Genomic DNA, 57,671 nt, shown 5'->3' with positions numbered 1-57,671 from the left:
AGTTGAGGTATCGCTATCAACAGTAATTGAATTGAAAGAACCCTCAACTGCCTCTGATAACATGGATTGGAGTGCATCCGAAGAAATAGTCGCATCACTAACCACAAATGACAGCATTGTCGCCATATCAGGTGCAATCATACCAGCACCTTTTGCAATTCCATTAATGGTAACACTCTCTCCCCCACAGTCAAAAGTGCGCGTCGCAAGTTTTGGAAATGTGTCCGTTGTCATTATGGCTTTTGCAGCTTCCAACCAATTCCCCTCTTCTGCTGTCTCTGCCATACTTGGTAAAAGATTGACAATACCCGATGCATCCATTGGCTCACCAATAACACCCGTAGAAGCTATAAAAATTTCATCTCCTCTAACCTTTAAAGCGTTCGCTGCTGCACAGATGATTTCATCGGTTGTGCGCTTTCCTTTGCTTCCTGTAAAAGCATTTGCATTTCCAGAATTCACAACAACACCCCTCGCAACCCCATGAGGAAGCGATGCACGACAATGCTCTACAGGGGCAGATGGACATTTTGAACGGGTAAAAACACCGGCCACACTCACTGGCTTATCGAATATGATGAAAAGAAGATCTGTACGATCTTTATATTTGATCCCAGCTTCAGCTGTTGCTATCCGTACCCCAGATAAGGGAGAAAGCTCCTGGATCTTTTGAGGCGACAAAGGAGAAATTTTCAAAACCACAATATGCTTTCTGTAAAAATAAATGAAATAATTGCAGATCAATAACCCCTCATAGAAAACTGCTAGGCTTTTTGAACAAAACTAACCTAGCAAATTATCTATTAAAGAGGCTATCCACTTATTTTTCCTAGCTATTCCGTATCTTCTTCATCTGATGTCTCATCGGGAAGTAGCGTTCCATTTTGATGAAGCGATTCCATGATTTTTGTAACATTAGGATCAGGGTATTTCACATCTATCTTGCTACGCAAATCAACAATCAGTTCTTGATAGCGCTTTTTTATCAGCTGTGTCCGCAACATCTCTTTAACATCATCAAATGCAGGAGGTTGTTTCAAACGACGATCTTCTAATTTAATAATATGCCAACCAAAAGGACTTTCAACGGGTTGTTTAGTGTATTCGCCAATTTTTAAACCAAATGCAGCATCTTCAAAAGGCTTGACCATTTGACCATGGCTAAAATAACCAAGATCACCTCCAACAGCAGCAGAACCATCTGTTGAACTTTTCTTTGCAATCTCTTCAAAATTTTCGCCTTTATTTAAATGCTTAATGATAGATTCTGCTTCTTTTCTTGTTTTGACCAAAATATGACGCGCTTTAACCTCATCTTCTTTAGGTAAAGCAGCGACTTCTTGCTTATAAAGAGCTTCCAAATCAGTATCCGAGATTTTGTCAACAATCGCCTGTTTAAAATAAAGCTGTTGAAGAACATTGTCACGCATGACTGACATACGTTTATCGTAAGCTTCTGTCTTATCAAGACCTTTGCTTCTTGCTGCTTTTGCAAGTGCCTGCATATCTAAATAAGCTTTTAGAACCATCATACGGCGTTGTTCATCAGGAAAACGTGCTAAATTAGGATTTATTTCAAGCGCTAAATCATCCAATTGGCCTGCTGTAATATTTTTCCCATCGATAACCGCCATAACATGAGAAGGAGAAACGGCTTTTTCAGAAGTTTTCTCCAAAGTCTTTAAATCATTCGACGATGAATTCAAACCTTCTTGGGCTCTCACCCCTAAACTTGTACTTGCCAATAAAGCTGATGCTAAAAAAAGCGTGATAAAGTTAAATTTCATAAATATACTCCTTAAAAATGAAGGCAGGTTCAAGATTCCAATTTTCTTTACCATAACACTTTAACCTTTAAACATAGAGAAATAAATTAGTAATTTTATTTTAAAAAAGTATAAAATTGTCCTTTTATCTCAGTTGCTCCAATCCTATCTAATGCAGATGAAAAACATGATAATAGAGAAAAATGACATATTGTATCTTAAATTACTTTGTATTGTATCAGTTAAATAGCGTACCTAAAGTTGACATAGAGCGCTTAGCCTCTTATCTCTACTTTACAATTAAAGTGAAAAATTGCACACCAACAAGTATAATGGTACCATCTGCATTTCATGATGTCTCTAATAATATCAGATAACTTGAAGAAAATGTAGAGTATGGGGAAAGCGTATGAATTACCCAACAAGAGTGACAACAATTAAAAGAAAGGGCCAGAGATGGTCAGTTTAGGTGTTTTTGCCCGTAAGTTTTTTGGTTCAGCTCATGAGCGACGTCTCAAAGCACTCCGCCAAAAAGTTGCACAAATTAATGCTTTGGAAGAACAATTTGTAAAATTAAGTGATGAGCAGCTTTGCCAAAAAACAGATGCCTTTCGTAAACGTCTTAGTGAAGGTGAAAGTGTTGATTTGCTCTTACCAGAAGCTTTCGCAACTGTTCGTGAAGCCGCAAAACGTGTTTATGACATGCGTCCTTTTGACGTGCAACTTATTGGTGGAATGGTCCTTCACGACTGTGGTATAGCTGAAATGCGTACTGGTGAAGGTAAAACATTAATGGCAACTTTACCAATTTATCTCAATGCATTGGAAGGTAAAGGCGTTCATGTTGTGACAGTAAATGATTATCTCGCCAGTCGTGATGCTGAAACAATGGGGAAAATTTTTAGTTTTCTAGGGCTTACAACAGGCGTGATTCTTCATGATCTTGATAGTGATGCCCGCCGAGAGGCCTATGCATGCGACATCACCTATGCTACAAATAATGAACTAGGTTTTGATTATTTGCGTGATAATATGGCCTTCGATCGTAGTCAAATGGTCCAACGTGGACATCATTACGCGATTGTTGATGAAGTTGATTCGATTCTTATCGATGAAGCCCGTACACCCCTTATTATTTCTGGTCCTCTAGAAGATCGTACTGACTTCTATAACCTTATTGATACATTTATTCCTGCCTTAACTCCAGAAGACTATGAAATAGACGAAAAACAAAAAACAACGACTTTTACCGAAGTTGGTACTGAAAAAATTGAAAAAATGCTCGAACAAGCTGGACATCTTAAAGGTGAAAGTCTTTATGACATAGAAAATGTCGCTATCGTTCATCATGTCAATAATGCTCTAAAAGCTCATAAACTGTTTGCTCGCGATAAAGATTACATTGTTCGCAATGATGAAATCGTTATTATTGACGAATTTACAGGGCGAATGATGCCTGGGCGGCGTTATTCTGAAGGACTTCATCAAGCGTTAGAAGCTAAGGAGCATGTTGCTATTCAACCAGAAAACCAGACACTTGCTTCCATCACTTTCCAAAATTACTTCCGTATGTATAGGAAATTATCTGGAATGACTGGAACTGCAACAACAGAAGCCGAAGAATTCAGAAATATTTATGGTCTTGACGTTGTTGAAGTCCCTACAAATTTGCCAATACAACGTATTGATGAAGATGATGAAATTTATCGAACAGCAGGAGAGAAATATCGGGCAATTGTGCGTGATATCCGTCAAGCACACGAAAAAGAACAGCCTATTCTTGTTGGAACAACCTCTATTGAAAAGTCAGAACAATTGGCAGAGCGTTTGCGAAAAGAAGGCATTACCGATTTTAGAGTCTTAAATGCTCGCTATCACGAACAAGAAGCGTACATCATTGCGCAAGCAGGAGTTCCTAGAGCTCTCACCATCGCAACCAACATGGCAGGACGCGGTACGGATATACAGCTTGGTGGTAATGTTGAAATGCGCATCCGACAAGAGTTACAGGATATCCCCGAAGGTCCAGAGCGGACAGCTAAAATTGAAGAAATAAAAAAAGATGTTCAGAAGCTTAAAGACAAAGCTTTAGCTGCTGGTGGTCTTTACGTCATTGCGACGGAACGTCATGAAAGCCGTCGTATTGATAACCAGCTTCGTGGACGTTCTGGTCGCCAAGGCGATCCAGGTCGCTCAAAATTCTTTCTCTCTCTTCAAGATGATCTTATGCGTATCTTTGGCTCCAATCGTATGGATGGTATGCTGCAAAAACTTGGATTGAAAGAAAATGAAGCTATTATCCATCCATGGATTAATAAAGCCCTTGAAAAAGCACAAAAAAAGGTCGAAGCACGAAACTTTGAAATTCGTAAAAATCTGCTAAAATATGATGATGTCATGAATGATCAACGCAAGGTTATTTTTGAACAGCGTATGGAGATCATGAACGCAGATGATTTATCAGAAATGATCCTTGAAATGCGCAATGAAGTCGTAGAGGATCTCGTAGAGGCTTATATTCCATCAGGGACATATTCTGAAAAATGGGATGTAAAAACTCTCGAAGAAGAACTTCAACAACTCTTTAATCTTGAGCTTCCAGTAAGAGAATGGGCAAAAGAAGATGGAATTGCCGAGGAGCAGATTTTAGAGCGTGTATCAGATGCTGTTACAAAACTTGAAAATGAACGTACTGAACGCTATTCTCCAGAAGTTATGGCTTATTTTCACAAGGCAGTATTGCTCGAAACTATTGACACGTTATGGCGTGAACATCTGGTGAGTTTAGACCATTTGCGTTCTGTTGTTGGTTTTCGTGGTTATGCGCAGCGGGATCCGCTCAATGAATATAAGACAGAATCTTTTGAACTCTTTCAAAGTATGTTGAGAAATTTGCGCAGAATTGTCACTTCTAAGCTTATGCGCTTTGAAATCATTCAACAACCTACAGAACCGACCATGCCTGAGCAAACTGATGCTGCTTCTTCTGTTTTTAATGATCAAAGTCAAGAAAATGCTCCCACCTTATGGGCACGATCACAAGAAAATAGATTTGTTAATCCACAAGATCGTGACCCTAACGATGTAACCACATGGGGAAAAGTTGGACGTAATGAGCGTTGTCCTTGCGGTTCAGAGAAAAAATACAAACACTGTCATGGAGCCTTTGTTTGAAAAGCAAACTATGAAAATGAATAAAAAGCGAAATTATGAGCAAGAATTGCGCACAGCTGGTTTAAGAGTAACACGTCAACGACGAGTTATTCTTGATATTTTGGCTGATACAAATGACCATCCCAATGCATTTGAGATTTTTCAGCGTGCAAACAAAATAGATTCGAGTATTTCACTCTCAACTGTTTATCGAACCATGAAAACATTAGAAGGAAATGGAACAATTCATCGCCATAGCTTTAGTGGTGGTCCATCTCGTTTTGAGCAAGCAGATGGGCAACATCATGATCATCTCATTGATATAGAAACAGGACAAGTTATCGAGTTTCATTCTGATGTTATTGAAAAGCTGCAAGAGGAAATTGCAAAGTCCCTTGGCTATGATATTATTCATCACCGCCTTGAACTTTACGGAAAAAAAAACTCTTAAAAAAGTGATTATATATCATTAGATAAAATACCTCAGGTAAATCAAGTTTTATAAAAATTTACCTTTAAGATATAACAGTTTCCATTGGCAAAAAAATTTTTTTGCTCTATTACCCCTTTTTGTATGATGCTATACGGTAATTCATTGTCAGCATTATAACGAAAAATCATTGCAACAAAATATTATAAAAATTGTATTATGAAAAATTAGGCCAATATTATCATGGTTTCTTTGCCACAAGATCGTATGAGACAGCTTGAAAAGCGCTTTGAAATAATTGAAAGCCAAATGACGACTAATCCAAATGCTGAAACATATGTCAAATTAGCTTCTGAATATGCAGAACTACAACCCGTTATTGCCTCTATACGCGCATTAAATGCTCTTTACGGAGAGATTACAGAATTAGAAACGATTATCAATGATAAACAAACAGATATAGAGATGCGTAATCTTGCCCAAGAAGAGCTACCATTGTTATATAAAAAAGTAGAGCAATTTGAAAAAGAACTCCAGATTCTGCTTTTGCCTAAAGATGTTGCTGATGAAAAAAACGCTATTGTTGAAATTCGAGCAGGAACAGGTGGATCAGAAGCAGCACTTTTTTCCGGTGATCTTTTCCGTATGTATGAACGTTATGCCCATGCTCACCATTGGAAAGTAGAAGTTATTTCACTCAGTGAGGGAGAAGTTGGCGGATATAAAGAGATTATTGCTACTATCTCAGGAAAAGGTGTCTTTTCTAAATTGAAATATGAATCAGGGGTTCATCGTGTGCAACGCATCCCCGAAACAGAAACCGGTGGACGTATCCATACATCTGCTGCTACCGTTGCAGTCCTTCCGGAGGCTGAAGAAATTGATATTGATATTCGCCCTGAAGATATTCGTATTGACACAATGCGTGCATCTGGAGCAGGAGGACAGCATGTTAATACAACGGATTCAGCTGTTCGTATCACGCATATTCCAACAGGAATTATGGTCGTACAAGCAGAAAAATCACAACATCAAAACCGAGCACGAGCCCTTCAAATTTTACGGGCACGCTTATTCGATATCGAACGACAAAAAGCGGAAAGTGAACGTTCAGCTTCTCGTAAAAGCCAAGTTGGTTCTGGTGATCGTTCAGAACGTATTCGTACCTATAATTTTCCACAAGGACGTGTCACGGATCACCGTATTAATCTAACCTTGTATAAGCTTGATCGCATTCTAGAGGGAGATCTTGATGAGCTTCTTCATGCACTCATCTCAGATCATCAAACAACACTGCTGATGGAAATGGATAATAATTGAGAAAATATTCTTTCAAGAATGTCATCCAACAAATGCAAGAAAAATTGCGCACGAAAGGAATTGCTGAAGCCGATCTCGATGCGAAAATACTCGTTGAATGGATAACAGGAATAAATGCTGCTGAAAGAATTTCTAAACCAGATATGCATCTGTCTTCTGAGCATATTATACAAATAGAACAGGCTTTACAACGGCGTATTGCAGGCGAACCCGTCTATCGTATTATAGGAGCACGAGAATTTTATGGTATATCTTTTACATTGTCTCAAGAGACGTTAGAACCTCGTCCTGATACAGAAACGCTGATAGATCTTGTTCTCCCTTTTCTCCAAAAACAGGTCGAAAATTCGGGAAGAACAACATTCCTTGATATGGGAACAGGAAGTGGCGCCATTGCCATTACACTCCTTAAACAAATTCCCCAATCCTATGCGGTGGCAGTCGATATTTCTGAAGATGCCCTTAAAACAGCGAAAAAAAATGCAAAGAATGCTGAAGTAGCACACCGCTTCACACCTCTTCTTAGCGACTGGTTTGATGCCGTCGCAGATCGCTTTGATTTCATTGTTTCCAATCCACCTTATATTCCCGCACAAGATATCAAAAAACTTGCAAAAGAAGTGCGCTTACATGACCCATTGCGCGCCCTGATAGGAGGGGAAGATGGACTTTATTTTTATCGAAAACTCGCCCATGAAGCAGCCAACTACTTAAAAGAAAACGGCTATGTCGCTGTTGAAATTGGTTACTCTCAAGAAAATGAAGTCTGCAATTTATTTAAAAAAAATGGTTTTCAATGTTTAGAAGTGCGTAAAGATCTAAGTGGAATACCCCGCGCACTTCTATTTGCATGCAAACATTAAAATTCCCAATCATCATCCGTGGTAGCAACCGCCTTGCCAATGACATAAGAAGAACCTGCCCCTGAAAAAAAGTCATGATTTTCGTCAGAGTTTGGTGATAAAGCTGCCAAAATAGCGGGATTAACACGACAAACCTCAGGGGGAAAAAGAGCTTCAAAACCTAAATTCATTAAAGCCTTGTTAGCATTATAATGAAGAAAAATTTTAACATCTTCTGTCAATCCAAGTGCATCATAAAGATCTTCAGTATATTTGCACTCGATATTATAAAGGTCAAAGAGCAGGTTAAAAGCAAAATCTTTAATTTCTTGTCTTTTGGCTTCATCAAGCTTTGCAAAGCCCAATTGGAATTTATAACCTATATAATAACCATGGACTGCTTCATCACGAATGATTAATCGAATGAGATCTGCTGTATTGGTCAACTTAGCGCGACTGGCCCAATACATGGGCAAATAAAAGCCAGAATAAAATAAAAAGCTTTCCAGCAAAGTCGAAGCAATTTTTTTCTTAAGTGGATCATTTGCTTCATAACGCTCAAGTACTAATCTAGCCTTTTTCTGCAAATGAATATTTTCTTCTGACCATCTAAACGCATCATCAACCTCTACCGTCGAACAAAGGGTTGAAAAAATAGAGGAATAAGAACGTGCATGAACCGCTTCCATGAAAGCAATATTCGTCAACACTGCCTCCTCATGCTCTGTTATTGCATCAGCCAGAAGCGAAATGGCTCCTACGGTGTTTTGAATTGTATCTAAAAGCGTTAGTCCTGTAAAAACACGAATTGTTAATTTACGTTCTTCATCTGTTAAGCTTGACCATGAGGGAATATCATTGGAAAGTGGAACCTTCTCAGGTAACCAAAAGTTCCCAGTTAAGCGGTTCCATACTTCAAGATCTTTCTCATCATGTAATCTATTCCAATTAACAGCGCACACAACAGGATTTTTGGTTGTAATCTTTGTCATATGATGATCTCCTATAAACTACACGAAACACAGCCATCAACTTCTGTTCCACTCAACGCTACTTGCCGTAATCGTACATAGTAAATACTCTTTATACCCTTTTTCCAGGCATAAATTTGTGCGCGGTTAATATCACGTGTGGTAGCGGTATCAGGAAAAAATAATGTTAATGAAAGACCTTGATCAACATGCTGTGTTGCAGCAGCATAGGTATCTATAATTTTTTCAGGACCAATCTCATAAGCATCTTGGTAAAAATTCAAATTCGTATTATCCATATAAGGAGCGGGATAATAAACCCGCCCAATTTTTCCCTCTTTGCGAATTTCAATTTTTGAAGCAATTGGATGAATAGAAGAAGTAGCATGATTAATATAGGAAATAGATCCCGTAGGGGGAACTGCCTGCAAATTGCGGTTATACAGCCCATACTCAATGACTAATTTTTTGAGTTCCTGCCAATCCTTTTGATCTGGGATAACAATATTATTCCGTGCAAAAAGCTCTTGCACAAGCGCAAATTGCGGTTTCCATTCTTTTTCAATATATTTTTCAAAAAAACGTCCATCTGCATAAGCTGATTTTTCAAACCCAGCAAACATTTCTTGACGTTCACGTGCAATCAAATTGGAAGCCCGTATAGCGTGATATGTCACAATATAAAAATAGATATTGGTAAAATCAATCGCTTCTGGAGACCCATAATAGATCTGCTCACGTGCTAGAAACCCATGCAAATTCATTTGTCCCAAACCAATCGCATGACTTTCAGCATTGCCTTTCGCAATGGAAGGCACACAGGCAATATTGCTCATATCCGAAACCGCAGTAAGAGCACGAACAGCAGATTCCACGGTCTGTCCGAAATCAGGACTTTCCATTGCTTTGGCAATATTCATGGATCCAAGATTACAGGATATATCACTTCCAATCGTTCGATAAGTTAAATCTGTCTCCAGTTCACTCGCCTCACTCACCTGCAAAATTTCTGAACATAAATTGCTCATACTTATGCGCCCAGCTATCGGATTCGATCGATTAGCAGTATCCTCAAATAAAATATAGGGATAACCCGACTCAAATTGAATTTCCGCTAATGTCTGGAAAAAAACGCGTGCACTTATTTTCTTTTTACGAATTTTTGCATTATCAACAAAAGAACGATAATGCTCCGTTAAAGAAATATCGCTAAAGGGCTTCCCTATCACACGCTCGATATCATAAGATGAGAAGAGATACATATCCTCATTATTCCGTGCAAGCTCAAAAGTAATATCAGGAATAACGACACCAAGCGAAAGCGTTTTGATTCTAACTTTTTCATCAGCATTTTCACGCTTTGTATCCAAAAACTTCATAATATCTAAATGGTGGGCATGCAAATAAACAGCACCAGCCCCCTGTCGGGCCCCAAGCTGATTGGCGTAAGAAAAAGAATCTTCCAAGAGTTTCATCACCGGTAAGACTCCTGAGGACTGATTTTCTATTTGCTTAATTGGTGCCCCAGCTTCCCGCAAATTCGTTAAACAAAGCGCCACACCTCCACCACGTTTTGAAAGCTGCAAAGCCGAATTAACCGCACGACCTATCGATTCCATATTATCTTCAACACGTAGCAAAAAACACGAAACCAATTCACCACGTTGTTTTTTCCCAGCATTTAAAAATGTCGGTGTAGCCGGTTGAAACCGGCCTGTAACAATTTCATCCACAAAATTTTCAGCAAGAGATTTATTTCCTTGTGCCAAATATAAAGCTACAAGACAGACGCGATCTTCATAACGTTCAAGATAACGTTTCCCATCAAAAGTCTTCAGTGTATAACTGGTATAATACTTAAATGCGCCTAAAAAGGTGGGAAAACGAAACTTAAATGCATAAGCACGTTTAAAAAGTTTTTTAATAAAAGAAAAATCATAAAGATCAAATAAAGCTTTTTCATAATAACCTTCTTCTATTAAGTAATCTATTTTTTCCTTCAGGTTATGAAAAAAAACTGTATTTTGATTAACATGCTGAAGGAAATACTGCCGTGCGGCAAGTCGATCCATATCAAATTGAATATGACCATTTTCATCATAAAGATTAAGCATTGCATTCAGCGCATGATAATCAGTAATCTGATCCGATTTCTGCGATTGTCCTATACCAATTGTTTCCAAAATCTTTCCAATCCCTTTTTTACATAAAGAACGTCTTCATCAGTTCCACGCAGCTCAAAACGATAAAGGCAAGGTACACAACATTTTTCAGCAATGATTTTACTTGCTAAATTATAATAACAACCAAAATTACGATTCCCACCACCAATGACACCACGAATTAATTTTCGGTTCTCAACTTCATTAAGAAAATGGATAACGGCTTTCGGCACTGCTCCTCTTCCTTCACCATCTGCATATGTAGGAACAATCAGTACATAAGGTTTACCAACCAATGCAGAAGGCTTTCTTTTATCAATTTTGAAGAGTCGTTGACCAAGTTGCGAGACAAAATGTTCTGTATTACCCGTTGCACTCGAATAATAAACAATAAGCCCCATTAAGCACAAAGACCACTAATCATATCTGGTCTAAAACCAGACCAATGATTTTCACCACAAACAACAACAGGAACCTGACGATACCCCAGAGATTGAACAAAACTGTATGCTTGTTCATCACAAGAAATATCAACAACCCGATAATGAATGCCTTTTGCATCAAAAGCGCGGCGTGTAGCATCACATTGGACACAAGATGGTTTGCTATAAATAGTGATCGACATTTTCTTCAACTTTCACAATTCCAAACAATCAACCCTAAAAGGTCAATCTAATAATTTTATAAGTACTCAAGAATAACAAAAAACAGAAATTGTACGCAAAACATGTGGTTATTTTCAAATAGTACATAGCTTCCTGAACATAACAGAATTCCTCATCAAATAACTTCAAAGACTATGATGAGAATAAGCGATTATTCTATAACTTAAATGGCAACCCCCCCCAGTTATAAACAATCTTTTGCTTGCATTACAATTCCCTCCTGCTGTCTAAAAAACTAACGTTCTAAACTACCGTTTTTCAAGAGCTCTGTTTTACTCTTTTTCGGCAAAAATCAATTACAAAAACGAAAGGAATCCTTCCAAAAGAGATCCTTCAGCAAAAGCACTGCTATGCCCTTGGTCAATAAACTCTTTACAATAATGGAAATAACTTAGATACCAAACGAAACACACTAACACCCTCTCTTGTGCTTATTTAGAATCACCAATCATTTTGATACTATATATAGTATATACTCTCTCTCTTTCGTCAAGGTGAATTCAATTATTATTTTTAATTTTCCACGATCTTCACACTAAAATTTTCAGTCCTCAAAATTATGTAATAATATAACATTTTATTGACAAACGTTATATTATTACATAGTTTCCAAAATAATAAGCAACGATGGTAAAAAATATGGATCTGCACTTCAATAAGACAACATTAGGCTATGGAAATAGAATAGCAATAAAGAACTTTTCAGCGAAGTTAAAAGCTGGTTCATTGGTCGCAATAACAGGTGATAATGGCGCTGGAAAATCGACACTGCTAAAAGCCATCGCCGGATTGATTAAACCTCTTAAGGGAAAAATTACAAAACCAAAAAAAAGCCGCATTGCTTATCTTTCTCAGCAATGTGATGTAGATCAAACATTTCCAATTGATGTGAAAACGCTTGTAAAAACAGGGCTGTGGTCTTTTTGTGGATTATGGAAAAGCCAGCGCCCTTATGATTCTCAGATTCAAAATGCGCTTGAAATGGTTGGGCTTACAGAACTCGCACCCCGTTCGCTTGAAACATTATCAGGCGGGCAATTACAACGCGCTCTTTTCGCACGTATCATTGTGCAAGATGCCAATATTATTTTGCTTGATGAACCTTTTAATGGTGTAGATCATAAGACCCAAAAAGACCTTCTTGCACTGATCACATACTGGCAACAGCAAGGACGCACAGTTCTCACAGCACTCCATAACCCTCTCATCGTGCAAGAATTTTTCCCCCAAATGATTCAAATTAATCAACAAAACGCCTTTTATGGAGAAACAACCCAGTTTTTAAACAACACTATTCATCACGTTATGCCACCTCTCACCTCCAATTCTTTTCCTATTAGCACACAAAAACAAAATCTTCCTATCAATGATCCTCTCTTTCTTAGGTTATAAGACGTGTATGCATTTTTTCTTGCTCCCTTTGTTGATTTCCAATTTATGCAAAACGCCCTTATCGGTTCTATTTTCCTGTCTATTAGCGCTTGTCCTGTTGGTGTATTTTTGATGCTCCGTGGAATGAGCTTGACAGGAGATGCTATCTCTCATGCCATTCTTCCTGGTGTTGCAACTGCTTTTCTGATTTGTGGCTTTTCCCTCATATCTATGACACTTGGTGGCATCTTCGCTGGTATTATTGTCGCTTTAGCAACCATTTTAATTTCACGAAATAGCTTTCAGAAAGAAGATGCATCCATGACTGTCTTTTATCTTATTGCACTCGCGGCAGGTGTCATTATTATCTCACTAAAAGACTCAACAATTGAGCTGCTTCATCTCTTATTCGGATCGGTTCTTGCACTTGATGCACAAGCCCTCTGGTTAATCACTACTATAATGCTGATTACACTATGCAGCCTTTGTATTTTTTGGCGTGCACTCGTTTTAGAAAGCTTTGACCCCCTCTTTTTTAAATCACTCTCTCCATTGAGTAAATATATTCATATTTCATTGCTTGGACTTGTGGTGTTGAATCTGGTTGGAGGATTTCAATCACTAGGAACATTACTTTCCGTTGGCATTATGATGATTCCAGCTATTACAGCCCGTTTTTGGTTTTCACGGCTAGGCCCTATTTGCGCACTTTCCACTCTTTTTGGAATCATTTCTAGCGTATGTGGTCTCCTGCTTTCTTTTCATCTTTCACTTCCCTCCGGCCCTGCGATCATCATTGCCGCAGGATTTATTTATCTTTTTTCCTGCTTGATAAGTCCACGTGGACTTATTGTAACATGGTTTCCCCACCTCTTTTATACCTCCTCACTTTAAGGAAAAAAATGTGCCTAAGTTTGCTCAAAAATTTGTTCTTCTTGGAGCTTTATTGCTTTCTTTTTCTCCATTTTCTGCTTCTGCAAACAATAAAATCAAAGTTGTTGCGAGCTTTTCTATTCTCGCAGATCTCGTAAAAAATGTAGGAGACAACCATATCTCTATGACCACTTTTGTAGGTCCCAATGCAAATACCCACACTTATGAACCTACCCCCCATGATGTTCAAGCTCTTAGAAATGCTCAAATTATTTTCATCAACGGACTTCATTTAGAAGGATTCATTGATCGCCTCATTACAGCAAGCGGTACAAAAGCACTTCTTGTCAAAGTTAGCGCTAACATTCCCTCCCTCAAAATGAAAAATCAAGAACATAACGCCCATCATCACCACAGCGTTATTGATCCACATGCTTGGCAAACAATTCCCAATGTCAAAATCTATGTGAAGAATATCGCTGCTGCTTTTTGTAAAATCGATCCACAATCCTGCACAAGCTACAAAAAAAATGCCGAAACCTACATCCAAAAACTTAAAATAGCACAAGATACCCTGAAAACAAAAATTACTACCATCCCTAAAGATAAACGTATCATTATCACATCTCATGACGCCTTTGGCTATTTTGCAAAAGAATACGGTTTTACTATCCTCGCCCCTCAAAGTGCTTCAACAGAAGCTGAAGCAACCGCAGCCGATGTTGCTAAACTTATCAAACAAATTAAGGCGAATAAAGCAGCTGCACTATTCGTTGAAAATATCTCTAATCCCCGTCTCATAAAACAGATTGCAAAAGAAACAGGTTTGAAAATTGGTGGGACACTTTATTCTGATGCACTGTCAAATAAAAATGGCCCCGCAGCAACTTATCTCGATATGATGGAACATAATGTGAATACCATCATTGATGCCATCACAAAACATTAAGATCTTCTACAAAAGAGATAAAAAGCTGAATACAGCACTGAACCGTCTTCATATTTGTCTCAAACATACTGTTGTATAAAGTTTAGGTTGGTTTATAAGCAACAAAAAAGTACGCACTTTATAAGAATGCAATATCATAAAACCATTAATAGACTGGCAATATATTAAAAAAATATATCAGCTTTTATAAAATGCTTTGCAAAACAACAAGATAACTGTCTTTGTCCCTGCTAATTCTTATAGGTATTCGCACCAATCCCTTATGTCATATTCATAAAGATCTATCTAAGGATGATCTATAGGCAATTTTTTAACTCAAGAATATAGAAAATTTGATGGGATGTTACAGATGTGTTTCATCTGCTTTTATCATTAAAAGTAATGAAAATTTTAAAACAAGCGCGCCTTCTATCTCTCAGTGATTTCTTTTGCAACTGACCAGATACCCTAGCTGAAAATTGCATAGTGATTTACATGAGAAAAAATAAAAGCTTCTTATAGAAGCTCTGAAACCATTTAAGATCATATGGTCAGCGGTAAAATAAAATATGCCTATTCTCGTACAGGCTATTTAGAACAGCGTCATATTTTTTGGATCAAATAGACTTCTTATGTTAGGGATCAGAGCTAAGATATGGGGCGCATCCCCTCTCATCTGTGAATTATTGGTTCCCTCTATTTCCCTCATTTACTTTTTATAAGATACATAAATTATTACATCAAGAAACATATAGTTAATGAATGGTTATTTTATATTGATATTTTTTATAATGAAAATGATTTTATTATGTTTGAGGTTTGAAAATAATATTCTTCTTACAGACCGTGAAAATGCAAATTTTCTTCATATAAATATTTTGACACTCTCAGCGCCATGGAACAATAGATCATTACCAAAACTTTTAAAATTTTGTTTTTAATCCCATCGGGTACAACCTGATTTTGTAAATGTAATCGAGAAAGTCAAAACACAACATTATCATGACGCAACATAAAAGAAAGTCGTGTCACATCAATTAATGCTTACTTATTATTTGTGCGCTTTCCAGTGTTTTTATTAAAAGTATGAAAATTCTGATGAGCGACAGTGAAACTTAGTTTTTGACCATAGTCGTGTGTCAAGCGTTCTTTTATTTCAATCGTAAAGATGATATCATTCCAACGCGTTAAAACATGGCAACCTGTTCCAATAGGCTTGATAAGCTCAATTTTTGTGTGAAAGACAGGTCCTTTATCTGGATGTTCGCCCAATAAGATTATTTCAGGTCTGAATGCTAAAAGATCAGTTTCTTCATCATAAGAAAATGAATGCCCTAAATGTTGTTCTAAGACATGGCGATCAAGAAAATTCATAGGAGGAGAACCAATAAAATCAGCAACAAATGTTGTTGCTGGAGTGTCGTAAATTTCCATTGGTGTTCCAATTTGCTCGATAGCTCCTTTATTCAAAACGACTATTCTATCAGCTAATGTCATAGCTTCTAGTTGATCATGGGTAACATAGAGGCTGGTCGTTCCTAGTGAACGCTGTAGTGTTTTTATTTCAATACACATTTGCGCCCGCAATTTTGCATCAAGATTTGAAAGAGGTTCATCAAAGAGAAAAACACGGGGTTGGCGTACAATTACACGCCCCATTGCAACACGCTGACGTTGTCCTCCTGATAATTGTCGTGGCTTACGATCCAGAAATGATTCTATCTCCAAAAGTTTTGCAGCATGTGCGATGCGTTTTTTAATTTCTTCTTTAGGGGTTTTACGATTTTTAAGACCATATTCTAAATTTCCACGAACTGTCATATGGGGATAAAGAGCATAATTTTGAAAAACCATAGCAATATCACGATCAGCTGGTTCACGATCATTGATGCGTTCGTTATCAATACATAATTCACCTGAGGTAACTTGTTCAAGTCCTGCTATAATACGCAATAAGGTTGATTTCCCGCACCCTGAAGGACCAACAAGAACAAGAAGTTCTTTATCAGCAACAGTTAAGTTTAAATCATCAATGACCAGAATGCCGTTGTCATACCGTTTTTTTATATTTGATAACTGGATTATGGCCATAATTACTTCTCCGTTTCAATAAGGCCTTTGATAAAAAGCCGTTGCATGAAGATAACAACAAGAACAGGGGGAACCATGGCAACAACCGATACTGCCATGAGTATATTCCATTGAGGATCATGTTGAAGTGATTCGACAATAAGCTGTTTTAAAATAATAAGGATCGTTTGATGCTTTTGATCCGTTGTGATGATAAGAGGCCAGAGATATTGTATCCATCCATAAATAAACATAATGATAAATAAAGCAGCGATATTGCTTTTGCTGAGAGGAAGAAGAATATCCTTAAAAAATTTAACTGGACCTGCACCATCAACACGTGCCGCCTCTAAGAGTTCATCTGGAATAGTCAGAAAAAACTGACGAAATAAAAATGTAGCGGTTGCAGATGCAATAAGTGGAATAATCATTCCACTATAGGTGTCGATCATCCCCAATTTCGCAACAACCTCATAGGTTGGAAGAATACGAACTTCGACAGGGAGCATTAATGTAACAAAAATAAGAACAAAAGCAGTTTTTCGGAAGGGAAAACGCATGTAAACAATTGCATAAGCAGATAAAAGTGAAATAATAATTTTTCCAATACTAATCCCAAGAGCCATAATGAGTGAATTCATTAAGAGTGGCCAGAGGTTGGGCAAACCGAGTTGTGCAAGGCCATCACCAAAGATTGTTTTATAATTTTCCAAAGTATATTTCCCAGGTAAGAGAGGAAGTGTTCCTGAGTTGAATGCTGCTGAACTATGGGTTGATGCAATGATAGCAACATAAACTGGAAAGCAAATAATGATAATACCAACAATGAGAGTAATATGGGTTAGAAATTTCAAAACAGGGCGATTTTCAACCATAATTTACTTCCTAATATTGTACACGGCGCTCAATCCAGCGAAACTGAATAAAGGTTAAGACAATAACCATCAACATCAATATTGTTGATTGTGCTGCGGATGCACCGATTATTTGATTTCTAAAGCCATCGTCATATACTTTATAGACAAGGATGCTCGTTGCACGCGCAGGACCTCCAGAAGTTGTATTATCAATAATACCAAAAGTATCAAACATAACATAATTGACATTGACAATAAGAAGGAAAAACGTCGTTGGTGAAATTTGCGGAAAGACCACAGTCCAAAATCGTTTAAAGGGACCAGCACCATCAATGGCGGCTGCTTCTATTTGAGAACGTGGAACAGACTGAAGACCTGTAAGAAAAAAGAGAAAATTGTAAGAAATTTGTTTCCAACTAGCAGCTATAACAATAAGAATCATTGCTTGAGTGCCATTAATACGATAATTCCATAGCACCCCTACTTTCTCGAGAAGAAAAGGGATAATTCCGATAGTGGGATGAAAGATAAACAGCCATAATATACCTGCCAATACTGGAGCAACAGCATAGGGCCAGAGCAAAAGCATTGTATAAGCCTTTTTTGCACGGATGACACGATCAACACAGACAGCTAAGAGAAGTGATATTGTCATTGAAGCGACAGTAACTGAGATGGAAAATACTGCGGTTGTAAGAAGTGATTGCCGATAAGTAGGATCAGAAAGAACAGTTAGATAATTTTCTAAACCAATAAAGGTTGTTGTAAAGCCAAAAGGGTCTTCACGCTCAAAAGATGATTTTATTGCTTGAGCAGCAGGCCAGAAGAAAAACAAAAAAGTCACAAGAAGCTGAGGAAAAAGCAGTCCGTAAGAAAGTAGACTATTTTTAAAATATGCATGTTTTTCTTGCATTCGTAGGACTCTTTAAATGTAGAGACTTAAAAAAGATAAACAAAAAGAACTCAACTGTTTTTGTTGAGTCTTTAATGTTTAACAATAAACGAAATTAATGATTAGATTTTTCAAATTCACGCAAGAGTTTATTTCCACGTTCAACGGTCTCATCTAAAGCATCTTTCGGTGTTTTTGAACCACTAAGAACAGCTTCCAACTCTTGATCAAGAATGGCACGGATTTGTGGTAAATTACCAAATCTTATCCCTTTCGAGTTAACTGTTGGTGGATTAAGATTAATCTGTTTGATAGCTATATCTGCACCTGGCGTTTTTTCATAAAAATGCTGTTTTTTGCTCAATTCATAAGTCGCTTTTGTGGTTGGAAGATAACCTGTTTCCTGATGCCATTTTGCTTGATTTTCTGTTTTTGAAAGAAATTTAAGAAAAGCAGCTGCCCCTGCATATTCCTCTGGAGTATGGCCCTTAAACGCCCAAATAGAAGCTCCCCCAATAACTGAATTTTGGGGTGTTCCTTCTGCATCCTTATAGTACGGCAGCATACCAACTCCCACATCAAACTGAGCTTCAGAAACAATTCCAGCATGTGATCCTGAAGATTGCATAAAAATTGCACAATTTTGTGCCATAAACATTGGTGTTGAATCCAAAGCACCTGCTGGACCACCATAACGGAAAATACCTTGATCAGACCACTTTTTCAGGTCAGTCCACATACGCACTTGTAAAGGTCCATTAAATGTAAGTTCTGAATCAAGTCCTTTAAAGCCATTTTCCTTCGTTCCAAAAGGAACATTATGCAACGCTGAAAAATTTTCTATACCAATCCATTGAGCGGCATAAGCCATTGTAAAACCACAAGTTGCTGCTTTAGTCTCAAGAATTTTTTTGGAAAAGTCTTCTATATCTTGCCATGTTCTAGGAGGCTGTTCTGGATCAAGCCCTGCTTTTTTAAAGATATCTTTGTTATAATAAAGAATGGGAGTTGAAATATTGAATGGCATAGAAACGATACGTCCCTGTTCATCGGAGTAATAACCACTAATAGCAGGGAAATAATCTGTAGGATCAAATTCTTTTTTTGTATCAGCCATAAGTTGATAAAATGGATAGATTGCGCCTTTTGCAGCCATCATAGTTCCAGTACCAACGTCATAAATTTGAGCAAGCACTGGCTGTTTCTTTCCACGAAATGCCGCAATAAGTGAAATCAACCCCTCTTCATATTCGCCACGAAATGAAGGAACAACCTTATACTCAGATTGACTTGCATTAAAATCGTTAATGAGACTTTCAGTTTGCTTTCCTAATTCACCACTCATAGAATGCCAAAAGCTGATTTTTGTCTGCGCAAAACTTGCTGTTATTCCCGCTGTGGACATTATGATAGCAACCGTGGCCGCTATGGAAAGATAAAAACGACTCATGGTTCATCCTTTCTGAAGTGATGGAATACAAACTACCCCTAAATTTATAGTATTACACATGAACATGCTATGACAGTTTTATTTCAGAAATACATTCTCTCATTTAAACAGGAACCACAAAAAGGTCAAATGAATTTGTTAAATTTATTCGTTTTCTTTTATAAACTTTCTTATGTATTAACGAGATACGCGTTTATAACTATCTGAAAAAAATGAGATGGCTTAAATAAGCACAGTCACTTGGTAAAAAGATATAGATCGTAAATGTCATTCAATGGCTATTTTAATATCTGGATTTACTTTTTTAAAAAGAATTGTTTATTCTTTTGTTATTTGTCTTACAATTTCGGCTTATAACTTTAACACGATGTTGCTACTGAATTTAACGAAGAGACAAATAGAATTTTTCTTAAAATTAAGAAAATCATTTTGAAGCGCTTAATAGTCTCCTTCCTTATAGTGAGATCACGCCCCTCATGCAAAACAAAATGACATTGTATGACCAATTTCCATGCTGTTAAAAAAATCTTTCAACACATCTACATTTCATGATAGCGCCTATAAAATAAGCTATAAAACCTCTCCACTAAAGTATATAAGACTTTTTGCATGCTATCATTTTCACTTCATAAAAGTGCAAAACGACATCATTATATGAGATCCTAATGCTTTAACAAGTCTTGCATTTTAAATACGTTAAATGAATATTTTTATTCTTTTTTCAATAATTTTTTATCCACACACCAACCCTGCTTGTAATGTGCAAACGAATGATTTTGATTGATTCATTGTAAAAAGATTCGAAATAAGAGAATCCTACGTATTAAAGTCTCTTATTCACATGAATAAACTATTAATTATCATTATAAATCAATGTATTATTGTTATATATTCGATATTTTTTCTTCTTTCATTACGCTAGCTTTATGAGGATATATAGTTCTCTTTGTATTGATGTATTTTTTACCTTTGCGCACGCAATTGCAATGCGAGATCAGGTTGATCTGTCGTAATATAATGTACAGGCATGTCAAGCCAATGTGATAACCGAGCTTTTCCATTAATTGTCCATACCCCTACAGTAAAACCAGCCTCAAGAGCTGATTCAATAAAGTCCTGTGAAACAATAGAGCCATCTAAACTTAGATCAGAATAACCTAATTGCTTCCATTCAGAAAAATGACGGTACATATCACCTTCAAAATTATCAACACATGGACCAGATGATATTCCTGCTTCAATAAAAGGACGAAGGATCAAAGGATCAAAACTAATTGCAGAAACCCGTTCTGATAAATTTCGGCTTTTTATTAGCGCAAGCGCTTTTTGGGATAATATTGTTTCACGCTCCACTTCACCACATGTCTTGATTTCAAGATGCAATGCGATATTCGTTGGTGTTAAAAGATCAAGCACCTCTTCTAATAAGGGAGGTGCTTCTTGGCTTCCTTTTACGCAGAGTTGTTTGCGTGTTTCATTATCAATGTCGTGAATATACCCCTTTTTTCCAACCAATTGGTCTAGACGAAAGTCGTGAAAGACAACCACTTCACCGCTTCTCAGCAAATGAACGTCGCACTCAACTTCATCAACACCTAACGCTATAGCATTATTAAATGCCGAAAGAGTATTTTCAGGATAAAGATGAGCTCCACCACGGTGTGCAACAATTTTTTTCTCAGACATGCAAAATTCCACACTTCTCAATTTTAAACGATATTAGCGTACAGATTGCCAGATACCGGCTTATATCATATGAAAATACACAATCATTTTTAAATGATTTTTTCTACACTTTTCGAATATCAAACCCTCAGTCATATTTTATTCTTAAAAAGACTTATCCTTCATTTTAATTATTCCCATTCAATAGTGCTAGGAGGCTTTGAGGTTACATCATATACAACACGATTAATCCCTCTAACTTCGTTAATAATACGTGCTGCCGTCTTACTTAAAAACGCCATATCATAGGGATAAAAATCAGCAGTCATTCCATCTACAGATGTGACGGCGCGAAGAGCACAAACAAATTCATAAGTGCGACCATCCCCCATCACGCCAACAGTTTGAACAGGAAGAAGAACAGCAAAAGCTTGCCAAATTTCGTCATAAAGACCAGCTTTACGGATTTCCTCAAGATAGATAGCATCTGCTTCACGTAGAATTTCTAATTTTTCACGGGTTACAGTACCTGGACAGCGAATTGCAAGACCTGGACCTGGAAAAGGATGGCGACCAATAAACTGCTCTGGTAATCCTAACTCTCGCCCTAGCAAGCGAACCTCATCCTTAAAGAGCTCACGCAACGGTTCTACAAGTTTCATATTCATCTGTTCTGGTAGCCCACCCACATTATGATGACTTTTAATGGTTACCGTTTTACCAATAGCAGACACACTCTCAATAACATCTGGATAAAGCGTCCCTTGTGCTAAAAACTCTGCACCTCCTATTTTTTTAGTTTCTTCTTCAAAAACTTCAATAAAAAGGCGACCAATCGTTTTGCGCTTTTTTTCTGGGTCTGTCTCACCTTCTAAAGCATTAAGAAATATATCGGCAGCATTAACGTGAATAAGCTCTATATTATAATGATCACGAAAGAGCGTGAGAACTTCTTCTGCTTCATTCTTGCGCATCAGCCCATGGTCTACCAAAATGCATGTCAGTTGATCTCCTATAGCTTCATGAAGGAGTACCGCTACAACAGATGAATCCACTCCCCCTGAAAGACCACAAATCACACGACTTTTCCCAACTTTTTGTCGTATCGTAGCAATTGCCTGCTCACGATAAGAAGCCATTGACCAACTACCTTTAATAGCAGAGATTTTATGAATAAAATTTTGCAAAAGTTTTGTACCATCTGGTGTATGGATAACTTCAGGATGAAACTGTACTGCATAAAAATGCCTTTTTTCATCAGCAATAGCCGCATAGGGAGCTCCGTTTGAGGTCCCTATGACATGAAAACCTTCTGGTAAAGCTGCCACACGGTCACCATGGCTCATCCATACTTGATAACAAGAACCTTTTTCCCACACTCCATCAAAAAGGGCACTCTCTTCTTGCACTTTCAAAAAAGCACGCCCAAATTCACGCTCATGTCCAGCTTCAACCTTTCCTCCAAGCTGAACACACATGACTTGTTCACCATAGCAAATACCCAGAATCGGAATACCCACCTCAAAAATTTCCATTGGAGCACGCGGAGAGCCCTCATCAATAACGGAATAAGGACTCCCTGATAAAATAATAGCTTTAGGATTTATGCGGCGCACAGCTTCTAAAGCTAATTGAAAAGGAGCAATTTCACAATATACCCCCATTGCTCGTACCCGTCGTGCAATAAGTTGTGTAACTTGTGAACCAAAGTCAATAATAAGAACAGTGTCTGGATGCGATATGCTCATAGAAAACCAATCAACAATTGTAAAAGAAAACTCATGAGAGTTATGATTCAATCTTTCTCTTTTCACAAGCCTGTTTTCTTAAGAAAAAGATTATTCTCATAAAATTTATGATAAAAAATGCAAAAATATAGATCAATGTTTTTTTTGCAACACAGATAAAAAGAACCCATCTGTTTGTGTTGTGGCTGGCGACAAAGTAAGTCCATAATTTGAAAAAACTGGTTGCACAGGAGAAAAACTAAAATGTTTCTGCCAAAGCGCTGGCATATCTATTGGAGCAAAATGAGAATGTTGTTGAAGGAAATGGGAAATTTGTTTCTCATTTTCATCTGTAAAAAGAGAACAGGTAATATAAACTAGGCGCCCCTTTGGCTTAAGATAAGCTATCGCTTCATTCAAAATAGCCCTCTGTTCTGTTTGGCGTTGTTTCACCTGTTCTAATGTTAAACGCCATTTCGCATCTGGACGACGACGCCATGTTCCTGTCCCACTACATGGCGCATCTAGTAGAACTCTATCCATCTGACCTGTTAATGGTTTTAATTCTTCTCTTTGCACTCGTATTTGTACATTACGAACACCAGCGCGTCGAAGACGATCAAAAATAGGAGCCAAACGAGCTTTGTCTGAATCATAAGCATAAATCTGCCCACGATTGTTCATATCAGAAGCTAAAGCTAATGTTTTGCCCCCAGCACCTGCACAATAATCTAATACCTGCATGCTTTCTTGCGCTTCCACAAGGTGAGCAACAATTTGAGATCCTAAATCCTGTATTTCAAAGTGTCCTTTTTGAAAAGCTGGTTCCACTTGAATATGAGGATGACGGTTAAACTTTTCAATCGGTGCAATTCTTAAAGCTTGCCCAAACCATGGCAAAGATTTAAGTTTGGTTTTTGCTAATTCTTTCAACACCTTTTCTGGTGTTGCTTTTAGATTATTTACCCGTAGGTCTAAAGAAGGACGCGTTGCTAACGCAGCCGCTTCAGTGATCCAATTATCACCAAATAAAGGACGAAGATGCGCTTGACACCATTGCGGGATATCACCACGAATATAGTCTGGAGCATCCACTAATTGCTGACCTTGCCAGGATTTACGCTGTTTAGCTCCTAATAACTGCGGTGCAAACCGATCTTCTGCCAACTCACCGTCAATTTGCTCCAGCGTCATTTTTCCAGAATCTAATAAGGCACCAAAAGCGATATCTCGGATATCATCACTCTCCATACGCCATTGTAAAGAATAGCGTCGTCTTAACACATCATAAACGATTGTACCAATAGCTGCGCGATCACCTGCTCCAGCAAAGCGATGAGAAAGGCCCCAATCCTTTAAAGCTTCTCCTACTGGGCGATGCTTCATTTCTATCTCTTTGAGAACATCTATTGCTGCTTGCAAACGCCCACCTAATCGCATTCATTTCTCCCATTAAAATAATAAAATTAAATCATCTAAAAAAATAATATTATCTTCTTCTTGCCAATAAAACCTTCTCAAAGCCATTAAAAATTTACATTCAACATTAAAATGATTTGATCATGCTTTTTATAAGATCCAATATTAGAGTATCTAGATTTTTCCTTTCATCTTCTGCCCATTCACTTTTTTATCCCTCTACCTCTTATACTAAAAGATACGCAGTTATCCATAAAGACCTTATTTCCGCCATGCATTACGAAAAAAATAAACTCTTTAAATAAAATTTATGAGGATTATCTGAATAGCAGAAAAAATCAAATATCTCCCATCTTTTATGGCTATCCTTCTGAAAAAATAGAAAAAATCTTCTCATAAAATTAAAAAAGTTTATCTTACGTTCACCAAAAAATTAACTTTTTAGAAAATGCTTGGAACCACTATTTGGCATGACCGTTTTTACTCTACTGGCAACTGCCAGACAATTTAAAAGGAGAAAATAATGACTTATAATAATGAAAAAACAACTTCATCTAAAAGCCGTCATAACACAATGCCCTCAAACAACGGAAAGAAATCCGTCCAAAGTGATCAGACAAACACTCGCCAACGTGCGTCAAAGACAGGACGGAAGACTACAAAAAGTTAATTCTAATTTTATATAAATTATTTCATATAGTCTTAACAGAAAGAGTTAGAGTTTTGACCTCTAATTCTTTCCTTTTTGGGATTATTACACCAAATCACAAACAGAAAAAGCGCAGTCTTCCTTTCTCGTTCTCGGAAGATTTAAATTTATGCGATATGACATTATGCTCTTATATCTTTAAACTGGCCCACGATAGTTGGGACTCTCCCGTGTAATAGAAACATCATGCGTATGACTTTCATGGAGTCCCGCATTCGTAATACGTACAAATGTTGCTTTTTCACGAAACTCTACGAGATCTTTTGCTCCAACATATCCCATTGAAGCACGAAGTCCACCAGCAAGCTGATGTAGAACTGATGCTATAGGACCTTTATAAGCCACCTGCCCCTCCACACCTTCAGGAACCAACTTAAGTTCATCACGAACATCATCTTGAAAATAGCGATCTGCCGATCCTCGTGCCATAGCACCAACAGATCCCATACCACGATAGGCTTTAAAAGATCGGCCTTGATAGAGATAAACTTCACCAGGACTTTCTTCTGTACCTGCTAAAAGAGATCCAATCATCGCTGCACAAGCCCCACCAGCTAAAGCTTTAGCAAAATCACCTGATGCTTTGATTCCACCATCTGCAATGATGGGAATGCCCGCTTTTTCAGCAACTTCTGCAGCATTCATTATGGCTGAAAGTTGAGGAACACCGACACCAGCAACAATACGCGTTGTGCAAATAGAGCCAGGACCAATACCAACTTTTACCGCATCTGCACCACTGTCAATCAATGCCTGCGTTGCTTGAGCAGTTGCTACGTTCCCAGCAATAACAGCTAGAGAGGAAGCCATCTTTTTAATTCGTTCAACAGTTTCTAGCACATGTTGAGAATGCCCATGCGCTGTATCAATAACCAACACATCAACACCCGCGTCGATGAGGCGTTCAGCACGTTCAATCCCTCCATTCCCAACACTACTGGCTGCTGCAGCACGCAAACGCCCTTGAGAATCTTTAGCAGCATTTGGATTTAATTTTGCTTTTTCAATATCCTTAACTGTTATCAGTCCGACACAACGATTTTGTTCATCCACAACTAATAATTTTTCAATACGATGATGATGTAAAAGATATTTTGCTTCATTAAGTTTGACATTTTCACGCACCGTGATCAAATTTTCATGCGTCATTAATTCATAAATTTTTTGTTTTGGATCCGATGCGAAACGAACATCTCTATTGGTCAAAATACCAACAAGTCGTCCTGCTGTCTCACCTTTAACACTATTTTCAACAACCGGAATACCTGAAATGCCATGAGAGCGCATCAAAGATTTCGCTTCCTCAAGTGTTGCATCTGGTCCAATTGTCACCGGATTAACAACCATACCAGATTCAAACTTTTTTACTTGGCGGACTTCTTCTGCCTGTTCTGCAGGAGACATATTACGATGAATAACTCCAAGACCTCCAGCTTGAGCCATAGCAATTGCCAAACGCGATTCTGTTACCGTATCCATTGCAGCAGAAAGCAATGGCAAATTGAGCTTAATATCCGCTGCAATGCGCGTACTGAGATCCACTTGACTAGGCATAACAAGAGAATGACCGGGCTGTAAAAGTACATCATCAAAAGTCAGTGCCAATGCACCTGTCCCCGTTTCAACAATCTTTGCCATAGCAAAATTCCTTTTATAATAAAACACCGCAAGGAGCTTTAAAATACAACTGCGGTTCTCATACATGGTAGATTGGCAAAAAATTATGCCATGCTACAAACAAAATGAAAAGAAAAATAAATATTTTTTTTAAGTGTGGTTTATAAAAATTTACAATTGTGATTCAATAGGTAACCAACTTATTATTTTTGTAAATGTGCGACGCCAAAAATTGCTTTCTGGCTCATGGTCAATGCTATATTTTTTTTCATTTTCAATAAAATCCCAATAAATACGATTATTATCACCAAGACGCAGATGATAACTCATTTCTCCTGTTGTTTCTTCAGAAAACAACAAATCTAATCTTGCTGTAATGGGAGCACATTCAAAAAGAATGCCCATTTCTGTATTTAATGATGCTGATCTGGGATCAAAATTTAAAGATCCAATAAAAGCTGTTTTACGATCAATTAAAAAAGCTTTGGCATGTAAACTTGCCTTACTCGATCGAAACAACCGTAATCCATGGGTGTTGCCCTCCGATTTTAATTCATAAAGCTTAACACCACTTTTCAACAACGCCTTACGATACGATACATAACCCCCATGCACCAGTGCTACATCAGTAGCTGCTAAAGAATTCGTCAGAATTTTTACATCAACACCCTTTGAAACCAAATTACTAAAATTCTGCGTTCCAACCTTACCAGGAACAAAATAAGGTGACGTAATCTGAACCGTTTTTTGGGCATTTCCAATAACCTTTGAAAGTGCCTTCATAAGCCAATTGCTTGCTTTTTTACGCAATGCTTTTTCTGGAGGGTCAGAAAGAACAACAACTTTGTCTGCTAAAAATAACCGCCTTCCTGTTTGAATAAAACAATCAAAATTAATGTGCTGTTTGACATAATCTAAATAAACTTTTGCAACCTTGGAATCCCGAAATTTTTGTAATTTATCCTTCCAATAGCTAAGATCACTTGCGCTTTTAGGAACAACCAAAGTATGAATTGGCAAAACAACAGCACTATTCCAAAAATCATCAAAAATACTTTCCACCTTTTTAACAGAGGGTCCGATTAACATCAAATCTAAATCTCGAAAATGGGATTCTTCACCAGCATCAAAATAAGAATCTGCAAGATTACGTCCTCCTACAAAAGCGATCCTACCATCAACAATAAAAGCTTTATTATGCATTCTACGTGTAACAGTAATCGCCCGTAATATAATCTCTAAACCACGGCGTAATCCACCTTTACGCGATCGTCCTGGATTAAACATTCTCACCTCAATATGAGGGTGTTTATCTAGCGCAATATAAGCTGGATCACGTGCTTGAGCGTTAATATCATCCAAAAGAAGCCGTACCCGAACACCCCGATCCGCTGCCTTAACTATTTCACTTAATAATAGACGCCCTGTTAAATCATCATCCCAAATATAATACATCAGATCAAGGCTACGCCCAGCCTCTGCAGCTCCTATTGCACGAACGCAAAACGCATCCAAATTGCTGATAATGAGGGAAAGAGCATCTTTATCAATCCCCAATCCATTTTCTTCCTCAGCTAATTGACTGACGATACGATCAAGCTTAGTTTCATCTTTCTGAATAGGTAACGCATAAGAACATTGCCCCCTAGCATTTTTCACAAAACGCCCATAAGTGTAGATTGCCAACATAGATGCAATAAAAAAAAAGAGGACAAAACCAATAACAATATGTAAAAGAGTCAAAGAGGACAAACTTTCTATTTTAAGCTATCGCATCATCAGTAATGCAAACGATAATCCTAATCACTTTATCTTAACCGTGTAGCAGATAAAATGCCACTTCTTGCTTAAGAGAGTATAAATTTAATATTGATGATACAAAAATTTTAGCGGTAGTATTTAAAAGTTTTTAAAAATGCCTCTCTGCTTTAATAAATATAAACTTAACTAAAATTGTATAAACTGAAACAGACGATTAAAATAGTCACATAAAATTTATATTTGTTTTAAATCTACAAAATCATCCTCTATAGATAAATTTTGCAATAAATGATTGTTTTCTTAAGCCCCCCCACGGACTTTATCAAAATCCACTCTATTTTTTTGAAACTCATGCTTGTCATGAAGAGAGATTTGTTATGAATTTTACTTTCGTTCTTGATTTCTTATTGCTCGTAATTCTTCCATTTTTCTATAAAGTGTAGAGCGACCAATATGAAGGCGGCGCGCAATCTCACTCATATGTCCTTTATAATGTTTGACCGCTTTCTCGATAATATCATGTTCCATCTCTGCAAAAGTACGCACATGCCCATCTGTATTCAAAAATTTTATCGATTCTTGTTCATTATCTTCTTGCATAGCACCCTCAATGATATTGGGAACATTCATTAATGGATTTCCCATTAATTGCGGAAAATCTCGAACAGTTAATAACGGTCCTTCACTGAGTAAAATCGCACGAAATAAAAAGTTTTCAAGCTCATTTCTATTGCCAGGCCAATCATACTGCATAAGCAAGGAAAGAGCAGATCCTGCTAAACCATGGACATGTGATCGCCCTGTTTCGGTGATAATGCGATCAATCAAACGTTGTGTGATCTCTGGAAAATCATCCCTTAATTCTCGCAAAGCAGGGACGCTAATAGACAAGTGAGAAAATTGTTCAAACAAACTATGCAAAAAAAAGTTCTCTTTAACCAAGTCTTTTAAACGCGATGTTGAAATAGCAATGATCCGAAAAGGGAAAAAATCTCCTTTTGTATTCCTTTCCCTTTCTTTAAGGTAATGAGCGAACCGTTTTTGCTGTATGGGCTCAAGTCGATCAATATCACAAAGGCAAAGTGTCCCTTTCTCAAGAGAAGAAACCAATGGTAGGAATTCTTTAAACCACTGCTGATTTTCTTCTTCTGGATCAACGATGGCTGAACATTGAAAGCGAATAAAAACACCTTCCGAGAATAATCCCTCATGATGAATAATTCGGGCTAATGTCTCACGTCCTGTTCCAACTTCCCCCTCTATCAAAAGATTCTGTAAAGAAGTTGCTGCTTGTCTCGATTGTTCTAACACTACCTGCATAGCTCTACTTTTTATGCAAAGATCAGAAAACCGTAAATGATTCTCTTTTTTTCGCCGAATATCTCTAACTTCATGCTCCAAGGCAGAAATAAGAGCAAGAATATCCAAAGTAACCCTTACGCGTAATAATGTTACTGGGTGGATCCAATAATCAATAGCTCCAGCTGTTAAAGCTTTCTGGAGTAAATTCTGATTCTCTTGTTGTGCTATAACGACAATAGGAACAGAAACACCAGCAACTCTAATCATTTTAATTAAATCGCTCACACTCAAATCACTCATAACGACATCAAGGAGTGCAAGCACAATGTTTTTACGCCTGTGTAAAAGATCAATCGTACGGAGACCATTTTCTGCTTCAATGACACGATAGCCAAAACCTCGCAGCATAGCAGAAAGTTCTATCCGTCTTCCATAATCTTCACTCGCAACAAGAATAGGACCAACCATAATGTCAATAATCTCCTTTGAGACTACTTAGCAGCTTAATATAAAAATTGTTGTAAACCATAAGAAATATTTCACCTCTTGTGTTTCACTTACGAACTTCATCGAGCTGTTAATTAAATACAACATTAAGGCATTTTTTTCCATTTTTTTGCTTTTTCATTGATTTTCATCAAATTTTTCATATTGACTCATGGAGTAATTTGATAATGTTATAAAAACTAGAGAGCAAAATAATCTAAATAGAGTGCAATAAATGAAACATACCTATCATATTTTATGTCTTACAATTACCACCTTGCTGTTAGGTGCCTGTAGCTTTTCGCAATATTATAACTCAAATATGCCAACTGGAATTGATGGAAAATGGGTTGATGAGAATGGTATTATTTCTTCTTTCCACAATGGTGTTTTTGAAACGCGTGCAGCAGATACAGAAGAAAAACTATCAGAAGGGGTATATAATTATCTCAATGCCCAAAATATAGAAATTGAAATACGCTCTATTCTCCGTGGAACAATTTCTAGAGTCAATTGTACAGTGTCATATGATGCCACACAACTTCTCTGCACCTCGCATACAGGAGCACAGTTTTTTCTTAAGCGGAAATCTTAGACAAGGTACAAAGGAAGCCTCTCTTAAGAACAGAGGGAGCACATACATTAAACAGGAGGTGATCCTTTTTCCTCCTGATAGAAAATCCTCTCTAAAATACGCAAAGATACGGATATAATTTTTACCTTGAAAATTTTCTAAACATTATGAAATGCATAAAATAATCATTTTCTTCCACCAAATATCAGTAAAGCCACCTCACAATAAAATTGTTACTTTGTATCATTCAATCTATTTTAACCTAAAATAACATTTTATTTGATAGGGAACTTTAATCTACGCAGCGCCAATGCGCAAAAGATCATGAAAATGAACAATTCCTATCGGTTTTTTATCTTCAACCACGAAAAATGCACCAATATGATGATCATTAATAAAAGCTGTTGCTGCACCAACAAGTGTATTTGGTTTTACAACTTTAGGAGCCTTGGTCATCACCTCGTCAACATTAAATTTTGATAAATTAAAATGAATGTTACGTGCAAGATCGCCATCGGTTACAATTCCCATTAGTTCACCTTCTTGATTCACAACACCAACACAACCAAAATGTTTTTCCACCAAAACATTCATCGCTTCAGTCATAGCTGTTCCCTGCATAACCAAAGGCATATTATCACCCTCATGCATAATATCACACACGTATTTAAGGCTTGCACCAAGAGAACCACCAGGATGATATATTTTGAAATCGGTTGCGGTAAAACCACGCATTTCTAAAAGAGAAACCGCTAACGCATCTCCCATTGCCAATTGCATAATTGTTGAAGTTGTAGGGGCTAAACCATGGGGGCAAGCTTCTTCTATCTTTGGTAATAATAAAACAATATCAGCTTGTCGTCCTAATACAGAGTGCTTACTTGATGTCATCGCAATAAGGGGGATACGAAAACGCGCCGCATAACTCATAATACCACTTAACTCTTGAGTTTCACCAGACCATGATAAAGCAAGAATAACACCATCAGATCCAATCATACCAAGATCACCATGATTGGCTTCTGCAGCGTGAACAAAAAAGGCAGGCGTTCCAGTTGAAGCTAAGGTTGCTGCAATTTTTGTCCCTATATGACCACTTTTTCCAAGACCCGTAATGACCACATGTCCACGAGCATTTCTAATAGTTTGAACAGCCGCTTCAAAAGAAGAAGAAAGAGTTCCCAGAAGAGCTTTTTCAAGGGCTTCAAGCCCCTGCTTTTCACTGGCAAGTGTTTTAAGCGCTGATGCAACAGCACCTTGCAAAACCATATGAGGAGACGATATTATCATAATCAAATTCGATCAGTAAAATTAAATGAGAGATCTATATTATTTTTCAATATTAATGGTTTCCAGTAAATTTTTCAATGAGGCAGAAACGTGGCTATGCATGTCAGCGCGTGCTAAAGAAAATGCAACGTTGGCTTCAATGAAACCAGCTTTAGAACCGCAATCAAAAGTGCGCCCTTCTACTTGTAAACCCCAAAAATCTTGCTCATTTGAAAGCCGTATCATAGCATCTGTTAATTGAATTTCATTTCCTGTTCCTCGTTCTTGAGTGGAAAGAATATTAAAAATTTCTGGCTGCAAAATATAACGTCCATTGATGTACAAATTTGATGGTGCCGTTCCTAGCACTGGTTTCTCTACCATTTTTGTGATTTTAAAACCATTTGCAATCTGTTTACCTTTGCCAACTATACCGTATTTATGCGCTTCCTCAAGATCGCATTCCTGAACTGCAATAATATTTCCCCCACCCACCTTTTCATAAAGACTAATCATCTCAGAAAGACAGCCCTTTTTGGCTTGAATCAGCATATCGGGTAATAACAAAGCAAAAGGTTCGCCTGCAACTAATTCACGCGCACACCAAAGAGCATGCCCTAATCCTAAAGGCTGCTGTTGCCGAGTGAAAGAAGTTGACCCTGGTAATGGCTGTAAACGGTATAAATGTGCAAGATCTTCTTTCTTTCCACATTCAGCAAGTGTCGTGTATAATTCAACTTGCGCATCAAAATAATCCTCAATGACTGCTTTGTTACGTCCAGTCACAAAAATAAAATGCTCAATACCAGCTTCCCTCGCCTCATCCACAACGTATTGAATAACAGGTTTATCAACAACTGTTAGCATTTCTTTAGGAATCGTTTTGGTCGCAGGAAGAAAACGCGTACCAAGACCTGCTACTGGAAATACTGCTTTCCGAATTTTACGCACACTCACCCTCCTCAATGAATTCATATAACTTTTTTGTTTTTATTTATCATATGTTTTTACGAAATGGTAAAAAAGATATCTTATTGTTTTGATTATCATTATAATGGGCAATAAAAATGTAAAAGAGAGTATGAGAACTTATTGAAAGGATTAAAACGAATTATTTATTTCAATCTTCTCCTCTTCTTGATCATATTAACGATTAAACTAAATACAAAATAAACCTATTGCACATCTAATAAATTGAATATTAATGGGGATTTCAAAATGCAAAAAACAGAATTGAAGACTTTCTCTTTTTTAGAGAAGTCAATAACTTGGAGAACTTTTTTCACTGGCTCTGCCGTTATTTTTTCTGCTTTTTTAATGTTTTTTGTATCCCTTTCATATGCTGATAGCGGATTTAAACACTGGATTAAAGAATTTAAAAAAATAGCTATTGCTCACAATATTACCCCTTCTACGTTTCATATGGCATTTAAAGGTGTTAATGCCATTGATCCAAAAGTTCTAAAAAGCGCCGCATACCAACCGGAATTTGTTGCTCCTTCATGGAACTATTTCGATAATCGCGTCCATGATATTGCAATTGTAGAAGGACGGCGCCAAACTCAAAAATGGAACAAATGGCTTCTTCAAATTGAAAAGCGTTTTGGTGTTGACCGCAATATTCTGCTTGCTATTTGGTCAATGGAAAGCAACTATGGGAAAGTTTTAGCCAATAAAAGTGTAATGCGTGATACCATTCGCTCTCTTGCAACTCTAGCCTATGCCGATAAAAAACGTGCAAAATATGCATATACACAGCTGATTGCTGCTATGAAAATTCTACAAAGTGGCGAAATTAAACGCTCTCAACTCACTGGATCTTGGGCCGGTGCATTGGGGCATACACAATTTATTCCAAGCAGTTATCTCGCCTATGCAGTTGATATGGACCAAGATGGACGGCGTGATATCTGGAACTCTGTTCCAGATGCTCTGGCTACTGCTGCTAACCTTCTCCACAGAAATGGCTGGAAACCTAATCTTATTTGGGGAGTAGAGGTAAAAGTGCCGCAGGGAAAAAACCTTCCTGAAGGGTGGTATTCCTTTGAACAATGGAAAAAATTAGGTGTAAAACATGCAAATGGGCATCCTCTTCCTACATTAGCTGAACAAGCAATATTAAAATATCCAGATGGAGCAAAAGGACCTGTATTTTTAGTCACAAAAAATTTCTTTGTTCTGAAACATTATAATAATGCAAATCGTTATGCGTTTGCTGTTGCCCTTCTTGCTGATCGCATTGCTGGACATCCTGGATTGGTGAATGATTGGCAAAGACCTTTTCAACCTCTCACTTTCCAAGAATGTAAAGAACTGCAATCTCGCTTAAGTACACTGGGCTATTATAAAGGGAATGTTGATGGAAAAATCGGAACAGCTTCTCGCAAAGCAATTCAAACTTTTCAACTGCGTCACGGTCTAAAAGCAAATGGATACCCATCATCTCAAGTGCTTTTTCTCCTTCGCAAACAATAATGGAGACTAAGGTTTTGTCTTCTTTTCGCCTGATATACTTGACATTATTGCTATTTTCACTTTCTATTGTGGAGATCATACAGCCATCCCAAAGTGAAGCAACAAACTTCTTCAAATGGTTATCACAACATAACAAACAAACACAGCAACTACCGCAAATTATAGAACAAAAAATAGATAAGCCACAAAAAAAGATCGTAACACAAAAAAACATACAAAAACTAAAAAATGAGAATGCAAAGCGCATTCTTGTCATAGGGGATTTTACAGCTTCTGCTGTTGCCGATGCACTTAAGAAGTTTTTTATAAATAATAGCGATATCGTTATCATGAACAACACAATGCCAGCTTCCGGCTTAGTTCGAACGGATTATTATTCTTGGCAAAGCAATATTTCTAAACTCATTGATCAAAATAACCCCGATGTTATTATCATGATGATCGGTGCAAATGATAATCAACCAATCACAGACTCTTATAGCACAATTAACACAGATCAATCAGAATGGATGCACATCTACAAACAAAGAGTTATCGAAATTGCTGAAAGTCTTCATGCCTCTAGAAAATCATGGATATGGATAAGTCAACCTGCCTTTAGAAATAACCTTTTGACACAAAAAATGAAAAATTTTAATGCGCTCTATAAACAAGAAACAGAAACAGCAGGAGGATATTTCCTCGATATCTGGAGTGGCTTTAGTGATGAGACAGGAAATTTTTCTTTTTCAGGCTATGATATTAATGGAAAAATAACCAAATTACGCACCAATAATGGCATGCAATTCACCCCTGAAGGAAAGAAAAAACTTGTCTCTTATTTAGAAAAACCATTGAACAATATTTTAAATTTTTATGCCTTTTCTCATGAAAATCCTTACTCAACCGATCAAGCTATTCAAAAACTTATACAAGAATCAGAGAATCAAGAGCGGAGTAATATTATGCGTCAGCCTCCAATGAGCCTCGATGATATGGCACAACAAAACACTCACCTTTTAGGCAAAAGAAAGTCAAGTTTTATAAAAAAATCATGGTTTCCACCAAATGGGCATCAAAAAGATCGAGCTGATAATTTTTCTTTCCCATAATGTCTCTTTAAAAGACAAAATCTAATTTCCTTCATAAACAAAAGGTGAACAAGATAAAAAACTCTGTTTACAGAGCTATAATGAAGAGAGAATTTGTATAAATCACAACTGCATTTTTCGAATAATATGAAAACGGCATGGTATTAACCATACCGTTATATCTTATAGTCCACGTTTGTTAATCATTGCCTCTGGTAAAGGCATCCGTCCCCGAAAAGCTTTATAAAGCTCCTCTGGATCACGACTTCCCCCAGCAGAGTAAATAAAACGTTTCAACTTATCAGCAAGCTCTGAATTAAAAACATCTCCCGTTTCTTCAAAAGCCTGAAAAGCATCAGCATCAAGGACTTCCGCCCACATATAAGAATAGTAACCAGCGGCGTAACCATCACCTGAAAATATATGCGTAAAATGCGGAGGACGATGGCGCATAATAATTGTATCAGGCATTTGCAGATTTTCTAATTCTTGGCGTTCAAACACTGTTGGATCAGTTACCTTTTGTCCTTTATGAAAAGCCATATCTACAAGAGCTGATGAAGTAAATTCAACTGCAGCAAAGCCAGCATTAAATGTCTGTGCTGACAAAACCTTATCCATTAATGCTTGCGGCATAGGATGTCCTGTTTTTGCATGCGTAGCATAAGTTTGTAAAATCTCTGGTACAGTTAACCAATGTTCGTAAAGTTGAGAAGGCAGCTCAACAAAATCACGCGAAACCGATGTTCCCGATACAGATGGCCATGTGACATCAGAAAGCAAACCATGCAATGCATGCCCAAATTCGTGGAAAAGCGTACGCGCATCATCAAGTGATAAAAGAGCAACCTCCCCTTTAGAAGGCTTAGCAAAATTACAAACATTGTAGATAATAGGCTTTTGTCCGCCATCCAATTTATGTTGTGATTGCAAACTACTCATCCACGCACCGGACCGTTTTGAAGAACGCGCAAAATAATCACCAATGAAATGCCCAAGTAGACTTCCATCAGACTTTTTTACTTCCCACAAACGTGCATCGGGATGCCAAAGTGCAACAGCGTTTTTTTCTTCAAATGTAATGCCAAAGAGCTTTTCTGCTACCCCAAAAGCCGCTTTAATCATACGATCAAGCTGAAAATAATATTTAATCTCAGCACTATCGAAAGAAAGTTTTTCAGTGCGAAGTTTTTCAGCATAATAACGCCAATCCCAAGCAGCTAAAGATTCATTGCTGCCCTGATTGTTGGCAAAATTTTGTAATTCAATTTGCTCAGTAGAAGCCTTCGCTCTTGCGCGCTCCCATACAGGCATAAGCAAATCCATAACGGAATCAACACTTTTAGCCATGGTATTATCGAGTTTCAAATCTGCGAAAGATTTATATCCCAATAATTTAGCCTGCTCATCTCGAAGCGCAACAATCTCTACAATAATTGTTTTATTATCATTCTTGTTATTATTTTCACCACGTTTAGCCCAAGCTTGGAATGCAACCTCACGCAAATCACGACGATCAGAGAATTTAAAAAAAGGTTCAACAATCGAACGTGCTAGTGTTAATGCATACGCTTCTTCGTTACCTCTTTCACACGCAATTTCCTTCATTGAAGCAATAAGATCTTGCGGTAAACCGGATAAGTCTGTTTGTTTTAAAAACAGAATCCATTCAGCTTCGTCATTTAAAACATTTTGTCCAAAAGTAGCATTTAAAAAAGCAAGTCTTTCATTAATTTCCAAAAGCCGTTTCTTAGCTTTTTCATCGAGTTTTGCCCCATGACAAACAAACTTTTTCCACCATAATTCAAGAACACGTGTTGTTTCACTCTCAAATATGCCCAGCTGCGACTGTTTATAAAGCGCATCTATTTTCGCAAATATCCGTGCATCCATCATCATTTTTGAAGAATACCGAGAAAGTTTTACAACGAACTCTTGCTCTAGCTGTTGAATGAATACATTCGTATAAGCACTGGTGCGCAAGAAAAATATTGAACAGACACGATCAAGCGCTTTGCCACAAAGCTCAAAAGGCTGCAAAAAATTCTCAAGCGTTGGTGGTTCTTGCACCATCGCAATCGCCTCTAGTTCTTCTTCGGCTTCTTTAAGTGCCTGTTCAAAAGCGGGTTTAAAATCTTCATCACTTATAGAAGAAAAATCAGGAAGACCTGAAAATCCTTTCCAATCCAGCATTGCTGCTTTTGTCATAATACTTTATGTCTCCATTATAAATTTAAGTTGTAACAATTATCTTTATGACACAAATTGATAATATACTAAAATTATTTCATGAGTTTCAAAACGACCTTTCAAAACCCTATTGAATAAAAACTGAAAATTATAAAATTCTTTCATTTCAAACCATATTATATTGAAGCAATAAAGATTATTCCCTCTCACATCACAATAGAATTGCATATTAATAAAAACACTTGAAGAAAGGCATAATCTCCACTCTTTACAAAATATTGCTGTAGATTCTTTTGAAAATCATAAGACTACATTAAAGAAATGATGGTAAAAATCAGAACTGATTTTTACATTTACGCCTTTATATCATCCTCAAATTAAGCTGTATTCTCGTTTTAGTGATTCAAAAACTTGTTTATAACTTATAATTCACCCTTGACTTTACTTAAAATATTAACAATTGGGAATATAGCTGGGGAGTTTTTTTAAATCTTCCATAAACTTTTATTTTTATCTCATCTATTATCTAGATTTACAACTCTCCAACTTTTCAGGAGGTACTTTATCATGACTGAAATTAAAACGACCTTCGACTTCAAAAATTTTTCTCCTGAAGCTCTCGTTGAAAAGTTAAAAAATCAGCATTTTGCAGACTCTATTGATATCATCAATGACCTCGATATCATGGAACGTGTAACTATTCTTAGTCTTCTGCCTCTTGATTATGTTATCGAACTTTTTGATAAACCAGAGCTTGAGCAACCTGCTTCTATCCTAGAACTTCTCCCTATAAATCGTGCTGTTGAAATTCTTGATGGCATGTCTGCCGATGCTGCTGCAGACGTCTTTCAAGAAATGGATAAAGAAACCCGCACACGACTTTATGCCTTGCTTAAACCCTTAACGCGCGCTGAACTTAAAAAACTTACCAGTTATCCTGATCATACAGCAGGGGCACTGATGACAACAGAATTTATAGCCGTTCCTTCAAACTGGACTATACAAAAAACTTTGGATCACATTCGTGAGGTCGAGCGAACACGTGAAACCGTTTATACCAGCTATGTAATTGACCCTAAAACAGGCATTCTTCTCAAAGCTGTTTCACTGCGTAACCTTATTCTTGCCTCACCTGATGAACAAATTCTTAATGTCCCTACCCATGACACGCCTATTACAATATCGCCCTTCACACATCATGAAGACATCGCACGCCTTTTCCAGCGCCATGATCTTCTCTCTGTGCCTGTAGTGGATGAAAGTAACCATGTCATTGGCATTGTAACCGTCGATGACGTGCTTGATACTATGGTTGATGAGATGAATGAAGATGCCTATAAATTTGGGGGTATGGAAGCGCTTAATAAGCCTTATATGCAAATTAAGTTTCCTGAAATGATGAAAAAACGCGGCGGATGGCTCGCTTTACTCTTTGTCGGTGAAATGCTGACAGCAAGTGCTATGCAACATTTCGAAACAGAACTGGAAAAAGCGATTATTCTTACACTGTTCATACCTCTCATTATGAGCTCAGGAGGAAATTCCGGCTCACAGGCTACATCTCTTATTATCCGTGCATTGGCTTTACGTGAACTCACGTTGAAAGACTGGTGGAAAGTGTTCATTCGTGAAATTCCAACAGGACTATCTCTTGGTCTCTTACTCGGAATTATTGGCATTACCCGCATTGCTCTTTGGCAACAATTCGGTATCTACGACTATGGGCAACATTGGATTGCTGTTTCGACAACAGTAGGTACAGCTTTAGTCGGAATCGTTACCTTTGGTTCTCTTTCTGGATCTATGCTGCCTTTTATTCTTAAAGGTTTAAAATTTGATCCAGCAAGTGCTTCTGCGCCTTTTGTGGCAACTTTGGTAGATGTCATGGGCATTATAATCTATTTTTCTGTAGCTTCCATCATTTTGTCAGGAACTCTTCTTTAAACATGTAAAGTAAAAAGTCTTTCTTCTGGAAAGACTTTGTCATGTAACCTAAGATCTTTCCAGAAGAGAATAAGCTCTATTATTTGTTTTCTAGCACATTGCTTCATAGGTAATTTATTATTTTTTATTGAATAACCGCTCCGAATATCGTAGATTTACCTCATCAGAAAGCTTTTTATATTAAATCAATTAAAGTCATCTTCTTGCCTATCATAAACGAGATTGGTGTGTGGCTAAAAAACTATTCAAGAAAAAATTAAATACTTCTTATATCCTCTCTCTCTCTCGTATCAAAAACTGTCGCAATATTGACAGCTGAGAAAGAATAATAATGATGATGCTTTATAGGTTTTATAGGTTTTATATTTCTTCACAAAGGCGTTGATCGTATACTATTCGCGTATATTATATCATTTATGAGCCTATCATGGAATGGATGCAGTGTACGTTAAGAAATCTCTCTTAAGTACATGAATATGCAACAGCAAGTCTATTCTGTTTAAAGCGTTCTGTTTGGCATGAAAAGCATACTCTTATTAGAGAACGCGATAAACAAAAGTTTGTGAGGTAATGCACCATCTCCATGGTTTAAAAGATATTGCTTAGATGCTTTTGAAATCATAAAATTGGCTTAACGGCAAAGATAGGAATTTCCTTTTGATGCCTTCATATTCTTTCTAAATAAGACTGTATTCCGGTTTCATAAATAAATCAAACGGATATAACTCTTTCCTCAATCCGGCATACAAAAGCTAGAACTTTTTATAGAATGCTTAATCGTATCAATATTTACCTCAAATACACGGTTGCATTAGATCTGGATTTTGATTGACAAGTTACAGAATAAGCAAAAGCTTTATTAGAATAAAAATGTCGTACAGCTGTCAATAAATTGGCTATAGATTAAGAGATATTCCAGATTTTTATCAATCTCTTTGCAAAACAATAACAATAATACAGCTAGCTTTATACTTACTTTTACAAACGTTCATATAAATTCCTTGCGTCATATTGATAACAATCAAATTGACGATGATTTTTATGGACAATTCTTAGCTCGAAAATAGAACATACGTGCTATAAAAATTCTTTTACGAAGCTTTGGCAATTGAAGCTTAGTAGAGCCTTAAAAACTCGGATGAATAGTTTTGCCATAAAAATATTGTCTCCATCTTCCAAAATTATAAAAAAACATGTAAAAGGTTTTGTAATAGTCAGGCAAAGAATGTAAAGACTTTGCCTCAAATGAAATTTCATTAAACGAAAAGAAGAAAATTTATGCAATTGCGTAACATTGCCATCATTGCCCACGTTGACCATGGGAAAACAACGCTTGTGGACGGACTTCTCAAGCAATCAGGAAACTTCCGTGATAATCAGCGTACAAGCGAACGTATGATGGATTCAAACGATATTGAAAAAGAACGTGGAATTACAATCCTAGCGAAAGTGACATCTGTTGTTTGGAAAGATACTCGAATTAATATTGTTGATACACCAGGACACGCCGACTTTGGTGGAGAAGTTGAACGCATTCTAAATATGGTTGATGGAGCCATTGTACTTGTTGATGCTGCTGAGGGACCAATGCCACAAACAAAATTTGTCGTTGGCAAAGCATTGAAAGTGGGATTGCGCCCTATTGTTGCTATTAATAAAATTGACCGACCTGATGCACGCGTTGATGAAGTCATTAATGAGGTTTTTGACCTTTTCGCTGCTCTTGATGCAACTGATGAACAGCTTGATTTTCCTATTCTTTATGGATCTGGACGCGATGGATGGATGGCTGAAGCCCCTGAAGGACCAAAAGATCAGGGATTAGGTCCTTTATTTGATCTTGTAACGCAGCATGTCCCTTCTCCTAGTGTAGCAGAAGGACCGTTTCGCATGATTGGAACTATTCTTGAAGCGGATCCGTTTTTGGGAAGAATTATTACAGGGCGGATTCATTCTGGCTCTCTAAAACCCAATCAAAATGTCAAGGTTCTTGGACAAGATGGAAAACTTTTAGAAACTGGGCGTATTTCAAAAATTTTAGCATTTCGTGGCTTAGAACGGCAACCTATTGAAGAAGGAAATTCTGGTGATATTGTTGCGATTGCAGGTCTACAAAAAGGTACCGTTGCTGATACTTTCTGTGACCCTACTGTTAATGAACCCCTTACTGCCCAACCAATTGATCCTCCTACCGTTACTATGAGTTTCCTCGTCAACGATAGTCCTCTTGCTGGAACTGAAGGCGATAAAGTAACAAGTCGTGTCATTCGTGACCGATTGTTAAAAGAAGCAGAAGGCAACGTCGCTCTTAAAATTGAAGAATCAGCCGATAAAGATTCTTTCTACGTTTCAGGACGAGGAGAATTACAACTTGCAGTTCTCATTGAAAATATGCGCCGTGAAGGATTTGAGCTTAGTGTTTCACGCCCACGTGTTGTTATGCAAAAAGATGAAAATGGAATAACTCTTGAACCAATCGAAGAAGTTGTTATCGATGTTGATGAAGAATATTCCGGTACTGTTGTACAAAAAATGTCTGAACGTAAGAGCGAAATGGTGGAATTGCGTCCTTCTGGAGGTAATCGTGTCCGTCTTGTTTTTTATGCACCAACCCGAGGACTCATTGGTTATCAATCTGAACTTTTAACGGACACACGTGGTACAGCAATTATGAATCGCCTTTTCCATGCTTATGAACCTTATAAAGGAGACATTTCTGGTCGTGTTAATGGCGTTATGATTTCAAATGACAACGGTGAATCTGTCGCTTATGCTCTTTTTAATCTTGAAGATCGTGGACCTATGATTATCGATGCGGGTGTGAAAGTCTATCAAGGTATGATTATTGGCATCCACTCACGAGATAATGATTTAGAAGTCAATGTGTTAAAAGGAAAAAAACTCACCAATATGCGCGCTTCCGGAAAAGATGAAGCCGTTAAGCTAACGCCCCCCATTAAAATGACACTAGAACGTGCCTTATCGTGGATACAAGATGATGAGCTTGTGGAGGTAACCCCTAAAAATATTCGTCTCCGCAAACTCTATCTTGATCCTAATGAACGTAAACGTTTTGAAAAAACACGTGCTTCAATTTCAAATTAATTTCATAATCTCTTTGGTAAAATATTTAATTGTATTGAGCCTCACTATATTCCAGAAAGGATGTCTCTATGAATATTAAGGAAATACCCGTAGGAAAAAATCCACCAGAAGATATTAACGTTATTGTGGAAGTCTCCCTTGGTGGTCAACCAATAAAATATGAGATGGATAAAAAGTCTGGTGCATTATTTGTTGACCGTTTTCTTCATACATCAATGGTTTATCCTGGAAATTACGGTTTTGTCCCTCATACGCTTTCAGATGATGGTGATCCTATTGATGTCCTTATCTGTAATACCCGTCCACTTATACCTGGTTGTGTTATCAATGTTCGCCCCATCGGAGCTCTGATGATGGAAGATGATGGTGGTAAAGATGAAAAAATTATTGCCATTCCCACTACAAAATTAACAAAACGCTATATCAATATTCATGACTATACAGATCTGCCCGAAATTACACTCAAACAAATTGAACATTTCTTCAAGCATTACAAAGATCTGGAACCTGGAAAATGGGCTAAACTTGAAGGATGGCAAGATAAAAATTTTGCTCATGAATTAATTAAGCAAGCTGTTGAGCGCAATAAAAAATTATAACAATTTTAATAAAATAAAGCCTGTTTTTTTAATAGGCTTTATTATTTTTTTCTACGAGATGCAATCTCTAAACGATTGCCATATCTGCTTTAGCTCTTCTAAATGTGTTGAAAAGTAAAGTTGTTTGTAGCGAGATATTGCGCCATTTTTCAGAGAAATAGAAGAAGATGGTATTCTCCACTGCTTCGCAAGAAATTTAATGAGAGCTTTATTCGCTTTTCCATCTTCAGGAACAGCACGAAGGCGTATAACCAAATATTGTTTTTCACCATCCCTACATTCAACCCCTATTATTTTGTCAACGGATGATTTTGGAATGAGATATACAAACAAAATCAAGTTATTTTTATCAACTTGATAAAACATGTATTCGCCTCAAGTAATATTTCTATACATACATGTTTGCGTAAACACGCCACATGAAAGTACGAATAAAATAAATAATAATGAAAACTACAATAGGGGAAATATCAATTGTTCCAAAATTTGGTAAAATTCGCCGGACACGGCTTAGAACAGGATTTGTAAGACGGTTTAGAAAGCTTCCTATCAAAACAACAAAGCGATTGCGCGGATTTATGACATTAAAGACATAAAGCCAAGAAAAAATGACACTAGCAATTAAAATATAAATATAAATATCAAAAATAAAATCAATCGTTCGAAGCAATGCATAAATCATGCGTCATCCCTTTCAATCAAGGAAACAGAAGAGCGTATAGAAAACCTTCATTAAAGCAAGTTTGTGTATCAAAAAATGGTTTTATACTTCAATACTCTTTTTTCTTGAATAAAAACCAAACATCTAAATTCTTTGTCTCTCTATTTATGACGATGCAGCTAAAAAACAAATATCAAAATTAAAAACAACCCATGAAAAGAAACAGCAAAAAATCTGAAAGCTTTAAAAAACTTTGAATCTTCCTTATAGGATTAATCTTAAATCTCATCGTTTTAATTTAATAATACGAACAAACTAAAAACGGCCTTAAAAAGGCCGCTTTTATTTTGAAATTATTTCTGCAAAGCAGTCAAACGGTTAAGAGCATTGCTAAAACCATTGAGCTGAACAAATAAATCATTCAAAGCTGGTTCACCTGCAGCAGCGATTGTCATTGCCAACTTTAACTGTTTTCCAGAACGTAAAGCTGCTACGTGATTTTTGTCAAAAACGACAGGAACCATACAACCTGCTGGTACACAGGTCCGAATACCGGTTTCGATAACAGCTTTTCCCTCATCAACTTGTAAACGAACAGGCTTAGAAACCAAAATGCCAAAAGGAACTGTTAAATTACCAGATACAACACCCTCAGAATCAAGAGTAAGTCCCATAGCCACAACGACACGCCCCTGATCATTCACTTCTTGACGGTGCATAAAACAAATTCTTTTCCCTTCTTGTATACCACAGTTAATAGTCCACAAACCGTAGGTTTCAGTCAAAGAAGAAGCTCCATTTGGCAATGTCGCTGCCGCATCTTTTGATGCAGGAGGCTTTGAATTTGTTGCAAATGCAACAGATGAAATACTCAAGAGAGTAAAAACTATAAGTAAATTAAATAACTTTTTCATTTTATATTCCTGTTCTTTACATAAAAGAGAAACATGTTTATTATTTATAAATAATATAAAGCATCTTAATAAAAAAAGCTCTCTCATAATCATATAGCTTTTATAATGGTCTAAAGCTACCTCGAAATTCGCTGACAACTTTCATATAAACATGCTTTTTGAAAGAAACCGCAATCAACGGAAGGGTTTTTAGATCGATCCATTTCCATTGATCGAATTCCGCTTTATTGCCATCTGGTGGCGGATTAATTGCAATTTCAGAAAGCTTTCCTGTAAACCGGAAAGCAAACCACTTTTGTATTTGCCCACGATATTTATTGGTTAATGTGCACCCAATAAGTTCTTGTGGAAAATCATAATGGAACCAATTTTGCGCTTCTTTAATTAACTTTACAGATCGAATACCCGTTTCTTCATAAAGTTCACGATATGCTGCATCCAATGGTTTTTCATCTTCATCAATCCCTCCTTGAGGAAGCTGCCAACGATGGGATATTTCAGCATCTGCGTGAATGGGCATCTTTAAACGACGCCCAACCCACACTTTACCCTCATGGTTAAAGACAACAATCCCAACACATTTGCGATATGGAAGAATCTTCAAATCAATACCTGCATCCATTTAATATTCCTCAAAATCGCAAGCTATAGATATCAATTCTCACTTTAACACATCCTTATTGGGATCTGGTGGAAATGCTGCATTTGCCATTTCACCTCGTAACAATTTATAAGCTTCATTCAATTGAATATCATCTTTAGGATCTTTGGGAACAAAAGCAGCTGAACCAGATCCTTTACTACTCTCTCTTTTTCCTTTGATATGTCCTTTTAATGCAGATTCTCCAACTTTTACATCATAACCCTTATATTTTTCAGGGAGTGGTTGCTCTACAATAATATCAGGCGTGATCCCTGTCCCTTGAATAGAAGTGCCTGATGGCGTGTAATAAAGTGCCGTTGTTAAGCGTAAAGCTCCATTTTCACCCAAAGGAATAATTGTTTGAACGGACCCTTTACCAAAAGACTGCGTCCCTAAAATTGTTGCACGACGATGATCTTGTAATGCACCCGCAACAATTTCAGAAGCACTTGCCGAACCACCATTAATAAGGACAATGAGCGGTTTTCCATTGATAACATCACCTGGCTTCGCATCAAATCTTGTCACATCACTCTTTTTGCGCCCACGAGTCGACACAATTTCACCTTTATTGAGAAAAGCACTCGAAACACTAACAGCTTGATCTAAAAGCCCACCCGGATTAAGCCGCAAATCAAGGACGTAACCTTTTAGCTTATCTTCAGGAATTTTAGATTGGATATCTTTAATTGCTGCCAGAAGATTATTCAATGTCTGCTCAGAAAACTGGATAACTCTTAAATATCCAATGTCACCCTCAACCCGATATTTCACCGCTTTTACTTTGATAATATCACGAACAATCTTCACTTCAAATGGCTTATCAACGCCAGAACGAATAATTGTTAAGGTAATTGGTGTTCCAGGAGCACCTCGCATCTTATTAACGGCTTCATTCAATGTTTGACCATTTGTTTGTACATCATCAATTTTTGAAATAAGGTCTCCTGCTAGAATACCTGCTTTTGAAGCGGGAGTATCATCCATTGGTGAAACAACTTTAATTAAGTTTTTTTCCATAGTGACCTCAATACCAAGACCTCCGAACTCTCCTTTCGTAGAATCCCGCATATCCTTGGCTTCTTCAGCATTCAAATAAGATGAATGAGGGTCCAGTGATGTGAGCATGCCATTGATAGCATTTTCAATGAGCTTTTTATCATCTGGAACTGTAACGTATTGCATACGCACGCGCTCAAAAACATCGCCAAATATAGCTAGCTTTTTATATGCATTATCTTCATTATTTGCAGCAACAGACTGCACCATAATCATTGAACAGGCGCCGAGCAATACCCCAGCGACCAAAAGAATAACTTTACGAATCATTTTGGCTCCTTCTTATTTTTTCAGTCTGCCACCAAGGAGTTGGATTTACAGGTTTTCCCTGCTTTCTAAACTCAATGTAAAGCATTGGAAAAGTTTTTCCTATATCCAATGCAACACTGTTTGAAATAAATTGCATCTCCATTATACCCAGAGGCTCACCTGAAAGAACAAACTGCCCCTGTTTTACATTAATTCTCGACATTCCAGTAAGAATGATATGATAACCATTTCCAACATTGAGAATGATTAAGTGTCCGTAAGAACGAAATGGCCCAGCAAAAGCAACAAAAGCATCCACAGGTGATATAACAACAGCTCCTGACTCTGTTTCTATCGTTTCACCAAAGCGCGTAATATGCGAACTTTTGTTAGAGCGATGTATTCTTTTTCCTGAAACAGGAAAAAGTAAAGAACCTTTTCGGCTTTCAAAATTGGACTGTTCTAACAATTGCAAACTCTTCCGTACCTGTACTGATGCACCAGAGCTAAGTTTTGACTGTCGGTCGAGCTCTAAAATCAATTCTTCCAAAGACTGCGCTTTTTTAGCAAGAGCAATATTTTTTTGTTGCTGTTCTGTAAGTTCTTTTTCTGATTTTTTTTGTAGTTTGTTTTTTTTGTCTAATAAAAGCTCTAGACGTTTTCGTTGCTCTGCTTGATTTTGCAGCTTTATCTTTAATGCCTTATATTCCGTAGTAATGGAATTACTCAAATTGGTCAACTCCTTGAGTTTTTCTGTTAAATCTCGTGTTTTCTCCTGCATCTGAGGAATAACAGTCCCTAATAAAACAGAACTACGTATAGAAGCCAACGCATCCTCTGGCTGTATCATAAGAGCAGGAGGTGGATTCAATCCCATACGTTCTAAAATTGCAAGAACTTCCGCAAATTCAGCGCGACGATTTTTTAAACTTTGATAGACTTGTACCCGCTTTTCTATCATTTTTTTAAGCTTTTCTTCCCTTTTAGCAATATCATCTGCTACTGTACGTTCTTCTTTAGCCGCCTTTATGAGTGCATCACTCAAAACACGTTGATCTTTTTTTAAATGCTCAACTTGATGCGTAAGAAAAGCAACACGCTCACGCGAAAGTGAAATATTTTGGCGAATTTCTCCTAATTCTTTATGTACTTCCGTACTTCCCATGGTATCTTCCGCATGCGATACAGGGGAGCAAAAAAACATACTCAAGAGCAAAATGACAAATATCACGTACTCCCCATATAAATATAGCATCTTTCTATGAAGAAGCTTTTTCATTTGCCCAACCATGACACCTCATCGTATACATTAGAGATGCTTTAAATGGTGTCAGCTAAAACAATATTAATAAACATATAAATAAGTGCTAAAAATTGCACAAAAATATTAAAAACGATGATACGGGTGATTATTTTCAATTGTTACAGCTCGGTAAAGTTGTTCTGTAAGCAGAATACGTGCAATTTGATGTGGCCAAGTCATCAAACCAAAAGATAAAAGAAAATCAGCACGCTTCCTTATTTGTTCATTATGCCCATCAGGTCCTCCCAAAGCAATGACGACATCTCGAATGCCCTCATCACGATAACACCTCAATTTTTCAGAAAAAGAAGTTGAAGAAATCGATTCTCCACGCTCATCTAACACAATTAATCGACATTTTTCAGGTAAAAATTCAATAAGTTTTCTCCCCTCTTCCTCCATACGTTGACACGCTGTTTGAACACGGCTTTCTGGTATCTCTTGTAACTTTTTTAAATGAAAGCCTGCGACTCCAGAAATTTTAGAAAAACGATCCAAATAATGCTGAACTAATTTTTGCTCCGCCCCACTTTTCATACGGCCAACCGCAAAAATAGAAATTTGCATTTTAATGATCTCCGAAGAGAAGAAAAGCTGTATCGTTTAAATCCGGAGTCATCCATATTTTTTCTAAATTATAAAAAAGACGAATTTCTGGCCGAAAAAGATGAATGATAATATCACCTGTATCAACCAATACCCAATCACCTCCAGCAAGCCCTTCTACACGCGCAAGCCCCTGCCCACTATTTTTCCAAGTATGTAATAAATGATCAGCAACAGAAGATACATGACGCTGCGAATTTGCTGAAGCTATGACCATATAATCAGCCAAAGATGACTTTCCTCGAATATCAATAGCAACAATATCTTCTGCTTTTATATCTTCTAAACTCTTGAGAATAACTTCAAGACTCTCACTAACAGAAAAAACTTTTTTTTCTTTTGAAAGCATACTATCGTAAGAGTGTTTGTGTACAATATTTTTCAGATTAATATCCTTTCTTATCGTTGCGGAATCTAAAAAGAGATTTCTCTAAAGAGAAGCAGAATCTTATGAAATGTTCAAGAAAAATCATTTTTTTTCAAACGCAGCTTTGTTGAAGATTGAAAAGATAAAGGTCCATGCAAATAAGTCCAAACTGGTGGCTTGATAAAAGGTAATCGCTTACTTTCTCTCTCATCCAAACGAAAACGGCGATAAATATGTGCCATAGGGCAAGAAAGTGCCGACTGGTTGCCTAAAGGACGATCAATAATCGCAATAGGGAGCATAGAAACGATATCATGCCATCGATACCAATGATGTATCGTCGTAAAACTATCTGCCCCCATAATCCATACGAAATTTACGTCACTATAATGGGTAAGAATATGAAAAATTGTATCTACTGATACTTTACTCCCTATAGCCTGTTCAAAACCTGTTAAGCGAATTTTCGGGTGGTCAATAAGTTTAAAACTTAATTGCATTCTCTCCTCTAAAGAGAGCAACTGTGTACAATCCTTTAAAGGATTTCCTGGAGTGATCATCCACCATAACTGATCAAGATGCAAACGCCGAATGGCAATTTTTGCAACAAGAAGATGCCCCGCATGCGGTGGATTAAAGGAACCACCAAAAAGACCCACAACATTGGATCTTTCAACATGTGGCATACAATTTTTCCATGGAAAAAATGGTGTTCTCAAGCTCTAACCTGACCATTTCCTTTAACATGATATTGAAATGAAGTTAGCTGTTCAACACCTATCGGGCCACGTGCATGCATTTTTCCTGTTGCGATACCAATTTCCATTCCAAAACCAAATTCACCTCCATCAGCAAATTGTGTGGACGCATTGTGCAGCAAAATAGCTGAATCTAAATGATTAAAAAATTTCTTTACCACTTCCAAATCCTCAGCAATAATCGATTCCGTATGTCCTGATGAATAACGCTTGATATGAGAAATGGCTCCCTCAACACCCTCAACCGTTTTAACAGAAAGAATAGCATCAAGATATTCATGCGACCAATCTTCTTCAGAAGCTAATTTGACATCTGGCATAAGAAAAACAATATCTTCTGTGGCACGAATTTCACACCCCTTTTCCTGTAAAGCAGTTAAAACAGGAAGAAATTTTTTTAATGCTTGGCTGTCAATGAGAACTGTCTCAACAGCACCGCATATCCCTGTCCGCCGCAACTTTGCATTTAAAACAATATTGCGTGCCATATCTAAATTTGCCGATTTATCAATATAAATATGACAAAGTCCCTCCAGATGAGCAAAAATTGGAACACGTGCATCAGACTGAACACGGGCAACAAGGCTCTTTCCACCACGTGGTACGATCACATCAATCGCTCCATCCAATCCTTTGAGCATTTCCCCAACGGCAGCGCGATCTGTCGTTCCAACCATTTGGATAGCATCTTTAGGTAAACCAGAGCGTTCTAAACCTTGTACCAAAGCTAAATGAAGGGCATGAGAAGAATGAAAGCTATCCGAACCCCCGCGCAAAATCGCAGCATTACCTGCTTTTAAGCACAAAGAACTCGCATCAACTGTAACATTTGGACGACTTTCATAAATAATACCAACCACACCAAGAGGTGTTCGTACACGACTTATATGAAGCCCATTTGGACGTTTCCACGCACTCATGACCTGTCCAACAGGATCAGATAAACGAGCAACTTGGCGAACACTGTCTATCATTGCACGTAAACGCAAGTCATCTAATTTTAGCCGATCAATCATTGCAGCTTTCAAATTATTCTGAGCAGCATTCTCTAAATCTTGACAATTCGCTCGTAAAATTTCATCTGATTGAGCCTCTAGACTTAAAGCGATCATTTCCAATGCATTATTCTTTTGCTCAGAAGAAGCAACAGCCAACGCTGCAGCGGCATAACGTGCTTTTTGTCCCATATCTTTCATTTGTTCTTCTAAAGTCATCGTATCATCCACTCTGCCAAAACAATAAAAACAAAAGTAACTTTTTTAAACAGAATTGGTCAAGCAACGTAAAATCATATCATTACGATGCACCATAGCAGAGCGCGCCTCATACCCAAGAATAGATTCAATTTCTTCGCTTTTACATCCTATAATGCGTACAGCCTCATCTTTGCCATAGCTTACAAGTCCACGCGCAATCTCAACCCCATTTGTATCAACAATTGCAACCGTATCCCCACGATGGAAATTTCCCTCAACGGCAATAACCCCTGCAGCTAATAATGATTTTCCTGATTCAAGAGCCTTAATGGCTCCTTGATCAATCGTCAAAACACCAGATGGATCTAAATGACCAGAAATCCATGTTTTCCAAGCACTAACAGATTTCTCACCAGCCGCAAAAAAACTCTTGCGTTCACCTTCGTCAATTGCAGCAAGAGGATTCATACGCTTGCCTGAGGTAATAATCATCGCCGTCCCAGCAGCATTAGCTATCTTTCCAGCATCAAGCTTGGTCTTCATTCCTCCCCGTGAAAACTCTGAAACAGCAACATCTGCCATTTTTTCGATATCATGCGTAATGGATGCAACAAAAGGTATAAATTCAGCCGTTGGATCACTATGGGGAGACTTTGTATAAAGACCATCAATATCAGATAAAAGTATTAAAAGATCTGCCCCCATCATTGTTGCCACACGTGCAGCTAAACGATCATTATCACCATAACGAATTTCATTTGTCGCAACAGTATCATTCTCATTAATAACAGGTACTGCTCTAAAACGTAAAAGCACATTAATCGTCGCACGTGCATTGAGATAACGCCTTCGCTCTTCCGTATCAAATAAAGTGAGCAAAATTTGGCCTGTTTTGAGCCCATGTTGAGCAAGGGCATCACCATAGGTTTTTGCTAACTCAATTTGCCCCAAAGCAGCACATGCCTGACTTTCTTCCAATTTCAAAGCCCCCTTAGGAAGCTGTAGCAATGTCCTTCCTAAAGCAATAGCGCCTGAAGACACCAACAATATCTCTACGCCTTTTTTGTGCAATTCAACAACATCACTGATTAAGCTTTTAAGCCATTCAACCCGTAAACCTGTCTGAGGATCAACCAAAAGGGCAGATCCAATCTTGACCACAATACGTTTATAGTGTGTAAGTTTTTGCGATCCAAAAGCCATCTCAATCAACCTTGCTATCCCCACTAATCTCCTCTTTGCATGACATTTCAATAATATGTGCACCAGCACGCAGCACATTTTCTAAACCTTCGCGGCTAACCGCAGAAAACATCATAACAGGTTGATCCGCTGCTCTTTGCAAAGCTTCCTGTTTCGTTTTACGCTCTTCAATTGTCAGAGTATCTATCTGGCTTAAAGCGACAATTTCAATCTTATCACTTAGATTATTTCCATATGCCTCAAGTTCATGACGCACAATTTGATATGCTTTTGCTACATCTTCTTCTTGAGAAGAAATTAGATGAAGCAGTACGCGACAACGTTCCACATGTCCTAAAAAACGATCTCCAATTCCCACACCTTCATGCGCTCCTTCAATTAATCCTGGAATATCAGCCAAAACAAATTCACGACCATCAATACGTACAACACCAAGATGAGGATGTAGAGTGGTAAAAGGATAATCTGCAACTTTTGGTTTTGCAGCCGTTACAGAAGCTAAAAAAGTTGATTTTCCAGCATTAGGTAAACCAACAAGCCCAGCATCAGCAATTAACTTCAAACGAAGCCATACTGCACGCTCTTCTCCAGCCAAACCTGGATTTGCACGACGCGGTGCCCGATTTGTCGATGTTGTAAAATGAAGATTCCCAAAACCGCCATTCCCTCCTTTTGCAAGACGATAGCGCTGTCCCACTTCTGTTAAATCACAGATTAACGTTGTATTATCTTCTTCAAAAATTTGCGTCCCAACCGGAACTTTAAGGATGACATCATCACCCTTTTCACCCGTCATATTACGACCCTTGCCATGCCCCCCTGTTTTTGCTTTAAAATGCTGTTGGTAGCGATAATCAATCAGCGTGTTAAGCCCATCAACAACAAGAGCCCAAACATCACCACCCCGTCCTCCATTCCCCCCATCAGGTCCCCCAAATTCTATGAATTTTTCACGACGAAATGATACTGCTCCAGAACCTCCATTACCAGAACGAATATAAACTTTAGCTTGATCAAGAAATTTCATTGGAAGCACTCACTGAGGAATCAATCTCTCTACCTCTATAGGCAATACATTAGTTTTACCAGTTTTTCATCATTGATAACAAAAAAACTGTCAATATCGCCGATAACTCTTTGAGAAAAAAATCATCACATCTAAATAGGTTAAGTGAAGTTAAGTCTTCTTAAAAGAAGGCGCTATTCTTGTATTTTTGTTTTTCCCTTAAATTCAAGTGCTAGAAGATAAAGCTCTACTGATTCTGATCGGCTTGCGGGTGGTTTAACATGATAAACTTTTTTAAAATGCTGTTTCAATATCGTGAGAAGAGTGTTTTCTGCTCCTCCTTGAAAAGCCTTTGCTAAAAAATGTCCCCCAGGCTTAAGAACCGAAAGAGCAAAATCAGCCGCAACTTCACATAAATAAATCGTTCTTAAATGATCCGTCTGACGATGACCTGTTGTTGGTGCTGCCATATCAGAAAGAACCACATCCGGTTTGGTCCCTAAAGTTTCAATTAATTTCTGCGGTGCATCTGTATGCAAAAAATCCATTTCCAACATGGCAACTCTAGGCAATGGATCAACATGTAAATAATCAATACCAACAACGCTAGGATCTTCATCACTTGACCCTACTATACGCTCAGCCACCTGACACCAGCCCCCAGGTGCTGCTCCTAGATCAATAACCTTTTGACCTTTTTTCAAAAACCTATAACGCTCATTAATTTCAATGAGTTTATAAGCCGCACGCGAACGATAACCATCTACTTTTGATTGATGAACATAAGGATCATTCAGATGCCTCTCTAACCATCGTCGTGATGAAGCTTTAATGGTTCCTGCTTTCTTTTTTACGCGCTGATATAATTCATGTGACCCTGAACCTCCATAGCCACCTCTCGGTGTTTTTGTTGTTTTTTTCATCGTTATTCATTGTCTCCATATTTAATTCTCTAACGCTTGGAACCTCTGCTCTTTCTATGACGACACCATACCCCATCGCGTAACATCAGATCTATCAAAATTCCTTCCCTTAATCCACGATCAGCAACTCTTAAACGCTGGCTTGGCCAAACTTCCCGAATAACATCTAAAATTGCACAACCAGCTAAAACTAAATCTGCTCTCTCGCGCCCAATAAAAGGACTTATGACACGTTTTTCTATATCCCATGATAATAGGCGTTGTGTCATAAGTGTAATGTCTGCATCATTCATCCAAATGCCATCCACTTTTTTCCTATCATAACGCTCTAAATTAAGATACATTCCTGCTAAAGTCGTAACCGTACCAGAAGTTCCCAAAAGATGAAACTTCGAACCTTGCGCTAACTCTCCTAATTTATGACGATCTGAAAAATTATTTAACAACCCTCGCACATAGCTTTTCATTTTTTCAAAATCGTCTAAGCTAATATCATTCCCTCCAAAACGTTCAGCAAGCGTAACAACACCAACGGGAAGAGAAGTCCAAGCGATAATTTGTCTAGCTAAACGAAAAGAACGCTTTTGAGAAACATCAAGTAGCACAATTTCTGATGATCCTCCTCCAATATCAAAAAGCACAATTGCGTCAGTATTTGGTTCAACAAGTGTACTACACCCTGTAACAGCAAAACGCGCTTCTGTTTGCCGATCAACAATTTCCAATTCAAGACCTGTCTCCTCCAAAACACGCTGAATAAAATGTCTACCATTTTCTGCAGAACGACAAGCTTCTGTTGCAATCAAGCGATAACACTTAATATGCCTTTGTTTTAGCTTTAAATGACAAATCTTTAATGCTTCAATCGCACGATCCATAGCTCGTGTATTAAGAAAACCGTTATTTATTAAACCTTCTCCCAATCTTACAATACGAGAAAAAGCATCAACAACACGAAAATATCCAGGTTTACTGGGAGATGCGATAAGAAGACGACAATTATTCGTTCCGAGATCGAGTGCCGCATAAAGAGGTGGAGATTTTACTGGAGGGAACCGTCGAAGAAAAGGCGCTTTGAGTTTTTTTGTTTTTTGAGCACCTATCATTATCTGACTATGAAACTCAAAAGCTGTCTCAGATTGAACAAAAGCCTGTTTCTGTTCATAATGTTTTTTTCTCTGTTGTCTCTTTATATCAACAAAGACAGAGTATGCCTCTGTTCGTAACAATGCAGAACGATTATTTGTATTACTACCGCCCTGATCATACAACTGATCTGCTTTGGTATCGTATATTTCTCCTCGCTTTAACTCTTTTGAACTATAATTTAACGGGGTCATTTCTTTTATCCCTTGAGCGTTCCCCCCAATAAATAAACGCGAAAACTCTTCTACTCATTCCTAAATAAAGCAATAATGCAAAATCAAATGATAAATACAAAAAATCATTCTTTCTTTGCCTATCATTAAAATTTTCTACACTAGCATCATTCAGATTTTTGTATAATCTTTTGATTGTTTCCGTAAAATCATGCTTCTCTTTATGTACTTAAAACTATAAATTAATCGTTTACGTTCGCATCAATTTTTATAAATTTTGCTCTTTTCTTTATACCATTTACACGGAGCACACCTCTATTATAACAATACTATTTGCTGACTCTTAAGGTCACAACAACCTATACATTAGTACGGTTTATAAAAAAATTTTTCTTTTTTTCAATCTCGTTATCCACACACGAGCCTCGTTTGTTGTATACAATGAAATGGCTTTGATTATGCTGGAATAAAAGCTCCGTAGTACTACAAAATGCAATTACAATAGCTGTTATTTTGTGAATACCAATTAAAACTATCGTTCAAAAAATTCTCTAGGATTATAAATTTATCTAAAAAATATTAATGCTTAATCAGATCGCTCTAAAAATCCATTTAAAGCTTTAAAAAAGAATTTTATTGTAAGGAAGCTATCTTTTTAATTATTTTAAATCGAGTATTGCTAATCTTTTTTACTTTTAATAACTAACGAAATCACTCTTTAAGCTTTATGGAAATTACTAACTTGAATTTCTATTACATACAAAGAACTTATTGTGACTTTATATTCATAAAACTCTCTCTCTTTCCAATAAATTACCTCTATATCATATTATATAAAAATTCTTACTTATTTGGCCTTATAATTTACACTCAAAAATATAATACAACAATTTATGAAAAATGAATCTTGTTAAAAATACTCGATGGATTCTAAGGACGTAAAGAATTAAGTGCCGCATTTAATCCTTTAAATGGTACAGTAAAAGAAAATACCTTTCCTTCTTTAATTTTATAGGAAATACGTACTTTATTGTCCTGCTCTATTTGTTTAGTCAAAACCGGCCCTACAGGCGATTGTGCCAAACAAACAGTTTCATTGCATTGCGTATAATGAATAAGAACAGGTTTTTTAACACCTTTTACAAACATTTGAATCGGAACATTTATATCAGAATTTGGCAATGTCCGAAAAAGCATCACTGCTTGACCACTTGTCGTAGACACAAGAGACCAACTAAAAATGGTATTTCCTTCTTGATCATGAACAGTCTGTGTCACATTACATATACCTTGCTTATGTTTAAGCTTTTGTTTTTCGTCACAAATCAAAGTCCAGTCATAAAACTGCATAATAATTCGACGTGTTTCACCAGGTTCTCCCTTAGGTATCGATAAGTGCGGTGGATGCACTGTATAAATATTATTGTTCTCATTAGCAAAGCTTTCGCTCTTGCCTATTAAGGCAAGAGCAAACAAAACCTTTACTAACATACTTCTCTTTTTTACAATAACAGCCATTTTTTCTATTATCATCTCAACCTCAGAGTAATTCCAGCACCTATCCCCCAGTGACCTCCAGCACTCGTAATAGATACATTCGAGCGAATATTTCCATCTTCAGATGTATAACCAGCCCCAATAGCAAATGCGGATTGACTACGCCATAAACCACTACCAAATGAAACACTTAAAGATCCTGGTATATCATAGTAACGTAAGTTAGAGACAGCCAAACCAATCGCTGCAGCTTGTCTTGCTTCCTTGCGAACATCCTCAATAGCATAATTTAACGTCTCAAACTT

48 protein-coding genes (1 of these 48 running past the window's edge) are annotated in these 57,671 nt (G+C 37.4%); 13 read left to right on the top strand and 35 right to left on the bottom strand.

Translation table 11 applies throughout. The features are described from left to right. Positions 1 to 702 carry the 5' portion of a bifunctional glutamate N-acetyltransferase/amino-acid acetyltransferase ArgJ gene (argJ, locus tag ACFIJP_RS03725; protein WP_375625609.1) on the bottom strand. 531 nt of this gene lie to the left of the window's left edge, so only the first 702 of its 1,233 coding nucleotides appear in the window; its start codon is at positions 700 to 702; its stop codon lies off the left edge, out of view. Positions 703 to 833: 131 nt separating this feature from the next. Continuing rightward, on the bottom strand, positions 834 to 1,787 hold the full coding sequence (locus ACFIJP_RS03720; RefSeq protein ID WP_375625607.1) for a peptidylprolyl isomerase: 954 nt from the start codon (positions 1,785 to 1,787) through the stop codon (positions 834 to 836). 435 nt (positions 1,788 to 2,222) lie between these two features. On the opposite strand from ACFIJP_RS03720, the gene secA reads away from it, so the two are divergent. The 4 genes from secA (at position 2,223) to prmC (ending at position 7,532) form a co-directional block, all read left to right on the top strand. Next, positions 2,223 to 4,940 (top strand): preprotein translocase subunit SecA, encoded by a 2,718-nt coding sequence (secA, locus tag ACFIJP_RS03715; protein WP_375625605.1) that lies wholly within the window; start codon positions 2,223 to 2,225, stop codon positions 4,938 to 4,940. Next, on the top strand, positions 4,879 to 5,370 hold the full coding sequence (locus ACFIJP_RS03710; protein WP_375625603.1) for a Fur family transcriptional regulator: 492 nt from the start codon (positions 4,879 to 4,881) through the stop codon (positions 5,368 to 5,370). The genes secA and ACFIJP_RS03710 overlap by 62 nt, the downstream gene beginning before the upstream one ends. 222 nt (positions 5,371 to 5,592) lie before the next feature. Next, positions 5,593 to 6,669 (top strand): peptide chain release factor 1, encoded by a 1,077-nt coding sequence (prfA, locus tag ACFIJP_RS03705; RefSeq protein WP_375625601.1) that lies wholly within the window; start codon positions 5,593 to 5,595, stop codon positions 6,667 to 6,669. After that, positions 6,666 to 7,532 (top strand): peptide chain release factor N(5)-glutamine methyltransferase, encoded by an 867-nt coding sequence (gene prmC / locus ACFIJP_RS03700; protein WP_375625599.1) that lies wholly within the window; start codon positions 6,666 to 6,668, stop codon positions 7,530 to 7,532. The genes prfA and prmC overlap by 4 nt, the downstream gene beginning before the upstream one ends. On the opposite strand, the gene nrdF is transcribed toward prmC, so the two are convergent. The 4 genes from nrdF to nrdH are packed head-to-tail and all read right to left on the bottom strand — an operon-like array spanning position 7,529 to position 11,269. Next, the gene (nrdF, locus tag ACFIJP_RS03695) at positions 7,529 to 8,503 is read right to left on the bottom strand and encodes a class 1b ribonucleoside-diphosphate reductase subunit beta (protein ID WP_273722534.1); all 975 of its coding nucleotides are present in this window, start codon (positions 8,501 to 8,503) and stop codon (positions 7,529 to 7,531) included. The two genes, prmC and nrdF, sit on opposite strands and share 4 nt — an antisense overlap. A gap of 11 nt (positions 8,504 to 8,514) precedes the next feature. Continuing rightward, positions 8,515 to 10,665: a class 1b ribonucleoside-diphosphate reductase subunit alpha gene (gene nrdE / locus ACFIJP_RS03690; RefSeq protein WP_375625597.1), complete on the bottom strand. Its 2,151-nt coding sequence runs from the start codon at positions 10,663 to 10,665 to the stop codon at positions 8,515 to 8,517. Next, complete coding sequence (nrdI, locus tag ACFIJP_RS03685) at positions 10,647 to 11,045, bottom strand: class Ib ribonucleoside-diphosphate reductase assembly flavoprotein NrdI (protein ID WP_375625596.1); 399 nt, start codon at positions 11,043 to 11,045, stop codon at positions 10,647 to 10,649. The genes nrdE and nrdI overlap by 19 nt, the downstream gene beginning before the upstream one ends. Continuing rightward, positions 11,045 to 11,269 (bottom strand): glutaredoxin-like protein NrdH, encoded by a 225-nt coding sequence (gene nrdH, locus ACFIJP_RS03680; protein WP_005774163.1) that lies wholly within the window; start codon positions 11,267 to 11,269, stop codon positions 11,045 to 11,047. The genes nrdI and nrdH overlap by 1 nt, the downstream gene beginning before the upstream one ends. Before the next feature lie 679 nt (positions 11,270 to 11,948). On the opposite strand from nrdH, the gene ACFIJP_RS03675 reads away from it, so the two are divergent. The 3 genes from ACFIJP_RS03675 to ACFIJP_RS03665 are packed head-to-tail and all read left to right on the top strand — an operon-like array spanning position 11,949 to position 14,502. Continuing rightward, positions 11,949 to 12,701 carry an ABC transporter ATP-binding protein gene (locus ACFIJP_RS03675; RefSeq protein ID WP_375625595.1) on the top strand — a complete coding sequence of 251 codons (753 nt, stop codon included), beginning with the start codon at positions 11,949 to 11,951 and terminating at the stop codon, positions 12,699 to 12,701. Between the two features lie 3 nt (positions 12,702 to 12,704). Then, positions 12,705 to 13,574: a metal ABC transporter permease gene (locus ACFIJP_RS03670; protein ID WP_375625594.1), complete on the top strand. Its 870-nt coding sequence runs from the start codon at positions 12,705 to 12,707 to the stop codon at positions 13,572 to 13,574. 10 nt (positions 13,575 to 13,584) lie between these two features. Continuing rightward, complete coding sequence (locus tag ACFIJP_RS03665) at positions 13,585 to 14,502, top strand: metal ABC transporter solute-binding protein, Zn/Mn family (protein WP_375625593.1); 918 nt, start codon at positions 13,585 to 13,587, stop codon at positions 14,500 to 14,502. Positions 14,503 to 15,525: 1,023 nt separating this feature from the next. Here the strand turns inward: ACFIJP_RS03665 and ACFIJP_RS03660 are convergent. From ACFIJP_RS03660 to ACFIJP_RS03615, 10 genes are all read right to left on the bottom strand, one after another. Beyond that, complete coding sequence (locus ACFIJP_RS03660; protein ID WP_375625592.1) at positions 15,526 to 16,572, bottom strand: sn-glycerol-3-phosphate import ATP-binding protein UgpC; 1,047 nt, start codon at positions 16,570 to 16,572, stop codon at positions 15,526 to 15,528. A gap of 2 nt (positions 16,573 to 16,574) precedes the next feature. After that, on the bottom strand, positions 16,575 to 17,426 hold the full coding sequence (gene ugpE / locus ACFIJP_RS03655; protein ID WP_375625591.1) for a sn-glycerol-3-phosphate ABC transporter permease UgpE: 852 nt from the start codon (positions 17,424 to 17,426) through the stop codon (positions 16,575 to 16,577). Positions 17,427 to 17,436: 10 nt separating this feature from the next. Next, complete coding sequence (gene ugpA / locus ACFIJP_RS03650; RefSeq protein ID WP_375625590.1) at positions 17,437 to 18,321, bottom strand: sn-glycerol-3-phosphate ABC transporter permease UgpA; 885 nt, start codon at positions 18,319 to 18,321, stop codon at positions 17,437 to 17,439. A gap of 94 nt (positions 18,322 to 18,415) precedes the next feature. After that, on the bottom strand, positions 18,416 to 19,750 hold the full coding sequence (gene ugpB, locus ACFIJP_RS03645) for a sn-glycerol-3-phosphate ABC transporter substrate-binding protein UgpB (RefSeq protein ID WP_375625589.1): 1,335 nt from the start codon (positions 19,748 to 19,750) through the stop codon (positions 18,416 to 18,418). Positions 19,751 to 20,713: 963 nt separating this feature from the next. Continuing rightward, on the bottom strand, positions 20,714 to 21,436 hold the full coding sequence (locus ACFIJP_RS03640; RefSeq protein ID WP_375625588.1) for a glycerophosphodiester phosphodiesterase: 723 nt from the start codon (positions 21,434 to 21,436) through the stop codon (positions 20,714 to 20,716). Between the two features lie 170 nt (positions 21,437 to 21,606). Next, positions 21,607 to 23,163 (bottom strand): glutamine-hydrolyzing GMP synthase, encoded by a 1,557-nt coding sequence (gene guaA, locus ACFIJP_RS03635; RefSeq protein WP_375625726.1) that lies wholly within the window; start codon positions 23,161 to 23,163, stop codon positions 21,607 to 21,609. Positions 23,164 to 23,295: 132 nt separating this feature from the next. Continuing rightward, positions 23,296 to 24,582 carry an RsmB/NOP family class I SAM-dependent RNA methyltransferase gene (locus ACFIJP_RS03630; RefSeq protein ID WP_375625587.1) on the bottom strand — a complete coding sequence of 429 codons (1,287 nt, stop codon included), beginning with the start codon at positions 24,580 to 24,582 and terminating at the stop codon, positions 23,296 to 23,298. 826 nt (positions 24,583 to 25,408) lie between these two features. After that, positions 25,409 to 26,908, bottom strand: a complete 1,500-nt coding sequence (guaB, locus tag ACFIJP_RS03625; RefSeq protein WP_375625586.1) for an IMP dehydrogenase — start codon at positions 26,906 to 26,908, stop codon at positions 25,409 to 25,411. A gap of 150 nt (positions 26,909 to 27,058) precedes the next feature. After that, positions 27,059 to 28,630: a phospholipase D family protein gene (locus tag ACFIJP_RS03620; RefSeq protein ID WP_375625585.1), complete on the bottom strand. Its 1,572-nt coding sequence runs from the start codon at positions 28,628 to 28,630 to the stop codon at positions 27,059 to 27,061. Between the two features lie 402 nt (positions 28,631 to 29,032). Beyond that, a complete protein-coding gene (locus ACFIJP_RS03615; protein WP_375625584.1) occupies positions 29,033 to 30,418 on the bottom strand; it encodes a sigma-54-dependent transcriptional regulator in 1,386 nt (461 codons plus the stop codon). A gap of 253 nt (positions 30,419 to 30,671) precedes the next feature. Here ACFIJP_RS03615 and ACFIJP_RS03610 point away from each other — a divergent pair, with 253 nt between their 5' ends. Further along, positions 30,672 to 31,031: a hypothetical protein gene (locus ACFIJP_RS03610; protein ID WP_375625583.1), complete on the top strand. Its 360-nt coding sequence runs from the start codon at positions 30,672 to 30,674 to the stop codon at positions 31,029 to 31,031. Between the two features lie 276 nt (positions 31,032 to 31,307). Here ACFIJP_RS03610 and ACFIJP_RS03605 read toward each other — a convergent pair whose 3' ends face one another. Both ACFIJP_RS03605 and ACFIJP_RS03600 read right to left on the bottom strand, forming a co-directional pair. Then, positions 31,308 to 32,300 (bottom strand): SIS domain-containing protein, encoded by a 993-nt coding sequence (locus ACFIJP_RS03605; RefSeq protein WP_375625582.1) that lies wholly within the window; start codon positions 32,298 to 32,300, stop codon positions 31,308 to 31,310. A 39-nt stretch (positions 32,301 to 32,339) separates the two neighbouring features. Then, positions 32,340 to 33,230, bottom strand: a complete 891-nt coding sequence (locus ACFIJP_RS03600) for a UTP--glucose-1-phosphate uridylyltransferase (RefSeq protein ID WP_375619497.1) — start codon at positions 33,228 to 33,230, stop codon at positions 32,340 to 32,342. A gap of 267 nt (positions 33,231 to 33,497) precedes the next feature. Here ACFIJP_RS03600 and ACFIJP_RS03595 point away from each other — a divergent pair, with 267 nt between their 5' ends. Further along, on the top strand, positions 33,498 to 34,754 hold the full coding sequence (locus tag ACFIJP_RS03595; protein ID WP_375625581.1) for a lytic murein transglycosylase: 1,257 nt from the start codon (positions 33,498 to 33,500) through the stop codon (positions 34,752 to 34,754). A gap of 14 nt (positions 34,755 to 34,768) precedes the next feature. Then, positions 34,769 to 35,845: an SGNH family hydrolase gene (locus ACFIJP_RS03590; protein WP_375625580.1), complete on the top strand. Its 1,077-nt coding sequence runs from the start codon at positions 34,769 to 34,771 to the stop codon at positions 35,843 to 35,845. Between the two features lie 162 nt (positions 35,846 to 36,007). On the opposite strand, the gene ACFIJP_RS03585 is transcribed toward ACFIJP_RS03590, so the two are convergent. Beyond that, positions 36,008 to 38,032 (bottom strand): M3 family metallopeptidase, encoded by a 2,025-nt coding sequence (locus ACFIJP_RS03585; RefSeq protein WP_375625579.1) that lies wholly within the window; start codon positions 38,030 to 38,032, stop codon positions 36,008 to 36,010. Between the two features lie 549 nt (positions 38,033 to 38,581). Here ACFIJP_RS03585 and mgtE point away from each other — a divergent pair. The 3 genes from mgtE to ppa all read left to right on the top strand — a co-directional run bounded on the left by mgtE (position 38,582) and on the right by ppa (position 43,662). Beyond that, the gene (gene mgtE / locus ACFIJP_RS03580; RefSeq protein ID WP_375625578.1) at positions 38,582 to 39,958 is read left to right on the top strand and encodes a magnesium transporter; all 1,377 of its coding nucleotides are present in this window, start codon (positions 38,582 to 38,584) and stop codon (positions 39,956 to 39,958) included. 1,278 nt (positions 39,959 to 41,236) lie between these two features. After that, complete coding sequence (gene typA, locus ACFIJP_RS03575; RefSeq protein WP_375625577.1) at positions 41,237 to 43,063, top strand: translational GTPase TypA; 1,827 nt, start codon at positions 41,237 to 41,239, stop codon at positions 43,061 to 43,063. 68 nt (positions 43,064 to 43,131) lie between these two features. Next, complete coding sequence (gene ppa / locus ACFIJP_RS03570; RefSeq protein WP_375625576.1) at positions 43,132 to 43,662, top strand: inorganic diphosphatase; 531 nt, start codon at positions 43,132 to 43,134, stop codon at positions 43,660 to 43,662. Positions 43,663 to 43,713: 51 nt separating this feature from the next. Here ppa and ACFIJP_RS03565 read toward each other — a convergent pair whose 3' ends face one another. From ACFIJP_RS03565 to ACFIJP_RS03490, 16 genes are all read right to left on the bottom strand, one after another. Continuing rightward, a complete protein-coding gene (locus ACFIJP_RS03565; RefSeq protein WP_375625575.1) occupies positions 43,714 to 44,028 on the bottom strand; it encodes a DUF167 domain-containing protein in 315 nt (104 codons plus the stop codon). A 22-nt stretch (positions 44,029 to 44,050) separates the two neighbouring features. After that, positions 44,051 to 44,344, bottom strand: coding sequence for a YggT family protein (locus ACFIJP_RS03560; RefSeq protein WP_375625574.1), 294 nt, complete (start codon positions 44,342 to 44,344; stop codon positions 44,051 to 44,053). 332 nt (positions 44,345 to 44,676) lie between these two features. Beyond that, on the bottom strand, positions 44,677 to 45,237 hold the full coding sequence (locus ACFIJP_RS03555) for an invasion associated locus B family protein (protein WP_375625573.1): 561 nt from the start codon (positions 45,235 to 45,237) through the stop codon (positions 44,677 to 44,679). A gap of 100 nt (positions 45,238 to 45,337) precedes the next feature. Beyond that, positions 45,338 to 45,859, bottom strand: a complete 522-nt coding sequence (locus ACFIJP_RS03550) for an RNA pyrophosphohydrolase (RefSeq protein WP_375625572.1) — start codon at positions 45,857 to 45,859, stop codon at positions 45,338 to 45,340. 39 nt (positions 45,860 to 45,898) lie between these two features. Further along, positions 45,899 to 47,209: a S41 family peptidase gene (locus tag ACFIJP_RS03545; protein ID WP_375625571.1), complete on the bottom strand. Its 1,311-nt coding sequence runs from the start codon at positions 47,207 to 47,209 to the stop codon at positions 45,899 to 45,901. After that, complete coding sequence (locus tag ACFIJP_RS03540) at positions 47,199 to 48,479, bottom strand: murein hydrolase activator EnvC family protein (RefSeq protein WP_375625570.1); 1,281 nt, start codon at positions 48,477 to 48,479, stop codon at positions 47,199 to 47,201. Before ACFIJP_RS03540 ends, ACFIJP_RS03545 begins: the two co-directional genes overlap by 11 nt. A 96-nt stretch (positions 48,480 to 48,575) precedes the next feature. Next, on the bottom strand, positions 48,576 to 49,058 hold the full coding sequence (rlmH, locus tag ACFIJP_RS03535; protein ID WP_375625569.1) for a 23S rRNA (pseudouridine(1915)-N(3))-methyltransferase RlmH: 483 nt from the start codon (positions 49,056 to 49,058) through the stop codon (positions 48,576 to 48,578). A gap of 1 nt (position 49,059) precedes the next feature. Next, a complete protein-coding gene (gene rsfS, locus ACFIJP_RS03530; protein ID WP_375625568.1) occupies positions 49,060 to 49,446 on the bottom strand; it encodes a ribosome silencing factor in 387 nt (128 codons plus the stop codon). Between the two features lie 110 nt (positions 49,447 to 49,556). Then, a complete protein-coding gene (locus ACFIJP_RS03525; protein ID WP_375625567.1) occupies positions 49,557 to 50,150 on the bottom strand; it encodes a nicotinate-nucleotide adenylyltransferase in 594 nt (197 codons plus the stop codon). A 29-nt stretch (positions 50,151 to 50,179) separates the two neighbouring features. Then, the gene (locus ACFIJP_RS03520) at positions 50,180 to 51,436 is read right to left on the bottom strand and encodes a glutamate-5-semialdehyde dehydrogenase (protein WP_375625566.1); all 1,257 of its coding nucleotides are present in this window, start codon (positions 51,434 to 51,436) and stop codon (positions 50,180 to 50,182) included. 45 nt (positions 51,437 to 51,481) lie between these two features. Continuing rightward, the gene (gene proB / locus ACFIJP_RS03515; protein ID WP_375625565.1) at positions 51,482 to 52,621 is read right to left on the bottom strand and encodes a glutamate 5-kinase; all 1,140 of its coding nucleotides are present in this window, start codon (positions 52,619 to 52,621) and stop codon (positions 51,482 to 51,484) included. Position 52,622: 1 nt separating this feature from the next. Beyond that, complete coding sequence (gene obgE / locus ACFIJP_RS03510; RefSeq protein ID WP_375625564.1) at positions 52,623 to 53,648, bottom strand: GTPase ObgE; 1,026 nt, start codon at positions 53,646 to 53,648, stop codon at positions 52,623 to 52,625. A gap of 173 nt (positions 53,649 to 53,821) precedes the next feature. Next, entirely contained in the window at positions 53,822 to 54,550 is a 729-nt protein-coding gene (locus ACFIJP_RS03505; protein WP_273790641.1) for an RlmE family RNA methyltransferase, read from the bottom strand. Positions 54,551 to 54,579: 29 nt separating this feature from the next. Continuing rightward, positions 54,580 to 55,890 carry a Ppx/GppA phosphatase family protein gene (locus tag ACFIJP_RS03500; RefSeq protein ID WP_375625563.1) on the bottom strand — a complete coding sequence of 437 codons (1,311 nt, stop codon included), beginning with the start codon at positions 55,888 to 55,890 and terminating at the stop codon, positions 54,580 to 54,582. A gap of 909 nt (positions 55,891 to 56,799) precedes the next feature. Continuing rightward, a complete protein-coding gene (locus ACFIJP_RS03495; protein ID WP_375625562.1) occupies positions 56,800 to 57,402 on the bottom strand; it encodes an invasion associated locus B family protein in 603 nt (200 codons plus the stop codon). Then, a partial coding sequence (locus tag ACFIJP_RS03490) for a YadA-like family protein (RefSeq protein WP_375625561.1) occupies positions 57,399 to 57,671 on the bottom strand: 273 nt, incomplete at its 5' end. The genes ACFIJP_RS03495 and ACFIJP_RS03490, both read right to left, overlap by 4 nt.

The organism is Bartonella sp. MU37NMGALS (assembly GCF_042194015.1).
GTDB lineage: Bacteria > Pseudomonadota > Alphaproteobacteria > Rhizobiales > Rhizobiaceae > Bartonella > Bartonella grahamii.
Note: the sequence above shows the minus strand (reverse complement) of the source record. Positions and strands in the feature narration are given on the sequence as shown.

What these genes read in the sequence shown, in the direction of transcription:
- ACFIJP_RS03720 (WP_375625607.1), bottom strand. Translation starts at nt 1,787, where the DNA reads ATGAAATTTAACTTTATCACGCTTTTTTTAGCATCAGCTTTATTGGCA.
- secA (WP_375625605.1), top strand. Translation starts at nt 2,223, where the DNA reads ATGGTCAGTTTAGGTGTTTTTGCCCGTAAGTTTTTTGGTTCAGCTCAT.
- ACFIJP_RS03710 (WP_375625603.1), top strand. Translation starts at nt 4,879, where the DNA reads ATGAGCGTTGTCCTTGCGGTTCAGAGAAAAAATACAAACACTGTCATG.
- prfA (WP_375625601.1), top strand. Translation starts at nt 5,593, where the DNA reads ATGGTTTCTTTGCCACAAGATCGTATGAGACAGCTTGAAAAGCGCTTT.
- nrdF (WP_273722534.1), bottom strand. Translation starts at nt 8,503, where the DNA reads ATGACAAAGATTACAACCAAAAATCCTGTTGTGTGCGCTGTTAATTGG.
- nrdI (WP_375625596.1), bottom strand. Translation starts at nt 11,045, where the DNA reads ATGGGGCTTATTGTTTATTATTCGAGTGCAACGGGTAATACAGAACAT.
- nrdH (WP_005774163.1), bottom strand. Translation starts at nt 11,269, where the DNA reads ATGTCGATCACTATTTATAGCAAACCATCTTGTGTCCAATGTGATGCT.
- ACFIJP_RS03675 (WP_375625595.1), top strand. Translation starts at nt 11,949, where the DNA reads ATGGATCTGCACTTCAATAAGACAACATTAGGCTATGGAAATAGAATA.
- ACFIJP_RS03660 (WP_375625592.1), bottom strand. Translation starts at nt 16,572, where the DNA reads ATGGCCATAATCCAGTTATCAAATATAAAAAAACGGTATGACAACGGC.
- ugpE (WP_375625591.1), bottom strand. Translation starts at nt 17,426, where the DNA reads ATGGTTGAAAATCGCCCTGTTTTGAAATTTCTAACCCATATTACTCTC.
- ugpA (WP_375625590.1), bottom strand. Translation starts at nt 18,321, where the DNA reads ATGCAAGAAAAACATGCATATTTTAAAAATAGTCTACTTTCTTACGGA.
- ugpB (WP_375625589.1), bottom strand. Translation starts at nt 19,750, where the DNA reads ATGAGTCGTTTTTATCTTTCCATAGCGGCCACGGTTGCTATCATAATG.
- ACFIJP_RS03640 (WP_375625588.1), bottom strand. Translation starts at nt 21,436, where the DNA reads ATGTCTGAGAAAAAAATTGTTGCACACCGTGGTGGAGCTCATCTTTAT.
- guaA (WP_375625726.1), bottom strand. Translation starts at nt 23,163, where the DNA reads ATGAGCATATCGCATCCAGACACTGTTCTTATTATTGACTTTGGTTCA.
- ACFIJP_RS03630 (WP_375625587.1), bottom strand. Translation starts at nt 24,582, where the DNA reads ATGCGATTAGGTGGGCGTTTGCAAGCAGCAATAGATGTTCTCAAAGAG.
- guaB (WP_375625586.1), bottom strand. Translation starts at nt 26,908, where the DNA reads ATGGCAAAGATTGTTGAAACGGGGACAGGTGCATTGGCACTGACTTTT.
- ACFIJP_RS03615 (WP_375625584.1), bottom strand. Translation starts at nt 30,418, where the DNA reads ATGGTTGGTCCTATTCTTGTTGCGAGTGAAGATTATGGAAGACGGATA.
- ACFIJP_RS03610 (WP_375625583.1), top strand. Translation starts at nt 30,672, where the DNA reads ATGAAACATACCTATCATATTTTATGTCTTACAATTACCACCTTGCTG.
- ACFIJP_RS03605 (WP_375625582.1), bottom strand. Translation starts at nt 32,300, where the DNA reads ATGATAATATCGTCTCCTCATATGGTTTTGCAAGGTGCTGTTGCATCA.
- ACFIJP_RS03595 (WP_375625581.1), top strand. Translation starts at nt 33,498, where the DNA reads ATGCAAAAAACAGAATTGAAGACTTTCTCTTTTTTAGAGAAGTCAATA.
- ACFIJP_RS03585 (WP_375625579.1), bottom strand. Translation starts at nt 38,032, where the DNA reads ATGACAAAAGCAGCAATGCTGGATTGGAAAGGATTTTCAGGTCTTCCT.
- mgtE (WP_375625578.1), top strand. Translation starts at nt 38,582, where the DNA reads ATGACTGAAATTAAAACGACCTTCGACTTCAAAAATTTTTCTCCTGAA.
- typA (WP_375625577.1), top strand. Translation starts at nt 41,237, where the DNA reads ATGCAATTGCGTAACATTGCCATCATTGCCCACGTTGACCATGGGAAA.
- ppa (WP_375625576.1), top strand. Translation starts at nt 43,132, where the DNA reads ATGAATATTAAGGAAATACCCGTAGGAAAAAATCCACCAGAAGATATT.
- ACFIJP_RS03565 (WP_375625575.1), bottom strand. Translation starts at nt 44,028, where the DNA reads ATGTTTTATCAAGTTGATAAAAATAACTTGATTTTGTTTGTATATCTC.
- ACFIJP_RS03560 (WP_375625574.1), bottom strand. Translation starts at nt 44,344, where the DNA reads ATGATTTATGCATTGCTTCGAACGATTGATTTTATTTTTGATATTTAT.
- ACFIJP_RS03555 (WP_375625573.1), bottom strand. Translation starts at nt 45,237, where the DNA reads ATGAAAAAGTTATTTAATTTACTTATAGTTTTTACTCTCTTGAGTATT.
- ACFIJP_RS03550 (WP_375625572.1), bottom strand. Translation starts at nt 45,859, where the DNA reads ATGGATGCAGGTATTGATTTGAAGATTCTTCCATATCGCAAATGTGTT.
- ACFIJP_RS03545 (WP_375625571.1), bottom strand. Translation starts at nt 47,209, where the DNA reads ATGATTCGTAAAGTTATTCTTTTGGTCGCTGGGGTATTGCTCGGCGCC.
- ACFIJP_RS03540 (WP_375625570.1), bottom strand. Translation starts at nt 48,479, where the DNA reads ATGGTTGGGCAAATGAAAAAGCTTCTTCATAGAAAGATGCTATATTTA.
- rlmH (WP_375625569.1), bottom strand. Translation starts at nt 49,058, where the DNA reads ATGCAAATTTCTATTTTTGCGGTTGGCCGTATGAAAAGTGGGGCGGAG.
- rsfS (WP_375625568.1), bottom strand. Translation starts at nt 49,446, where the DNA reads ATGCTTTCAAAAGAAAAAAAAGTTTTTTCTGTTAGTGAGAGTCTTGAA.
- ACFIJP_RS03525 (WP_375625567.1), bottom strand. Translation starts at nt 50,150, where the DNA reads ATGCCACATGTTGAAAGATCCAATGTTGTGGGTCTTTTTGGTGGTTCC.
- ACFIJP_RS03520 (WP_375625566.1), bottom strand. Translation starts at nt 51,436, where the DNA reads ATGACTTTAGAAGAACAAATGAAAGATATGGGACAAAAAGCACGTTAT.
- proB (WP_375625565.1), bottom strand. Translation starts at nt 52,621, where the DNA reads ATGGCTTTTGGATCGCAAAAACTTACACACTATAAACGTATTGTGGTC.
- obgE (WP_375625564.1), bottom strand. Translation starts at nt 53,648, where the DNA reads ATGAAATTTCTTGATCAAGCTAAAGTTTATATTCGTTCTGGTAATGGA.
- ACFIJP_RS03505 (WP_273790641.1), bottom strand. Translation starts at nt 54,550, where the DNA reads ATGAAAAAAACAACAAAAACACCGAGAGGTGGCTATGGAGGTTCAGGG.
- ACFIJP_RS03500 (WP_375625563.1), bottom strand. Translation starts at nt 55,890, where the DNA reads ATGACCCCGTTAAATTATAGTTCAAAAGAGTTAAAGCGAGGAGAAATA.
- ACFIJP_RS03495 (WP_375625562.1), bottom strand. Translation starts at nt 57,402, where the DNA reads ATGATAATAGAAAAAATGGCTGTTATTGTAAAAAAGAGAAGTATGTTA.